Annotated in this window: 48 protein-coding genes and 1 pseudogene (2 of these 49 running past the window's edge); 24 read left to right on the top strand and 25 right to left on the bottom strand. The window is 69.2% G+C overall.

Features of this window, described 5'->3' with window-relative positions; translation table 11 throughout:
- Both AC069K_RS27815 and AC069K_RS27810 read left to right on the top strand, forming a co-directional pair.
- Window positions 1-106, top strand: the 3' portion of a protein-coding gene (locus AC069K_RS27815; RefSeq protein ID WP_365108594.1) for a hypothetical protein. 104 nt of this gene lie to the left of the window's left edge; the window shows 106 of its 210 coding nt (coding positions 105-210); the start codon falls outside the window, past its left edge; the stop codon is at window positions 104-106.
- Window positions 93-1484, top strand: coding sequence for an amidase (locus AC069K_RS27810; protein WP_478620923.1), 1392 nt, complete (start codon window positions 93-95; stop codon window positions 1482-1484). The genes AC069K_RS27815 and AC069K_RS27810 overlap by 14 nt, the downstream gene beginning before the upstream one ends.
- Before the next feature lie 100 nt (window positions 1485-1584).
- Here AC069K_RS27810 and AC069K_RS27805 read toward each other — a convergent pair whose 3' ends face one another.
- From AC069K_RS27805 to AC069K_RS27780, 6 genes are all read right to left on the bottom strand, one after another.
- Window positions 1585-3174: a PfkB family carbohydrate kinase gene (locus tag AC069K_RS27805; RefSeq protein ID WP_365108589.1), complete on the bottom strand. Its 1590-nt coding sequence runs from the start codon at window positions 3172-3174 to the stop codon at window positions 1585-1587.
- Window positions 3164-4738 (bottom strand): PfkB family carbohydrate kinase, encoded by a 1575-nt coding sequence (locus AC069K_RS27800; RefSeq protein ID WP_365108586.1) that lies wholly within the window; start codon window positions 4736-4738, stop codon window positions 3164-3166. Before AC069K_RS27800 ends, AC069K_RS27805 begins: the two co-directional genes overlap by 11 nt.
- Window positions 4739-5064: 326 nt before the next feature.
- On the bottom strand, window positions 5065-6528 hold the full coding sequence (locus AC069K_RS27795; protein ID WP_478620920.1) for a SulP family inorganic anion transporter: 1464 nt from the start codon (window positions 6526-6528) through the stop codon (window positions 5065-5067).
- A gap of 14 nt (window positions 6529-6542) precedes the next feature.
- A complete protein-coding gene (locus AC069K_RS27790; protein WP_478620918.1) occupies window positions 6543-7124 on the bottom strand; it encodes a carbonic anhydrase in 582 nt (193 codons plus the stop codon).
- Between the two features lie 900 nt (window positions 7125-8024).
- Window positions 8025-8483 carry a hypothetical protein gene (locus AC069K_RS27785; RefSeq protein ID WP_365108579.1) on the bottom strand — a complete coding sequence of 153 codons (459 nt, stop codon included), beginning with the start codon at window positions 8481-8483 and terminating at the stop codon, window positions 8025-8027.
- Between the two features lie 389 nt (window positions 8484-8872).
- Window positions 8873-11128 carry an MMPL family transporter gene (locus tag AC069K_RS27780; protein ID WP_478620915.1) on the bottom strand — a complete coding sequence of 752 codons (2256 nt, stop codon included), beginning with the start codon at window positions 11126-11128 and terminating at the stop codon, window positions 8873-8875.
- A gap of 306 nt (window positions 11129-11434) precedes the next feature.
- Between AC069K_RS27780 and AC069K_RS27775 the strand changes: the two genes are divergently transcribed.
- The 7 genes from AC069K_RS27775 to AC069K_RS27745 all read left to right on the top strand — a co-directional run bounded on the left by AC069K_RS27775 (window position 11435) and on the right by AC069K_RS27745 (window position 19299).
- Window positions 11435-12625 (top strand): sensor histidine kinase, encoded by a 1191-nt coding sequence (locus AC069K_RS27775; protein ID WP_478620913.1) that lies wholly within the window; start codon window positions 11435-11437, stop codon window positions 12623-12625.
- Complete coding sequence (locus AC069K_RS27770; RefSeq protein WP_478620911.1) at window positions 12622-13320, top strand: response regulator; 699 nt, start codon at window positions 12622-12624, stop codon at window positions 13318-13320. The genes AC069K_RS27775 and AC069K_RS27770 overlap by 4 nt, the downstream gene beginning before the upstream one ends.
- A gap of 581 nt (window positions 13321-13901) precedes the next feature.
- A complete protein-coding gene (locus tag AC069K_RS27765) occupies window positions 13902-14405 on the top strand; it encodes a hypothetical protein (protein WP_478620909.1) in 504 nt (167 codons plus the stop codon).
- A gap of 362 nt (window positions 14406-14767) precedes the next feature.
- Complete coding sequence (locus AC069K_RS27760; RefSeq protein WP_478620907.1) at window positions 14768-15697, top strand: aldo/keto reductase; 930 nt, start codon at window positions 14768-14770, stop codon at window positions 15695-15697.
- Between the two features lie 808 nt (window positions 15698-16505).
- Window positions 16506-16922 carry a GNAT family N-acetyltransferase gene (locus AC069K_RS27755; protein WP_478620905.1) on the top strand — a complete coding sequence of 139 codons (417 nt, stop codon included), beginning with the start codon at window positions 16506-16508 and terminating at the stop codon, window positions 16920-16922.
- A 621-nt stretch (window positions 16923-17543) separates the two neighbouring features.
- Window positions 17544-18407 carry a helix-turn-helix domain-containing protein gene (locus AC069K_RS27750; protein WP_478620903.1) on the top strand — a complete coding sequence of 288 codons (864 nt, stop codon included), beginning with the start codon at window positions 17544-17546 and terminating at the stop codon, window positions 18405-18407.
- Window positions 18394-19299: an oxidoreductase gene (locus tag AC069K_RS27745; RefSeq protein WP_478620900.1), complete on the top strand. Its 906-nt coding sequence runs from the start codon at window positions 18394-18396 to the stop codon at window positions 19297-19299. The genes AC069K_RS27750 and AC069K_RS27745 overlap by 14 nt, the downstream gene beginning before the upstream one ends.
- Window positions 19300-19474: 175 nt before the next feature.
- Here AC069K_RS27745 and AC069K_RS27740 read toward each other — a convergent pair whose 3' ends face one another.
- Window positions 19475-20047, bottom strand: a complete 573-nt coding sequence (locus AC069K_RS27740) for an RICIN domain-containing protein (protein ID WP_365108555.1) — start codon at window positions 20045-20047, stop codon at window positions 19475-19477.
- 359 nt (window positions 20048-20406) lie between these two features.
- Between AC069K_RS27740 and AC069K_RS27735 the strand changes: the two genes are divergently transcribed.
- The gene (locus tag AC069K_RS27735) at window positions 20407-21072 is read left to right on the top strand and encodes a nitroreductase (protein ID WP_478620898.1); all 666 of its coding nucleotides are present in this window, start codon (window positions 20407-20409) and stop codon (window positions 21070-21072) included.
- Window positions 21073-21225: 153 nt separating this feature from the next.
- Here AC069K_RS27735 and AC069K_RS27730 read toward each other — a convergent pair whose 3' ends face one another.
- The 5 genes from AC069K_RS27730 to AC069K_RS27710 form a co-directional block, all read right to left on the bottom strand.
- Window positions 21226-21981, bottom strand: coding sequence for a dienelactone hydrolase family protein (locus AC069K_RS27730; protein WP_478620896.1), 756 nt, complete (start codon window positions 21979-21981; stop codon window positions 21226-21228).
- A 326-nt stretch (window positions 21982-22307) separates the two neighbouring features.
- Window positions 22308-22766 carry a hypothetical protein gene (locus tag AC069K_RS27725; protein ID WP_365108547.1) on the bottom strand — a complete coding sequence of 153 codons (459 nt, stop codon included), beginning with the start codon at window positions 22764-22766 and terminating at the stop codon, window positions 22308-22310.
- A gap of 358 nt (window positions 22767-23124) precedes the next feature.
- The gene (locus tag AC069K_RS27720; protein ID WP_478620894.1) at window positions 23125-23994 is read right to left on the bottom strand and encodes a PhzF family phenazine biosynthesis protein; all 870 of its coding nucleotides are present in this window, start codon (window positions 23992-23994) and stop codon (window positions 23125-23127) included.
- Window positions 23994-24560 (bottom strand): carboxymuconolactone decarboxylase family protein, encoded by a 567-nt coding sequence (locus AC069K_RS27715; RefSeq protein ID WP_478620892.1) that lies wholly within the window; start codon window positions 24558-24560, stop codon window positions 23994-23996. The genes AC069K_RS27720 and AC069K_RS27715 overlap by 1 nt, the downstream gene beginning before the upstream one ends.
- Window positions 24561-24641: 81 nt before the next feature.
- The gene (locus AC069K_RS27710; RefSeq protein WP_478620890.1) at window positions 24642-24938 is read right to left on the bottom strand and encodes a winged helix-turn-helix transcriptional regulator; all 297 of its coding nucleotides are present in this window, start codon (window positions 24936-24938) and stop codon (window positions 24642-24644) included.
- A gap of 519 nt (window positions 24939-25457) precedes the next feature.
- On the opposite strand from AC069K_RS27710, the gene AC069K_RS27705 reads away from it, so the two are divergent.
- Complete coding sequence (locus tag AC069K_RS27705; RefSeq protein WP_365108535.1) at window positions 25458-25769, top strand: EthD family reductase; 312 nt, start codon at window positions 25458-25460, stop codon at window positions 25767-25769.
- Between the two features lie 167 nt (window positions 25770-25936).
- Here the strand turns inward: AC069K_RS27705 and AC069K_RS27700 are convergent, their stop codons facing one another.
- Together AC069K_RS27700 and AC069K_RS27695 are read right to left on the bottom strand one after the other, a co-directional pair.
- Window positions 25937-26314, bottom strand: coding sequence for a peptidase inhibitor family I36 protein (locus AC069K_RS27700; protein ID WP_478620887.1), 378 nt, complete (start codon window positions 26312-26314; stop codon window positions 25937-25939).
- Window positions 26315-26794: 480 nt separating this feature from the next.
- Window positions 26795-27409 (bottom strand): ABC transporter permease, encoded by a 615-nt coding sequence (locus AC069K_RS27695; protein ID WP_478620885.1) that lies wholly within the window; start codon window positions 27407-27409, stop codon window positions 26795-26797.
- Between the two features lie 474 nt (window positions 27410-27883).
- Between AC069K_RS27695 and AC069K_RS27690 the strand changes: the two genes are divergently transcribed.
- Both AC069K_RS27690 and AC069K_RS27685 read left to right on the top strand, forming a co-directional pair.
- Window positions 27884-28720 carry an NAD-dependent epimerase/dehydratase family protein gene (locus AC069K_RS27690; RefSeq protein WP_478620883.1) on the top strand — a complete coding sequence of 279 codons (837 nt, stop codon included), beginning with the start codon at window positions 27884-27886 and terminating at the stop codon, window positions 28718-28720.
- 342 nt (window positions 28721-29062) lie between these two features.
- Window positions 29063-30340: a beta propeller repeat protein gene (locus AC069K_RS27685; protein ID WP_478620881.1), complete on the top strand. Its 1278-nt coding sequence runs from the start codon at window positions 29063-29065 to the stop codon at window positions 30338-30340.
- A 224-nt stretch (window positions 30341-30564) separates the two neighbouring features.
- Here the strand turns inward: AC069K_RS27685 and AC069K_RS27680 are convergent, their stop codons facing one another.
- The gene (locus AC069K_RS27680) at window positions 30565-31137 is read right to left on the bottom strand and encodes a cysteine hydrolase family protein (RefSeq protein WP_478620878.1); all 573 of its coding nucleotides are present in this window, start codon (window positions 31135-31137) and stop codon (window positions 30565-30567) included.
- Window positions 31138-31288: 151 nt separating this feature from the next.
- Window positions 31289-31936: a tetratricopeptide repeat protein gene (locus tag AC069K_RS27675; protein ID WP_478620876.1), complete on the bottom strand. Its 648-nt coding sequence runs from the start codon at window positions 31934-31936 to the stop codon at window positions 31289-31291.
- 704 nt (window positions 31937-32640) lie between these two features.
- Here AC069K_RS27675 and AC069K_RS27670 point away from each other — a divergent pair.
- On the top strand, window positions 32641-34122 hold the full coding sequence (locus AC069K_RS27670; RefSeq protein ID WP_478620874.1) for an MFS transporter: 1482 nt from the start codon (window positions 32641-32643) through the stop codon (window positions 34120-34122).
- A 256-nt stretch (window positions 34123-34378) separates the two neighbouring features.
- On the opposite strand, the gene AC069K_RS27665 is transcribed toward AC069K_RS27670, so the two are convergent.
- From AC069K_RS27665 to AC069K_RS27655, 3 genes are all read right to left on the bottom strand, one after another.
- Window positions 34379-36199: a trypsin-like serine protease gene (locus AC069K_RS27665; protein ID WP_478620872.1), complete on the bottom strand. Its 1821-nt coding sequence runs from the start codon at window positions 36197-36199 to the stop codon at window positions 34379-34381.
- A gap of 107 nt (window positions 36200-36306) precedes the next feature.
- On the bottom strand, window positions 36307-37458 hold the full coding sequence (locus tag AC069K_RS27660; protein WP_478620870.1) for an RICIN domain-containing protein: 1152 nt from the start codon (window positions 37456-37458) through the stop codon (window positions 36307-36309).
- A 113-nt stretch (window positions 37459-37571) separates the two neighbouring features.
- On the bottom strand, window positions 37572-38087 hold the full coding sequence (locus tag AC069K_RS27655; protein WP_478620868.1) for a hypothetical protein: 516 nt from the start codon (window positions 38085-38087) through the stop codon (window positions 37572-37574).
- A gap of 586 nt (window positions 38088-38673) precedes the next feature.
- Between AC069K_RS27655 and AC069K_RS27650 the strand changes: the two genes are divergently transcribed.
- The 3 genes from AC069K_RS27650 to AC069K_RS27640 all read left to right on the top strand — a co-directional run bounded on the left by AC069K_RS27650 (window position 38674) and on the right by AC069K_RS27640 (window position 45191).
- Window positions 38674-41925 carry an ALF repeat-containing protein gene (locus AC069K_RS27650; protein ID WP_478620866.1) on the top strand — a complete coding sequence of 1084 codons (3252 nt, stop codon included), beginning with the start codon at window positions 38674-38676 and terminating at the stop codon, window positions 41923-41925.
- A 185-nt stretch (window positions 41926-42110) separates the two neighbouring features.
- A complete protein-coding gene (locus tag AC069K_RS27645) occupies window positions 42111-44114 on the top strand; it encodes a DNA/RNA non-specific endonuclease (RefSeq protein WP_478620864.1) in 2004 nt (667 codons plus the stop codon).
- Window positions 44115-44144: 30 nt separating this feature from the next.
- Window positions 44145-45191: a hypothetical protein gene (locus AC069K_RS27640; protein WP_478620862.1), complete on the top strand. Its 1047-nt coding sequence runs from the start codon at window positions 44145-44147 to the stop codon at window positions 45189-45191.
- Window positions 45192-45339: 148 nt separating this feature from the next.
- Here the strand turns inward: AC069K_RS27640 and AC069K_RS27635 are convergent.
- A pseudogene (locus AC069K_RS27635) lies at window positions 45340-45741 on the bottom strand (hypothetical protein); the annotation flags it as partial.
- 36 nt (window positions 45742-45777) lie between these two features.
- Window positions 45778-46719 (bottom strand): LysR family transcriptional regulator, encoded by a 942-nt coding sequence (locus tag AC069K_RS27630; protein ID WP_478620860.1) that lies wholly within the window; start codon window positions 46717-46719, stop codon window positions 45778-45780.
- A 107-nt stretch (window positions 46720-46826) separates the two neighbouring features.
- Here AC069K_RS27630 and AC069K_RS27625 point away from each other — a divergent pair, with 107 nt between their 5' ends.
- The 3 genes from AC069K_RS27625 to AC069K_RS27615 all read left to right on the top strand — a co-directional run bounded on the left by AC069K_RS27625 (window position 46827) and on the right by AC069K_RS27615 (window position 50013).
- Window positions 46827-47672 (top strand): oxidoreductase, encoded by an 846-nt coding sequence (locus AC069K_RS27625; RefSeq protein WP_478620858.1) that lies wholly within the window; start codon window positions 46827-46829, stop codon window positions 47670-47672.
- A 406-nt stretch (window positions 47673-48078) separates the two neighbouring features.
- Window positions 48079-48822, top strand: coding sequence for a DUF4097 family beta strand repeat-containing protein (locus AC069K_RS27620; protein ID WP_478620856.1), 744 nt, complete (start codon window positions 48079-48081; stop codon window positions 48820-48822).
- Between the two features lie 138 nt (window positions 48823-48960).
- On the top strand, window positions 48961-50013 hold the full coding sequence (locus AC069K_RS27615) for a hypothetical protein (RefSeq protein WP_478620854.1): 1053 nt from the start codon (window positions 48961-48963) through the stop codon (window positions 50011-50013).
- 163 nt (window positions 50014-50176) lie between these two features.
- On the opposite strand, the gene AC069K_RS27610 is transcribed toward AC069K_RS27615, so the two are convergent.
- A complete protein-coding gene (locus AC069K_RS27610; RefSeq protein WP_478620852.1) occupies window positions 50177-50533 on the bottom strand; it encodes a putative quinol monooxygenase in 357 nt (118 codons plus the stop codon).
- 59 nt (window positions 50534-50592) lie between these two features.
- Between AC069K_RS27610 and AC069K_RS27605 the strand changes: the two genes are divergently transcribed.
- Window positions 50593-50952: a MerR family transcriptional regulator gene (locus tag AC069K_RS27605; RefSeq protein ID WP_478620850.1), complete on the top strand. Its 360-nt coding sequence runs from the start codon at window positions 50593-50595 to the stop codon at window positions 50950-50952.
- A 974-nt stretch (window positions 50953-51926) separates the two neighbouring features.
- On the opposite strand, the gene AC069K_RS27600 is transcribed toward AC069K_RS27605, so the two are convergent.
- Entirely contained in the window at window positions 51927-52640 is a 714-nt protein-coding gene (locus tag AC069K_RS27600; RefSeq protein WP_478620848.1) for an HD domain-containing protein, read from the bottom strand.
- 99 nt (window positions 52641-52739) lie between these two features.
- Here AC069K_RS27600 and AC069K_RS27595 point away from each other — a divergent pair, with 99 nt between their 5' ends.
- The gene (locus AC069K_RS27595; RefSeq protein ID WP_478620846.1) at window positions 52740-53693 is read left to right on the top strand and encodes a GlxA family transcriptional regulator; all 954 of its coding nucleotides are present in this window, start codon (window positions 52740-52742) and stop codon (window positions 53691-53693) included.
- Window positions 53694-53963: 270 nt separating this feature from the next.
- Here the strand turns inward: AC069K_RS27595 and AC069K_RS27590 are convergent, their stop codons facing one another.
- The gene (locus AC069K_RS27590; protein WP_478620844.1) at window positions 53964-54740 is read right to left on the bottom strand and encodes an alpha/beta fold hydrolase; all 777 of its coding nucleotides are present in this window, start codon (window positions 54738-54740) and stop codon (window positions 53964-53966) included.
- Between the two features lie 112 nt (window positions 54741-54852).
- On the opposite strand from AC069K_RS27590, the gene AC069K_RS27585 reads away from it, so the two are divergent.
- Window positions 54853-55677, top strand: coding sequence for a helix-turn-helix domain-containing protein (locus AC069K_RS27585; RefSeq protein WP_478620842.1), 825 nt, complete (start codon window positions 54853-54855; stop codon window positions 55675-55677).
- 268 nt (window positions 55678-55945) lie between these two features.
- Here the strand turns inward: AC069K_RS27585 and AC069K_RS27580 are convergent, their stop codons facing one another.
- Window positions 55946-56815, bottom strand: a complete 870-nt coding sequence (locus AC069K_RS27580) for a class II glutamine amidotransferase (RefSeq protein WP_478620840.1) — start codon at window positions 56813-56815, stop codon at window positions 55946-55948.
- A 327-nt stretch (window positions 56816-57142) separates the two neighbouring features.
- Here AC069K_RS27580 and AC069K_RS27575 point away from each other — a divergent pair, with 327 nt between their 5' ends.
- Window positions 57143-57180, top strand: the 5' end (the start) of a protein-coding gene (locus AC069K_RS27575) for a hypothetical protein (RefSeq protein ID WP_478620838.1). It continues 142 nt past the right edge of the window; the window shows 38 of its 180 coding nt (coding positions 1-38); its start codon is at window positions 57143-57145; its stop codon lies off the right edge, out of view.

Below are 57180 nucleotides of genomic sequence, written 5' to 3'. Positions count from 1 at the left end.
CCACATCCACAGCGTCGTCGCGGTCCTGCGCGAGCTGGACTTCGCGGACGTCCCGCCGGCCGCCGCCTTCCGTGCCGGAGGGGAGAAGCGCGATGCAGCCGTATGAGCTGACCCTCGCCGCCGCCGCGGATGCGATACGCACCCGGCGGCTGTCCCCGGTCGAACTGGTCGACTCCGTCCTGAACCGTATCGAGAAGGCGGAGCCACACCTCGGCGCCTACGTCACCCTCGCCGCGGAGCAGGCGCGCAGGGCGGCGGGCGAAGCCGAACACGAAGCGGCGCACGGCCGGTACCGGGGACCCTTGCACGGCATCCCCATGGGGCTCAAGGACCTGATCGATGTCGCCGGGATGGCCACCACGGCCAGCTCGCGGGTCCGTGCCGACCATCGCGCGACAGCAAACAGCACGGTCGCCGCACGTCTGAACGCAGCCGGCGCGATCCTGCTCGGCAAGACCCACACCCACGAATTCGCGTTCGGCCTGACCACCCCGCAGACGCGCAACGCCTGGGACCTGGGCCGCGTCGCCGGCGGCTCCAGCGGTGGCTCCGCGGTCGCCGTCGCCTCGGGCACCGCGACCTTCGCCCTGGGCACCGACACCGGCGGGTCGATCCGGGTGCCCGCCGCACTCAACGGCGTCGTCGGCCTCAAGCCGACCTACGGCCTCGTCCCCCGTCACGGCGTCACCTCCCTGTCCTGGTCGCTGGACCACATCGGCCCGATCACACGCACCGTCGAGGACGCGGCCCTGGTATTGAGCGCGCTGGCCGGACACGATCCACGTGATCCCGCTTCCCTGTCCGTGCCCCCCGTGGACTACCGGCCCGCTGCCGGCGCGGATCTGACGGGACTACGGGTCGGCCTGCCGCGCACCTACTACTTCGACCACGTCCACCCTCAGGTGGAGAACGCCGTGCGGCACGCCATCGGGCAGCTGGAAGCGATGGGCGCACGGCTGGTCGAGGTCGACATCCCGATGGCCCGCTACATCCAGGCCACCCAGTGGGGCCTGATGGTGCCGGAAGCCGGCGCCTACCACGAAGCCGGCCTGCGTACGGTCCCCGAGCTGTACCAGGAGGATGTCCGCATCCTGCTGGAGGCAAGCGAGTTGATGAGCGCCGCCGACTACCTGCGCGCTCAACGCTCGCGCACCCTCATGCGCGCCGAGTGGGCACGGATGCTGGAGGAGGTCGACGTGATCGCCGCCCCGAGCGTTCCGATGCCCGCGGCCGGGGCCGACGAGGAGACGGTCACCTGGCCCGACGGCACGATCGAGAGCGTCTCCGACGCTTATGTACGCCTGTGCGCCCCGGCCAACATCACCGGAGTACCCGCCCTGACTGTGCCGGTCGGCCACGACCCGGCGGGCCTGCCCATCGGCATGCAACTCCTGGGCCGGCCCCTGGGTGAGCCCACACTCCTGCGGATCGGCCACGCCTACGAGCAGACGCAGCCCGCCCGGACACTCGCCACAGCCGCCTGAGTCTCCACGGCGCCGGCCGGCACGCGATACCGAGTTCGACCAGAACCTGGGAAGCCTTCACCTCCGGGGGCGTTTGCACGGTTGCTCCACGCCTGCGTGTTCACCGGCGAGCGAAGCCCTGGGTGCGGATGGCGTGGTCCAGGTGCCAGAACGTCTTGTCGATGGCGTTGCGGGGGAAGGTGATGGTGTACGGGGCGACGGCCGCGGGGGCGGACTGGCAGCCTTCTTCGGCCAGGATCAGGACGCGGTCGAAGCCGCAGTGTCCTTGGAAGAGCCCGATCTCGTGGATGACGTTCTGACGGGCCACCAGGTGGCCGTCGCCGGTGGAGTCCTCGGCGGTGAGTACGCAGATGGCGAACCCGCAGCGCTGGAGGTAGTCGGAAAGGGCGTCGGTGACCTGCCTGCTGCCCCAGGCGTCGGATTCGAAGGAGTAGACGGGCAGGCCGAATCGCTCTTCCACGAAGGCTTTGACCGCCAGCCACTCGGGGCTGCGACCGTGGGCGACGAACACCCCGTCGGGCAGCGCGGCGGTGCGCCGGGTGGTCTCGAAGGAACCGATGAAGTCCCGGGTCACCTCGGCGAGTTGTGCGTGGCCGTGGCTGCCGACGTAGCGCAGCTTGTGGCGGGCCAGGGTCATGCCGAGCAGCGCCCCGAGTTCCACTTGCAGTCGATCGCCGGTCAGGACGGCCAGCAGTCCGGCGGCGAACACGTCACCGGCGCCTGTGGCGTCCTCGACCTGGTCGTCGGCCAGCAGGAGCTGCGGGTAGAAGGCGTCCACCGCCTTCCCGTTCTCCTGCCGCCAGGTGTGGGTGCCGGCGCGCCGCTTCACCACGATGACACCGGAGTCTGCCGTGCCCTGGTCCAGGAGCCAGGACGCGATGTGTTCGTCGGAGCTCTGGTCGCCGAGACGGCCCAGTTCGCGGAACTCTCGATGGTTCAGCAGCAAGTAGTCGGCCAGGGTGATCAGGCCGGTCACCGCGGGCGTGGGATTGGTGCTCCATACGTGGCCGGGGTCGAAGCTGATGAGTGTGGCTGGGTTGGTGCGCTTGACGGCTTGCAGGAGAGCCAGCAGCCGGTCCGGGGTGCGTTCGTCGAGGAAGGAGGTCACGTGGACGACCCGTGCACCGGCCAGGTAGGCGACGACGTCGTCGAAGTTGCGTTCCAGGTGGTCGGCCATGGCGGTGTTGGCGCCCGCGTGGGTGAGCAGGGTGCGTTCACCGTCTTCGGTGAAGGAGAAGCACACTCCGCACAGGTGGTCCTCGTCCTGGAAGACATAGCGGTGGTCCACGCCCAGGGCGTGTAACTGCGCGGTGCTGGAGATGCCCGGTCCCGGTACGTGGCCGGCGACGCCGACGTAGCCCAGGCGCAGGTCCAACTGGAGCTGCGCCAGCGTGTGGATGGCGTTGAACGCCGATCCGCCCAGGGAGGTTTCGAGCGCCGCGGAGTCCACGGCTTCCAGCGCGGCGTAGACCGTGTGCTCGTCGACGGCGGTCTCGGTGCCCCACTCCGGTACCGGTCGGTCCTGGTCCACGATCTGTGCGATCCGGGTGCTCAGTGGCGTTTCCGCCGGTGCCCCGGCAGCGGGGGAGGAGATGATGTAGTCGAGGTTCAGTGCTCCGATGCCGACCACGTCCAGTGCGAACGTGGGCCTCGTGGGCGCCTGCCTCCTCCTCCGCGAATCAGCGGTCATGTCGGCTGCCTCCTGGGGGTAGAAAACCTTCCCTCACCAGCATTCTCTCCAACTCCCAGAAGGTGCTGTGGATGCGCCCGGGGCTGAAATCCAACCGGATCAGGCCCGCGATGTTCGAGAACGCCGCGCACCCTTCCTCCGTCAGCAGGGCCACGCGCCCGAATCCGTAATGACCCTGGAGGATACCCACTTGGTGGACCACGTCCTCGCCTGCTCTGCGCTCCCCGTCGGACATCACGCGGGTCGCCGACAGCACGCACACCGCGAAGCCACAGCGGGCCAGTCGGTCCGCGAACAGCCGCGATACCTCGCCACCGTGCAGTTCGTCCTGACCGAGCGTGTGGACGACAAGACTGCAGTCATCGTGCAGGAACCGCCGCAGCATCTCCCACTGAGCTCCGCTGTCATGGGCAAGCAGGACCGCGGGCGGCCGGCTGCCCGGACCGGAAAGCTTCTCGGGCGACTGCAGGAACCCCGCGTCCAAGTGCGGGGGAGCCGAGGTCCGCAGTTGGCCGTGGAGGGTGCGATGCCTGGCCAGGCTCAGGCCCAGAAATGTCCCCAGCTCGACCTGTAGTCGCCGGGAGGTCTGTGCGGCGAGCACCGCGGCGGCGAACACATCGCCCGCACCCGTGGCATCCTCCAGCGCAGACTCCCGGGTGGGTCGCCTCAGCTGGAAGCGCTGGGCCAGCACCCCGGCCGGGGAGCTGCGGAAGACTTCGACGAAGTCATAGCGCTTGGTGACGAACACCGTGCACCCCGCCGCGCAGCCGGCAAGGACCCGCGCGGCGAGTACTTCGTCCGACTCGCCGACCGCGTAGTCGCCGAGGGCCTTGAACTCGCGGTGGTTGACGAACAGCAGATCCGCCAGTGCCAGGATCTCCCGCACGGCCGGGCTGCGGTGCTGCGCCCAGTCGAAGCCGGGGTCGAAGCTGATCCGCAACGCGGGATTGCGCCGCCGCGCCTCGGTGAGGACCTCCAGCATGAGCGGGGGCGTGGCCTCGTCCAGGAACGACGTGACGTGCACGATCCGGGCCTGCGCCAGGTAACTGGCGATCCGGTCCCCGTGCTGGCGCAGATGGTCCGCCATGGCGAAGTTCGCGCCCGGGTGGGTCAGCATCACCCGCTCGGCGTCCTCCAGATACGACAGGCACGTCCCGCACAGCCGGTCCGGCCTGCGCGCCACCCAGCGCCGGTCGATGCCCAGCAGATCCATCTGCCGTACGAACGACAATCCGGGCGTCTCGATCCGCCCGGCCACTCCGACGTACCCCAGCTGCACGTCGACCCGCATCTGCGCCAGAGCGAAGATGGTGATCCAAGCCGAACCGCCGAGCGAGGCGTCCAGCGAGGACGTTCCCAGCCGTTCGATCGCCTTGGAGATGGTGACTTCGTCCGCTGCCCCTTCGGTATTCCATTCGAACCGGGCCGTCGACTCCGATACTTGCTCCGCCAGGCGCCGCGACAACCGTGACGCCCCCGCGATGTAGTCCACGTTCAATGCGCCGAACCCGACAATCTCGACGAGTCGCTGCCCGCCACGTAATCGGCTGTCACCCTCATTCACGGTATCCCCCCAGAACCTGGCCGACGCGAGGTCCACTGCAAGGCATACCCGCTCGGCAGCCCCCGCCACCATGGTGACGCCGAGGGATAGTCGTGCACGGGAGGAGCGGCTTCTGAGTTCAGCGAGGGGTGACGGTCGCAGATGCTGTTGCCGGTTGTGCGTACGGACCTTTCCGGTCGTGTGTCCGGCAAACACCTGTGTCGTCTTCGAAGGGCAGAGGCCCCGGGCGCTGACTGATCGCCCGGGGTCTCCGTACCGTGGGGGTCCGACCTCGATGTCCACGGGCGGCACATGTGTAGTGTGCACCGCCCGGCCACTCGGCGGTGTCAGGTTGTCGCGGTGACCACCTTCACCGGTTCGGTGTCGGGTGCGCTGTGCCGCTCGGCCCAGTTCTCCAGGGCCGTACGGCAGGCGTGGTCGAGGTGGTGCAGGCCGGAGAGGTTCACCTCGATCGGACGGTCTTGGGGCAGGGCCTCCAGGCTGTCGAGTATTTTCGGCAGGCGGAGAAAGGTCGCGTTGCCCGACAGGTGGACCTGGAGGGGACCGGCGCCCTTGTCGATGACCTCCGTCTTGAGGTTGGACGTTTCCCAGGCGGTCTTGACGACGGACAGGGCCAGCCCGATGAGTACGCCTTCGAACATGTTCACCGCGACGATCGACACGGCGGTGACGACGAGGATGAGGGCCTCGCTCTTGTGGCTCTGCCACAGCGCGGTGATCTGGCGGAACGGGATCAGTTTCCAGCCGGCGTGTACGAGGATGCCGGCGAGGGCGGGGACCGGGATCAGCGCCAGGGCCCACGGCATCGCGGCGGCGAACAGCAGCAGCCACACCCCGTGCAGCACCCGGGAGGCCTTGGTCTTCGCGCCCGCGCCCACGTTGGCGGAGCTGCGCACGATCACCGCGGTCATCGGCAGCGCGCCGAGCAGACCGCACACGGTGTTGCCCGCGCCCTGGGCGATCATCTCCTTGTCGTACTGGGTGCGGGGACCGTCGTGCAGCCGGTCCACGGCTGCCGCGCTGAACAGGCTCTCCGCGGAGGCGATCAGCGCGAAGGCGATGACGGTCCCCCAGATGGCCGGGTTGGCCAGTTCACCGAACGCCTCGGCTCCCGGCGGCTGGATGACGCCGAGCAGACCCTCCACCTCGACGGAAGCCACGGGCAGGTTGAAGGCGAGGGAGATGACCGTGGTCAGGACCACCGCCGCGAGAGCGCCCGGCACGGACTGCACGGCCTTCGGCGTCTTCTTCCACAGCACGATGACCGCGATGGTGCCCGCACCGATCGCGAGAGAGGCCAGGGCCTCGGTGCTGCCGAGCGCGTCGGCGAACGCCCCGGGCAGGCCCGCGACCTTGTCGATCCCGGTCTTCGGGGCCTTCAGGCCGGCCGCCGCGTAGATCTGGCCGGCGATGATGACGAGGCCGATGCCGCAGAGCATGCCCTCGACGACGGCGACGGAGATCGCCCTGAACCACCGGCCGACCTTGAGGAAGCCCATGGCGAGCTGGAGCAGTCCGGCGAGCAGCACGATCACGCCGAGTGCGGCCACCCCGAACGCGCTGACGGCCTCGAAGACCAGCACGGTCAGGCCTGCGGCCGGCCCCGACACCTGAAGGCTGCTGCCGGGCATGAGCCCGGTGAGGAGACCGCCCACGATGCCGGTGACCAGACCCAGCTCAGCGGGCACGCCGGAGGCGACCGCGACGCCGACGCACAGCGGCACGGCGACCAGGAAGACGACGATGGAGGCAAGGAAGTCCTGCCTCAGATAAGGGTACTTCGACAGCATGGTCGTCAGCCCCCTCAGAGCGTCTCGAACGTGTCGGAGTCCTCGCGGTGCTCCAGAACGACGCCGGTGTGGACCTCGTAGTACCAGCCGCGCAGCCGCAGTTCACCCGCGTCCAGGCGCTTGCCGACGCACGGGTAGGACCGCAGCCGCAGCACCTGGGCGAGGACGTGGTTCTGTACGGCTTCGGCGACGGTCGGGTCGGCGGAGTCGGAGCACTGGGGCTGGTCCGCGGCGTTCGTCAGCCAGTCGCGCACGGCCGGCACGGCGTCCAGGTCGTCGCCGCGCACCAGCGCGCCGATGGCGCCGCAGTGGGAGTGGCCGCAGACCACAATGTCGTCGACGCCGAGGACCTCCACGGCGTACTCGATGGTGGCCGCCTCGCTGGTGGGGTGCTCGGAGGCGTACGGCGGGACGATGTTGCCGGCGGTGCGCAGCTCGAAGAGCTCGCCGGGGCGGGCGCCCGTGATGAGGGCCGGGACGACCCGGGAGTCGGCGCAGGTGATGAACAGGACCTGCGGGGACTGTCCCTCGGCGAGGTGAGCGAACTCCTCAGGGCGCTGTCCGAAGGTACGGGCGTTGTCTATGAGGGGCTGCATGACGTGGTGATTCCTCCTGGCGCGCTGTGGGGGGCGCGTCGGTGTGACACGGATTCGGGCAGAGGAGCATGAGGCGAGCGGGCGCGACGGCGCGCGGCGACTGCGGGCGCGGGGCGCGGTGGCATGGCACAGGGCATCCGGGACCGCTGTACGGGCAGGGCGGATGCCCGGCCGTACACGGTGCCGGATGGGGCAGCTCGCTCGGAGGCCGCTCAGCTCAGCAGCGGAAGACCTGCAGTGCTGCGGGAGATCTGTTGCCCGGGGCTCTGTGCGCGTTCGGCTGCGCCACCAGGGAGATGTCCGCGTCAACAGCACCAGGCACAGCGGTGGCAGACGCCATGCTGCGGGTTGCCGTGACCGCGAGGAGATCTTCTTCTGGCTGCCGACGGGCGCGGTTCCCGTGGTGCCCGCAGAGGTCTTCCGGCTCGATGGGCCCATCCCCCAGCGAGGCTTGCCCGACGGCTGCGGGGGGTTCGGTGGCTTGGGCCGCAAGGTCGGGGGCGCCCTGAGCGAACAGTTGGAGAGCCAGCAGGGCGGCGGCCAGCGCCGCCAGAAGGACTTGCACCGTTCGTGTTCGTGCCACCACTCGGCTCCTCGTGTCAAGAGTCGGGCATGCAACGGACGCACGGCTTCGGTGCCAGCCGCCCTGCTGAACGCAGCTTATCCGTAGGGACGTTAACGGCACGTAAGTTCAACGTTACATTCAGTGGAGGGCTGAACCCCGCGAAGCGGAGAGACCTGCACCAGCAGAAGTTGTCCGCCGGCGCATGGGGGAGGCGAGGAGCATGAGACCACAGGGAGCGGTGGGTGACCGCTGGGGTCCGTGGCGGACCACGTCGTCCCCGCGACCCCTGCTGTCCGGGGTTTCACGGGGACGGCGTGCGCACGGCGCTGTGGCGGTCAGGTCTGGCACTGGGAGGTCGCGGCGCCGGTCCAGTTGCTCCAGGCACCTCCGGCGGGCCTGACGTGGACGCGGATCTCGACCTTGGCGTTGACGACGAAGCAGACGCGGGTGGTGCTGCCGATTTCGATGGGACCGGTGGTGGTGCGGCGGGGGACGAGGGTGCGTCCGTTGCCGATTTTGACCCAGTGGCCGCCGGTGACGACGCGGAAGAAGGCCTCGTATTCGACGTTCGCCGCGTGGCGACTGGTGTTGTGCAGGACGACGTGGGCTTTGATGTCGCGGGTGTAGACGCGTCCTTCCTTGCCCTTTTCGGCGCTGATGCAGCCGTTGGCGGCGATGCCCCGGGTGGAGACGGAGCCGCCGCAGGCGACGGCGGCGGCGTGGGCGTTGGTGGCGGGAAGCAGCAGGGCGAGCGCGGTGGCCGTGGTCAGGGCTGCGGTGCGCTTCAGGCGCATGAGGGCAGGGCCTTTCTGTGGAGATAAGTCCCTCCTTCCCGTGAAATTTCGTCCTGGGAAGGAGGGCCTTTGAAGGGGAAGGCGTCCACGATCACGGTGGCATACGACAGCGCGGTGCGTACGGTGAAGCGGGACGTGGCGCACAGATTGATGACGGCCTTGCGGATCGACGCGGGGTTTGAACCGGCACCTGCACGGCCGTGCGCCCGCACACCAGTCCACCCCCCCCGCACGTTTGACGATGCGCACCGCTACCCGGTCAGTGACCACCCTTGAGCCGATCGACCCCACGGCCCAGCCCCGTCGTGATCTGCGTGATCTGCGTGATCTGCGTGAACGCGGCGCCAGCGGCTGACGCTCCTGCGCGCCCTCCTGACCGGCGACGGTGATCACGACGCGTTACGCGCCCCAGGAGCCAGGGCTCCGTGTGGGCGGGGGAAGGCCTCGTCGTGGGCCCGGCCGCCCTCCCACGGCTCGGCTTGGTGGCGGCCCTTGCCCCGGCCCGGGCGGACCGGCCACCAGATGCCCCGGCCGAGGAGTACGGCGAGCGCGGGCACCAGTACGAGGGAGAGGACGAAGGCGGAGAGCAGGATGCCGAGCCCGGTCGCGAAGCCGATCTGCTGGGTCGCGGGCGCCGCGTTCACCGCGAGGCTGCCGAAGGAGGCGGCGAGGACCACACCGGCGGTCGCGATGGCGGGCGCGGTGTGGCGCACGGCGCGGGACACGGCGGCCCGGGCGGGTCCCGGGCGCTCCATCTCCTCGCGGATGCGGTCGCTGATGAGGATGTTGTAGTCGGTGCCGAGCGCGACCACGAAGAGGAACAGCACGAGCGGCAGCACGAAGTTGACGCCCGGCTTGTCGAGCAGCTGCTGGAAGAAGAGCGCGGAGGCACCCAGCGTCGCGGCGAAGCCGAGCCCGACGGCGATCATCAGGACGGCCGGGGCCAGCAGGCTGCGCAGCAGGACGATCAGGATGAGGGCGATCAGGCCCGCGGCGACCGGGAACACCGTCTTGAGGTCGTGGTCGACCGCCGTGGAGATGTCCGCGAAGATCGCCGCCGTACCGCCGACATGGGCCTCCATACCGGCGGGCGTGGAAAGGGCGACCGCCTTCCGGACCGGTCCGGAGATGAGGTCGCGCGCCTGTCGGCTCTGGGTGTCGGCGGTGAGATAGACGTCGATGCGGGCCGCCGAGCGGTCCTGGTTGAGTACGGTGCTGCCGACCTTTCCGACGCCTTGGACCCTGGCGAGGGCCCGGGGCAGGGCGTCGACGCTTCGGGTGGTGAGCGTGCGGCCCTGCTCCGCCGTGACGTAGACGGTGGTCGGGTCCGACACGCCGGCGGGCAGCGCGCGGTTGATCTCTGCGGCGGTTGCGGCCGCCGCAGTGCCCCCGTCACCGCCCGTCTGGTCGAAGTCCATACGGACGCCGGAGGCTCCGGCCGCAAGAGCGCCCAGCAGGGCGACCGAGGCCACCACGAGGGTGAGGGGGCGCCGGGCGACGAGGTCACCGAGGCGCCCGGCGGCGCCCGGCCGGGGTTCGCGCCGCAGCGAGCGGGACGGCCAGAACATCCTGCGCCCGCTGACCGCGAGCAGGGCGGGCATGAACGTCAGTGAGGCCAGCAGCATGACGAGCACCGATACGGCGATGGCGGGGCCGAGCACGCGGAACTGCCCGAAGGTCGCGATTCCCAGGGTGGCGAACGCGGCGACGATGGTCAGCGCCGCCGAGGTGATCGCCGTACCGACCCTGCCGGTGACCTCCGCGGCCACGGCACGGGCGGGCAGGTCGGGATGGGCGCGTAGCTGTTCGCGGAAGCGGAACAGGAGGAAGAGGAAGTAGTCGACCCCGATGCCGATCAGGACGACGCCGATCAGGTTCGGCGTGGAGGTGTCGAGGTCGATTCCGGTGACGAGCGCGGAGCACACGACCGTGCCCAGCGCCGCGCCGCTGATGACGGCGACCGCCAGCAGGGGCACGAACGCGGCCAGCACGCTGCGGAACACCAGAATGTTGATCAGTACGATCAGCCCCACCATGAGGGCGCTGACCACGTCGCCGGTGGTCTTCTCCGCCTCCGTGGTGTCGACGATACCGGCGAGCCCGCCGGTGAAACCCGTACGCATCTGGGCACCGGCGAACTCGTGCTTCACCTCCTCACGGAAGGCCCGGTAGAGGTCGTGCATACCGGGGTCCGTGGCATTGCCTGTCAGCTGTACGGACAGCAGCTCGAAGCCGCGGTCGGGGGCGACCATGGCGGGGCTGACCTTGGGTGTCTGTGAGTAGTCCTTGGCCAGGAACGCGGGTCCGTCCCCGCTGGGTTCGGGCATCTCGACGCGGCGCCGGCCCAGCTCCGCGGCGACGCGGCCGATGCGTCGCTCGTCGGCCCCGGTCAGGGGCTTGCCGTCCGTCCGGGCGACGAGCACCGTCATCGCGTTGGCGTCGGGCTGCGCACCGAACTTCTCTTCGGCGATTCTGAGCGCGGCGGCCGAGTCGTAGGTGGCGGGCAGGAAGTCCCCGCTCTGGCTCTGGGTGACGCGGAAGAGCAGCGACTGGCCGAGCAGGGCGAGGAAGAGGCCCACCACCGACCAGACGAGGATGACCTTCCAGGGGTTGCGGGTGGAGAACCCGGTCAGGGCGCGGATCACTTTGTCCTCCGACGATGGATGGGGATGCGGCCGGCGGGCGGCATGCGGACCCTGGCGGGGACGCGGCCCTTTCGGCGCCATGACCAGCACATCAGCGCTGCGGGGCGCGGTCGTCCGAGCACGGGAGGAGAAGTGTCCTGGGAGTTCGGCGGGGGCGCGGGCGGCGCCTGGGACCGTGCTCCCAGAACGGGGTCGGACCTCGAGCCGGATGTGGACCCGGTACCCAATGCGAGACTGGGATCATGGAACGAGGGCCGTGACACACCGTCGACGGCCGGAACCGCCCCTCACAGAATCGGGACCGCCATGGTGACCACGCCTCCCGCGCCCTGGGCCCCGGCGACCCGGCAGGGCGGCGACGCGCTGCCCTGGACACGCAACGACGGCCTCGTCGCGGTCGGTGCCGGGGTCATGGACCTGGTCAGCTTCACCTTCGCCAGCCATGCGGAGCAGGGTGAGGTGCCGGTGGCCGGATGTCTGCTGGTGATGGCGGCCGCGCTGCCGCTGCTGGCACGGCGCCGCGCACCGGTCCCGGTACTCGCGGCCGTGCTCGTGCTGGGACTCGTCATGAATCTGACCGTGCCGACGCCCCAGCATTTCGGCGCCGCGGTGGTCGTCGCGCTCTACACCGTCGTACGGCTCACGGGCACGCCCGTGGCGGTGGCGTCGGCGGTGGGCGCGGTTGTGGCGCTGGTGAACTGGACGAAGTGGCCGCGTCTTTCCCTGATGGAGGTCGTCGCCAATGTGCTGGCCGCCGTTGTCGTGATCATCGCGGCGGCCGTGATGAACCGCTGGCAGCGCGACATCGCGGCCAACCGCCGACTGCTCGCGGACCGGGCCGTCGCCGCCGAACGGCGCCGCATCGCCCGCGAGTTGCACGACATCGTGGCGCACCACATCACCACCATGCAGCTGATGGCCGGGGGAGCCCGGGCCAACCTCGCCCGTGATCCGGAGGTGGCCAGGCAGGCGCTGGTCGAACTGGAGGGCTCCGGGCGCATGGCGCTGCACGAGATGCGCCAACTCCTCGACGTCCTGCGGGCCGGGGACGAGGCGGAGGACGAGCCGACCGCACCGCAGCCCGGCATCGCGGACCTTGAGCGGATCGTCGCCGAGTCGTGCCGGGCCGGGCTCCCCACCGCGCTGGACGTACGGGGCAGTGAGCGCCCGCTGCCGCCGAGCGTGGGCCTGACCGTCTTCCGGATCGTTCAGGAGTCGCTGACCAACGCACGCAAGTACGCGGGCGAAGCGCGGGCGCGGGTGCGGCTGGTCTACGAGCCGGACGGCGTGGTGGTGGAGGTCCGGGACGACGGTGTCGGCGCCGACCCGGGACTCGCGCGCGGGAGCACCGCGTCGGGCTCCGGTTACGGACTGGTGGGGATGCGGGAGCGAGCCGCGCTGCACGGCGGGACGTTCGAGGCCGGTCCCCTGGACGAGGCGGGATTCCGGGTGACCGCCCGGCTGCCGCTGACGGCAGACGAGGGAGCGCCACGATGAACGCGACGACGCACCAGGTGTGGGAACCGAAGCCCATCAGGGTCCTGATCGCGGACGATCAGCCGCTCGTACGGCGCGGACTCGCCCTCATCCTGGCGCCCGACCCGGCCTTCGAGGTGGTGGGCGAGGCGGGCGACGGCGAGGAGGCGGTGTCCCTCGCCCACCGGCTGCGCCCCGACGTCGTCGTGATGGACATCCGGATGCCGGTGCTCGACGGCGTCGCCGCCACCGGCCGCCTCGCGCGCGAACTGCCCGGCTGCCGGGTGCTGGCGCTGAGCACCTTCGACCTGGACGAGTACGTGGTGGCCGCGCTGCGCGCCGGAGCCTGCGGGTTCCTGCCCAAGGACATCTCGCCGGAGGAACTGGTGGCGGCGGTACGGGTGGTGCACACCGGTGAGGCGGCCGTCGCGCCCCGGCTGCTGACCCGGCTGATCTCCACATACGTCAGGGCCCCGGAGCGCCCCGGGCCGCCCGTGGCTCAGGTCGATGGTCTGACGCCGCGCGAGGCAGAGGTGTGGCGGCTGATGGCCACGGGCCTCGACAACGCGGAGATCGCCGACACGATGGGTGTCAGCGCCTCCACCGTCAAGAACCACATCACCGGCCTCTTCGGCAAACTCCGCGTCCGCGACCGCGCCCAGGCCGTGATCGTGGCGTACGAGACGGGAGTGGTCGAGGTGCGCCGGCCGGGATAGCACGGGCGCGGCACCGCGACGCGGTCGCAGGAATTCTCAGCGGTCGCCCGTTTGGCGATCTTCCGATTCAGGCGGCGCTCCGACACGGGCCGGGCCCCGGTACATGAAGCGCTCTGACCCTGGGGATTGATCCTGTGCCCGCTTCTGCCCAGGGCCGGTGGCGTCGGTGTCCCAGGCAGTGCCGGAGAGCGCGGCGCCTTCGGTGGCCGCGGCGGGCAGTCGGCTCAACTGGGACAGTGGTTGGCCCACCGCCGACTGTCCAGGGTTCGGCGGCGGTGACGGCCTGTCGGGAAAGGGGATCTCGACGCGTTGGTGGTCACCGTGTTTGTGGGGGGAGTCCACGCTTCCCCTTCCCCTCTCCATTCCAGCTCTCGTTTCGTACGCGCGTTCTGGCGTGCGAGACTTCTGGAAGTACAAGTCACGGGGGTGCACAGGTGCGCAAAAAGCGCGTGCGGGAACTACTGCGGTCGATGGCGTCCGGGGAGCCGGTCACACTCAGCCTATCCTCGTTCACGTTCAAGAGCATAAGTCAACTTGCCCTTGTCGCTGAGCAGTTCGGATACGTATACATGGACCTGCACATGAGCAGTGAGGGACAGCACTTCACCATGCTGCTCCTGCCGGACCGCAGCGAGCACGCCCAGGCCCGTGCAGCGGCGAACTGGGCCCGCTATCCCCATGCGGCCGACGGACACTCACTGCCGCCCGACGAGCCCGAGGTGCGCGAACTCCTCAAGGCCCGAATGCTTACAGACCTCAAGCGCCCGTATTCGACCAGGCGCCGGGCGGTGATCCTCCTCATCCCCGCGTTGACGGCGACCGTGGGGCTCTGGTCCGAGTTCGGGGCGGAGAACAGGACCTTCGGTTTCGTCATCGCGGGCAGTGCTTTCTGTGTTTTCTCGGCCCTCATCCTCCTGGGAATCGCGTACACCCGACGCGACTCCACCAAATACACGAGACGGCTGGAGGCCGCTGGGTTCACTGCCGTAACCGACCGGAACGGGCGTCGGCGCTACTACCCGCCCGGTCGGCACCTCCCGGGGCCCGACAGCCTCCTTCTCCCCGAGAACGAGCTGCGGGACTAGGGTCTGTTGTGTGTGGGGGGAGGCTGGTCACGGCCACTCGGTGAGGGTCGCGACCAGCACGTTTGCATCGGCCGCCACGGCAGCCGCTACGAGGGCTGAGCCCGCGGCGGCCAGCAGCAGAGCGGTCCCCGAGACCGCGACCGACGAACGAGCGTTGTGCGTAAGCGAGTTCAATGTAGTTCCCCCATACTTTCTACCAGGTGCACGGCATACGCCGCGTCCGGTCACGGCGGCCCCTGTGCGGCCGGAGATGGACAGGAGAGGCGGCACCGCTTCGCCGATGGTGCCAGAGCTCTTGCCGGCACCCGCTTTCCGGCCCCTCCGGGGAGCAGCGGCGGATGGGATCGGACAGGATGGTCCTCATGAAGACCATCGCCTTCCCCCGCACGGAACTGCGCGCCTCCAACGTCGTCCTGGGGCTGATGCGCATCGCGGAGCTCGCGGACGAGGATATTCGCACCCTGTACGGGAGCGCGCGGGATGCCGGAGTCAACACCTTCGATCACGCCGACATCTACGGGCCCACACGCCACGCCTGCGAAGACCGCTTCGGACAGGCCATCAGCCTGTCCGCCGCCGAACGCGAGTCGATCGTGATCCAGAGCAAGGTCGGCATCCGCCCAGGCTTCTTCGACTTCTCCAAGGAACACATCGTGCGCACCGTCGAGGAGTCACTCGCGGCCCTGCGTACCGACTACCTCGACGTGCTGCTGCTCCACCGCCCCGACACCCTCGTCGAACCGGAGGAGGTGGCTGCGGCCTTCGACGAGTTGCATGCGGCGGGGAAGGTCGTGAACTTCGGCGTCTCCAACCACACGCCCGGCCAGATCGAACTGCTCAAAACCGCGGTTGAGCAGCCTCTGGTGGCCAATCAGGTACAACTGAGCATCACGCACTGTCCAATGATTGCCTCGGGGATCGCGGCCAACATGGGCGGGCTCGACCAGTCCTTGGACCGCGACAACGGCCTGCTCGACTACGCGCGGCTGCACGGCATCACCCTGCAGGCCTGGTCGCCCTTCCAGAAGGGTTTCTTCGACGGGGTCTTCATCGGCGACGTCGAGAACTACCCGGAACTGAACTCGGTCCTCGACGAACTGGCCGCCAAGTACGGAGTGACCCCCACAGGCATCGCCGTCGCGTGGATCACCCGTCATCCGGCGAACATGCAGGTCGTACTGGGTACCACGAATCCCGGCCGGGTCGCGGAGTCCGCGGCGGGCTCGGAACTCCCGTTGACCCGCGAAGAGTGGTACCGCCTCTTCAGCGCCGCCGGGCACGTCATTCCCTGATTCGTCAATACGGCAATACGGCGATAAGGCAAGAGAGCCCGCTGCGGACGGTGCTGCCCGACGCAGCGGGCCGCTTCCGTCCGCGGCACCGGGCGTCGATCTGGCTGCACGTCGCTGTCAGCTCACATGGTTGGAGCGTTTCCCGCTCGTGAGACCAGGGGGGCTCATTCGGCGGCACATCGCGCCCGTCCGCCCTGAAGTTCGGCCACGGTGGGGGGCAGAATGGCTGGGGTGGAAGCGCATCAGTCACCGGAGAGGACTGCCGACGGGCACTTTGTCGTGATCGGGGGAAGGAAATGGCGGGCTACCGATCCGTTGATCCCGCAGGACATCTCTGCTCGTCTTCGACATCACCTCATGTCGGCTCGTCGCGCCGTGCGTTCCGCGACGGCTTCCGGTAGTGCGTCGGCCGAGCGCGCAGCGCGTGCTCGTGTGCAGCAGGCGAAGGTCGCGCTGGGCGAACGGGGGGCCAAGTGGTGGGAGCAGACTGAGGACGAGCGTCGACGACGCTGGGAACAGGGCCTTGCGGACCTTGACGCGCAGGAACCCAGCTGAGAGTCCCTGCCTCGCGTGCAGGACGCACGCCAGTCGGCGAGCCCGCGACTACGAACCCCTTGTGGATTGCTGTAACCCCGTATCAGACAGTTTCGCAGCTCGCAGCTCGCAGCTCGCAGCTCGCAGCTCGCAGCTCGCAGCTCGCAGATCGCCGCTCGCGGTGTTGGGGCATGGAGCTTGGTCCTGGGCTGGAAGGGCTCCGACGAGGGGCAAACCTGGTGCCCTCCGTTCCGAGACCTGTCAGGATCCCCGCATGGAGATCCGCCGCATCACTGAGGTCGAAGCCGTCATGGATGCCGGGCATCTGTTCGACTCGCCTCCTCGCCCGGAGGCAACCGAGCGGTTCCTCGCAGATGAGCGCCATCACCTCCTGATCGCCTACGTGGACGACGTCCCGGCGGGTATGGTCACCGGCGTCGAGATGACACACCCGGACAAGGGCACCGAGATGTTCCTGTACGAGCTGGGCGTGGACGAGCCGTTCCGTGGGAGCGGTGTCGGCCGGGCGCTGACCTCGGCGCTTGCGGACCTGGCACGCGAACGCGACTGCTACGGCATGTGGGTGATCACGGACGAGGACAACGCGGCGGCACTGGCAACGTACAGCCGCGCCGGGGGTGCACGGGAAGACAAGCAAGTGGTGCTCGTCTGGACTTTCGACCAGACATAGCCCCACAGGGCGCACCCACGCGCCGCACCAGGCAGTTGTGCCGCACGCCGCCCGGGTCCGCTCCATGAGGCCGGACGCACCCAGCGCCTGAGCCCCCTGCACGGACACGAGTGCCATGACCTACCTGGCCACCGGCAGGCTCCCGGGCACGGGTCTGACCTGCCGGAGGGTGTAGCCGACTGTCGTCAGCCAATCCAGTCATGGAACCGGGCATGCGAGGGTCCGCATGCCCCATCGGCCAGGGCCTTTTCAGACGCCTTCCGCGCTGCGGCGTCTGCTTCCGCCGCCGAGGCGGTGGCGGGCACGTAAGCCCCTGAGTAGACCGTGCATGCGGGATCGACCGGCTGGGCGGCGTACCAGCCCGTAGCGGCGACGGCGGCTATGGCGGCGGCCAGGATGGTCAGAGTGACAAGCCGACGCCGGGGTGTGCGGAAGGGTTGCCTGGTCACCGGTGGATCATATAAAGCGCGTCAACTCCGCCCAGACGTTGGGCTTCGTTGCTATCGAGCCCCGCAGTGGGCGGCAGTGGCGCCGGGGCTAGCGAACAGCGGTCGACCATCTCGTCCGGGTGGGTGGGACAGGGCCACCCTGCCGACGGTGCCGGCCTCTACGGTGACAGGCATGGACAAGAACCATCGGCTGAGCGAGTTCCTGCGGGCCCGGCGCGCCCTGGTGCGCCCCGAGGACCACGGGATGCCCACAGGGACACGCCGAACACCTGGACTGCGCCGCGAGGAGGTCGCCGTCCTCGCCGGAGTGAGCACCGACTACTACGTGCGGTTGGAACAGGGACGCGAACGCAATCCCTCGCCCCAGGTCCAGAGGGCCTTGGCGGCCGCGCTCCTGCTGGAAGACGAGGAAGCCGCCCACCTGCGCGCCCTCATCGATCCGCCACCGCACGGGCGGACCCTGGCCGCCGCCCGGGAATACGCCGGCCCGCACCTGGTGTCCTTGTTGGACACCTGGGCGGACACACCGGCTCTGGTCTACGGCCGCTACCTCGACCTACTTGCCGTCAACGCCCTCGGCGAGGCGCTGTTCTCCTGGCTGGGCAACGAGACGAGCCTGATCACAGCGATGTTCCGCAACCCCGCCGCACAGGACTTCTACCGCGACTGGGCCGTTGTGGCGCAGGGCTGCGTGGCCGCACTACGGGCCGCCAACCCCGACCCGGACGACCAGCGGCTCCAGGAGCTGGTGGGTGAACTCTCCGTGCGTGAACCCGACTTCGCGCGCATGTGGGCGCGCCACGAGGTACGGGCCAAAACGGCCTCGGCCAAACGCTTTCGGCACCCATGGGTCGGCGACCTGACGCTGGACTTCGAGACCTTCTCCGTCAACAGCGCGCCCGGTCAGCATCTCGTGGTCTACCGGGCTCAGCCCGGCAGCGCTTCCGAACAGTCGCTGGCTCTGCTGGGCAGCCTCGCCCTCACCGACATCCCGGATACTCAAGACGAAGGACAGAACCCGCATGACCCCCACTGATTCCCCCGTCTGGTTCATCACCGGCTGCTCCTCCGGCCTGGGCCGGGAGCTGGCCCGCACCGTGCTGGAACACGGATGGCGGGCCGTGGTCACGGCACGCGATCCCGGCAAGGCAGCCGAGGTGATCGCCGGGCACGAGGAACGCGCCATCGCCATAGCCCTCGACGTCACCGAGGCCGAACAGATCACTTACGCGGTCGCCCAGGCACATGCTGCCTTCGGACAGATCGACGTACTGGTCAACAACGCGGGATACGGCTACCTCGCCGCCGTGGAGGAGGGCGAGGACGACGAGGTTCGCGCCTTGTTCGACACCAACGTCTTCGGCCTGGTGGACGCCACCAAGGCCGTCCTGCCCGGCATGCGAGCCCGCCGCACCGGCCACATCGTGAACGTGTCCTCCCTCGGCGGCCTGATCGGCTTCGGTGCCACCGGCTACTACCACGCCACCAAATTCGCCGTGGAAGGTCTTTCCGAGTCCCTCGCCGCCGAGCTCGCCCCACTCGGCATCAAGGTCACGATCGTCGAACCCGCCGCGTTCCGCACCAACTGGTCCGGGCCCTCCATGCGCCAGTCGGTCACCACCATCGCCGACTACGCCGCGACCGCGGGCACACGACGCGCGAGCACCCTGGCCACCCACGGCCACCAGCCCGGGGACCCGGCACGCGCCGCCCAGGCCGTCATCGACGCCGTCACCGCCCAAGAACCCCCGCTGCGGCTGCTGCTGGGCAAGGCCGCGTACGACATCGCCACCGCCAAGCTCGACTCCCTCAGGACCACCTTCGACAGTTGGCGGGAGGTGACTCTCAGCACCGACTTTCCCTCGGGGGCCGGATCGTCTCCGCGGCCGCCCGCCGTCCGTGAAGTCCCCCGAGCCTGGCTTGAGTAGACCGCGCCCCGGTGCAGCGAGATCCCTCGCAGATCCAGTCGCGTACCTCGGGAGAGTCGGACATCGGCCGGACACCGGCCTCATTGGCTCTCTGGCCGAGGTGGCTCTCGCGATCGTGCCGTCGTTTCGGCCTGGTCACGACACCGGAGTGAGTGGGTGGTGTGCCTGCGGTACCTCAGTCGAGAGGCCCGCCCGTACGTCGGAGGATCCAGCGGCGTGACGGGTGCGTGTCGCAGGTGAACTGGACGAGCCTGACGTTGTTTTCGGTCGAGACGCCCCCGGCGACGGTCATGCACTTGCGCGTCTCCGCGTTCACGAGCTGGTACGAGCTGCCGTTCCAATCGGTGACGTACCAGCGGCGTGAGGGGTGTGTGTCGCAGTTGTACTGGACGAGTTCGACGTTGTTCTCGGTGGAGACGCCACCTGCGACTGTCGCGCACTTGCGGGTCTCCCCATTGACGAACTGCCTGCCATTGCCGTTGTTGCGGCCGATGGACCAGCGGCGTGAGGGGTGTGTGTCGCAGTTGTACTGGACCAGTCTGACGTTGTTCTCGGTGGAGACGCCTCCCGCGACCGTCGCGCACTTGCCGGTCTGCGCGTTGACGAGTTGGTAATCTCCCGAGATCCCTGCCACGGTGTCGGGAGTGTCCGGGCGTGCGACCGCGGCGTCGGGCCAGAGCATGATGCCCCCGGCGACAAGAGCTGTCGAGGCCGTCAGAAGACGGCGGGTCCGATTGTGCTTGCGCATAGTGGCGCTCCTCTCGTGACCTGCGAGGGAGGTGAGGAAGAGAATCGGCTCGTCGAGCAGGCCTGCTCCAGGCTCTGCGACGGTGGCGGCGAACTCAGGCTGACAGACTCCAGCCGACGGGGCCCGCCGATAGCGGTGCGCAGTCCCTACCAGGGAAGCACGGCTGACCCGGATCAGCATCTGGTGCCGGACGGCGGTCGCGGCGATACCCTGCGCGCGCACAGGGCGGTGCGCCGCCGCCTCCGCTCCGCCCCGTTTGTGGGGGACTGATCGTCGGGACATCGTCCCGCCTCTTGCGGTGTTCGTGCTGACCGCTGAATACGCTGGACGGGCCGGACTGCACGAGGGGACGTGAAGACGTGGATGTGTATGAGGCCGTGGGCAGCCGCCGGGCCGTGCGGGCGTTCAGTGATGAGCCGGTGCCCCGGGAGACGCTCGAACGAGTGCTGACTGCGGCGACGCGGGCTCCGTCCAGTGGGAACCTCCAACCGTGGCGTGTGTACGTCGTGACCGGTGAACCCTTGGCCGAGCTGAAGAAACACGCGACGTCCAGGGCACTGGCGGGAGACCCGGGGGACGAGCGGGAGTATCCGATGTACCCGGACGAACTGACGTCACCGTATCTGGACCGCTTCTCCGCTGCGGCGGCCCAACGGTATGCAGCCCTGGGGATGGAGCGCGACGACCCCGACCGGCCACGGAAGATCGCTGCCTTGAACTCGCAGGCGTTCGGGGCGCCGGTCGTCCTGTTCTGCTACCTCGACCGGGCGATGGGGCCCGGACAGTGGGGTGACGCGGGGATGTACTTGCAGACGGTCATGCTGTTGCTGAGGGCGGAAGGGCTGCACAGCTGCCCCCAGGTGATGTGGACCATGTTCCGCAAGACCGTCAGCCAGATAGTGGGCGCCGACGATGAGCTCGTGCTGTTCTGCGGCATCTCCGTGGGATGGGAAAAGGAAGGCGTTCCACGGCTACGTACCGCGCGGGCGGACATGAGGGAAACGGTGAGCTTCATCGGAGGGTGACCGCCGGCAGTCGAGATCGACAGGACACCGCCGCGTGCGGGACCGCGAATCTGCGCACCGGGGACCGTAGTTGGCTTGTGGACGCCGTATCCGTCGACTACGTCCGGCAAGGCATCGACGAGACCACTCGCCGCCGCCGCACGTTCCGCCACGTCAGCGGGTTGCCGAGCTTGGACTGACCAGGTCCTCCGTCACGGGCAGGCACTCGGAGAGCAGGTCGACGACGTCGCGCCAGGCTCGCTGCGCGTGCTGCGGGTGGTAGCCGACGCCGGGGACCGTGGGGTGGTCGACCGGTGGGTGGTGGAAGGCGTGCAAGGCGCCGCCGTAGACCGTGAGGCGCCAGTCGACGCCCGCGGCCTGCATCTCGGCGGTGAACGCGCCCCGTTGCGCGGGCGCCATGATCGGGTCTTCCGACCCGACGCCGGCCCACACTGGGCAGCGGATGCGCGCCGCCTCACCCGGTCGGCCCGTGGTAGTTGCGTTGACTGTCCCGATCGCACGCAGGTTGACGCCGTCGCGCCCGAGTTCCAGGGCGATGGCGCCCCCGGTGCCGTAACCGACGGCGGCGATCCGGTCGGGGTCGGTCCGCGGTTCGGTGCGCAACACGTCGAGCGCCGCGTGGCCGATGCCTCGCATCCGGTCGGGGTCGGCGAGCAGCGGCATACAACGGGCCAGCATCTCCTCGGGGTCGCCCAAGTAGCGCCCGCCGTGAAGGTCGAAGGCCAGCGCTACGTATCCCAGCTCGGCGAGAGCATCTGCCCGGCGGCGCTCGACGTCGCTGAGCCCCATGCCCTCTGGCCCGAGCAGGACCGCGGGCCGGCGGTCGACGCCGGCCGGAAGTGCGAGGTGTCCGATCATCGTCAGCCCGTCGGCCGGGTACTCGACCGTGTGCGTGGTAATCGTCGTCATAGAACTGGACTTTAGTGATCGTCGCGCCCGGTCGGGCTGTGGTTCACCGCTGGCAGAACAGCGCGGACGTCTCTCTGGATGACGGCGATGGCTCAAAAGGACCGCCGAAGATTCCGTTTCCACGGCAGGGCTATCGGATCACGTGCCCAGGCCACGGCGGTGGAGGCAGACCCCAGCGGCAGGCTCTGCCGTAGACCGGCCCCGGCCTACTGAAGGGGCGTCCGGTCGGTTCGGTCAGTCGGGCAGGCGCCGATGCCATTCGTGGTGCTGCCGCGCGGGGGCCGGGGCGGACCGTTGGTGTCAGCCCCGGCGGTCACGGTGGAGGGTCAGCAGGTGAGGGTCAGCTCGTGGGAGACCGGTCGCGCCGTCCAAGGGTAGCTGGCGACACCGAAGGTGGCGCGGATGGTGGAGCCGCAGGCCACGTTGGCGCTCAGGCCGGGGACGTCCAGGTTGGTGTTGTTGAAGAGGGCGTACTTGGTGACCTTCGGCAGCGGGGCGCCGTCGACCGTGGCGGTGAAGGTGGTGGTGAGTTCCTTCGGCGTGGGAGCCGGGCTGCCCGGGGAGGGCGGGCCGGCGAGGCCGACCTTGCCGACGAAAGTGACGGTGTTGCCGGAGACCTCGGCGCAGAGGCGGGTCGAAAGGCTGGACTGGAGGCCGGAGTTGCCGCAGGAGACCACGGTCTCGGTGGCGCTGGCGGGGGTGGGGGCGGCGGCAGCGATTGCCGGGGTCAGGGCGGTGAGGCTCAGGCTTGCGACGGCGGCAGTGAGGAACGACGAACGCTTCATGGTTGAGCTCCCTGTAAGGAGGGGCCGTCGGGCGGATCCCAACGGCTCACGTGACATGTGATATTGCACATGTCACGTGAAGATCAAGTGATCCTCACGTGAATGACTTGAAACCGTGTGGCAGCGGGCCGACAACGCCCCATTCAAGACACCGAGTTGAGAGATCAGGCGGTGACGGGCGGGTGGGCCGACCGGGGGCCTGCGGACGGCATCGTGCAGCAGGCGCAGGCGCAGGCGCAGGCGCAGGCGCAGGCCGTTGAGGCCGACGGTGGCGGTCGAGCCCTCGTGGCGGGTCGTGGCGGAGGACGCTGAGCGCCAGCGCCAGCGCCGACATGGTGTCCGCTGCTCGCTTGACGGTTCAGCCGGAAACGTTGGGCGAGCCGAGGTCGACTACTCCGCCGAGTCTGACGACGATGCCGGAGTCGGTGTGTCTCGCGCTGGCGGAAATCGATGACGGTCTCCCGAGCGTGTCCCCCTGGTGGACTTCGATGTCGCCGTTGCCGGATGTCTCCAGAAGGTGGGCGGCGAGGCACCCGACACTGTTGGCGTTCGCGATGTCCTCGGTGACGCCGATCGCCGGGGCGAACATGCGGGCTGAGGCCGTCTCTGCGGCCGTTTCCGCGGTCGGTGAGAGTGCGTAGGTGAAGCAGCCGAGATACCCGAGTCGGCGGCACTCGGTTGCCAGCCGATCGAAGTCGGGCTGCATGGACAGCAGCGTCAGGTGATCCCGGACAGGGACGAGAAGGCGTGGCGTGCCGGGCGAAGCGACCCGTAAGCCGGTGGCGATGTCCGCTTGTTGCAGGCCGAGGGCCGCGATGATGCCACCGCCGGTGGTGTCGGTATGGTCCGCCAGGGTGATGATGCCTTGCTCGAACCAGACTTCGACGCCGTCGCGACGGCGGATGGCGGTCGTGGCGAAGGTGCGGCCTGCGGTGCGCTGGCGCCCGTGGCGCTCGGCGGCGCCGCTGCGGTGCAGCAGGACGGCTTGCGCGGCGATGGTGCCATGGCCGCAGTTCGTGAGTTCTCCGGCGCTGGTGAAGAAGCGCACCGTGGGGATGTCCGCTGTGCTGGTGGCGACGAACGCGGTGTGGGAGGTGCCGGTCCTGCGGGCGGTGGCGCGCCGGTCGTCGTCGGTAAGGGTGGTGTCGTCGATCACGACCGCGGTGGGGCTGCCGCCCTGCCCATCGCGAGTGCAGGCGTTGACCACTGCTATCGGCGGGCCGGTCATCAGGCAGCGGTGATGTCGGCGAAGCGGGGAGCGCCGGGCTCGAGGTCCACACGAGCGGTGCGCGCGGCGAAGCAGATCGCGTGGTACCACCCGCACAGCAGCAACACGTCGAGCAGTTGCCGCTCGTCGAGCAACTCCCGCGCCGAGCGCCATAGTTCGTTGTCGACGTCGCACGAGTCGTGCAGGGCGTCCACCAACCGGATGAGCATGGCTTCGCGGTCGGCCGTCCAGCAGGGATCGTCAGGGGAGCCGCAGGTGAGTGAGGTGACCTCGGCCGGTGAGAGTTCGGCACGCTGAGCGAAGGCCATCACGTGGACGCCCCACTCGTACTCACAGCCGCAGCGCGCGCAGGTACGCAGGATGACGACCTCCCGCTCGCGCAGTGTCAGGGTCAGGTCGCGGCCGAGTTCGTACCTGCCCCAGTGGCTCATCGCGACGGTCCTCGGCATGTTCTTGGCGAACGTCCGGAACAGGCCGATAGGGGGCATTCCGGCGGGCATCATCGTGGCGAGTTGGGCCTCCACGTCCGGCGTGAACGGCGGTTCGAGCGCTGGGATACGAGCCATGGCTCCTCCAAGTGATTCGGATTCAGAAGCACGGTAGTGATTCTGTTTCCGAAGCGCCAGAGGTGATGCCGAGGTGGTGCTTCACGGGACCGGTTTTTCGCCGTCCTCGTCCAGGGCCGCGGCCCACGCATCGGACCAACGGGCGAGCGGGCGTAGTGCTTGGCAGGCACCGATGCCCAGATCGGTGAGCGCGTAGCTCGTGTCCGGCTGCTGGGTGACGACATGGGCCTCAAGAAGCTCGGTCAGCCGTTGCCGTAGGACGCTGGAGGACATGTTGTCGCAGCGCTGCTGCAACGCGCGGAACCCGACCGGCCCGTGCTGCAGCTCCCAGACGATGCGCAGGTTCCAGCGGCGTCCGAACAGGTCGAGGGCGGCCATGAGGGGACGCCCGGTACTCGATCCGCGTACCGGGCGACCCGGCCTGGGCATTGTCATCGCGCTGCGCCACCCCTCTTGATGCTTCGATATTCGATACAGTACCGTCCCGTGTAGTGATTCTATTTCCGAAGCGGCAGGGAGGGCATCGTGAGGCGTTTACGCAGTGCGCAGTACGCCAAAACGGGCATGGATCTGTCGATCGGGACGGCACCAACCGGACGTCGTGTGCCGACGGCCGGCGCTCGGAGTGTGGTCGGCGCTGGAGTGCGCCTGCCCTGTCCACGATGTCTGCGACGTCTACGGCACCCGAGTCCGCCGCGCGCTGACCAAGTGCGAACCCACCCTTGAACCGCTGGACAACCCTGACGAAGAACTCGCCGGCGCACACCACCGCGCCGACTCCCTCAAGCGACGCCCTTCCCCCCATGACCGACTGGCGGGACAGGGCGCACCGATGACGGCCCCGCCTGAGGCGTCTCCGGAATGTTTTCCTCGCCCACTGCGCAACGGAGGTCTTTCATGCACAAGCTGCTGGTCCTGTACCCCGAGCCCGCCGATTGCGACCATTTCCGCGACTACTACGTGACCACTCACCTCCCGCTGGTCAAGCGCCTGCCGGGCCTGCTCGCCTGGCGTTACAGCTTCGACGTCTCGGCGACGCAGGGACAGGCGCCGTACTTCGCGGTCTTCGAAGCCGAGTTCGCTGACGCTGCGGCAATGACCGCGGCAAGATCGTCGCCGCAGGGCCTCCAGGTGGCCGCCGATGTCGCCAACTACGCCACCGGCGGTGCGGTCGTCATCGACTATCCCGTGCAACATGGCACCGGCTGAGCCCGCTGGGCGAGGGTTTCCGGGCGGATCGCCGCCTGTCTCGTCCGTTCTGAACGCCTGTAGTTGTTGTACAACAATGACCCCGGTCTAGCGATGGCCCTGTTTTCCGAAGCCAGTCGTACGGAGACGGGCCCCTCGACGCGCCACATCCAACCGCCACGAGCTCCCTAGCACCTCTTCAGTGAGCTGATGTCGTTCGCGTGACCATACTGTGAGCTGTTGCCCTTCCAGTTACCGACGGGCCAATTGGGGCCGCCCCAATCCTTGTCGACGTACAGACACCATCGATCGCCGGTGCGGTTCCAGACGGAGCGGACCTTGTCGTTGAAGACGAAGCCATCGACCGGGTTGGCCAAGTTCTCCGAGCCGTAGTAGAAGCGCGCCCAATGCCCCCCGACCGCCCCCCTGTTGGCGTTCCCGTACTCCCAGATGCAGAAATAGTATTCGGGGCACTGGTCGTAGGAGCTGATGCTCGTGTCTGTTGCCTGGGCCGTGGTGGGCGCCGTGACCGCGATTGCGGCGGCGAGCCCCAGGGTGATGTTCATGCCTTTCAACCAACGCATGGTGTTTGCTGCCTTCCGTCGATTCATCCGCATGGCTCGTACCCGACTTCCTCCGATCCTCTGTCGGCAGAGAGGTGCGAACTACCGTGTACCGTGGATAAGTGGTCCGGGCCCGGCAGGGGAGTGGCTTGGCGAATTTGCGGTGCTATATGGCCGAAAGTCATAGCGCTGCTGAACTTGCTGTGCGCCGTAATTGCCCACAAGGGGCGCATGATCCGCACGAGCCCCGCTCCGAGTTGAGTTCGGGGTACCACGGTTCTGCACCTCCCCGATGCTGCGAGCCACGACGTGGCAGCCGAACTGCCCGGCCCGCCGACGGCCGCGCCTCCGTAACCGGACCCCAGGTCCAGCACCGTGCTGTCGGAGCCGAGCGCGTCGCCCACCTTCGCGCCAGTTGGCCAACGGTGCGCCAAGAGGCCACATCGATCGCTTCGCCGCGAATCGCGCGTCTCGGAGGCACGTTCACACGTCGCGATGCCGTACGACGGCCACCGCGAGGGCGACCGCGATCAGAGGCCAGAGGGCGTACACGATCCAGGAGCCGGGGAGCGTGGCGGTGTAGCCGAGGGATCCGGGGTCGGGCTTCCAGGTCTGGACGAGGCGGGTCCAGGCGGCCGAGACCGTCGTGTGTTTGATGTCGGCGGACCAGCGGTTGCTCTCCGAGAACATGGTGGGCAGCATCAGCAGGGTGAAGGCGCTGGTGAGCAGGCTGGCAGCGGCGTGGCGGAGCAGGACGGCGAGGCCCAGGCCGATCACGGCGCAGACCGGAGCCAGCAGCGCGGATGCCACCAGCGGGCGAAGCACATCGGGATGGGTGATCGGGACGGCGGCACCGTGCCCGTCCAGGATGGCCTGGGAGACGAGGAAGGAGCCGATGGCGGCGGCCGTGCCGACCGCGGTCCACAGCAAGGCGGTGACGACCGCCTTGGCCAGCTCGACCGCACCGCGGCCGGGGACGGCCGCGAGGGTGGTGCGGATCAGTCCGCTGCTGTGCTCGCTGATGACGGTGAGCGCGCCCATGCTTCCGGCAACGAGCATCAGCGTCATGTATTCGATGCTGTCGGCGGTGAGTTCCATGAAGGCGTCTTCCAAACAGCTCGGCCAGGTATGCGCCCGCAGCACCGGCCTCGGCGTGGGTGCCTTTGGGCGACCGACCGGTGGCCGGCCGTCGTCAGCAGCGTCCGAAACCCGCCCTGGCCGCACAGACGTTTCCGCCGCCGCACGCTCTCGGGGTGGATCCCCACCATCCGCGCGCTCTTGGCACCGGGACGTCTCTGCTTGAACAGCTCGGCCATGTATGCGCCCGATCTCGACCAACTGCGGTCGAATCAACGGTGAAATAGAGACTTGAGACACAACGGAGGCAAGCTCGGAAGGCACACTGACGGCCTCACCCTCTCGACGCCGCTGCACCTACAGAACTAACGAGATACTTAGTGGGGCCTGTCCCGTTAGTGGGGTGTGGTGTTCTTTGAGCATCCCCTTCTTGCTCAGGAGGCCGCAGCTTTGCTTGCTCAGGTCCCGCCGCCTTGAGGAGCGGATCACCGGGCAATGATGGAAGGGGTGTCGAAAGACATGAGGAGTGCAGTGAGTCTGGGAACAGTGGCGGTAACAGGAGCGGGCGGCACCATCGGTTCCGTGGTGCGTGGGGCGCTACGACACGAGGCGGCACGCTTGGTCCTGATCGACCGCGAACCGCTGCGCGCGGAGGCCGAGAACGAAGAGGTGCACACCGTGGACCTGCGGGATGAAGCCGCTGTGGAATCGGCCCTCGCGGGAGCCGACCGAGTGCTCCACTTGGGCGGCGTACCCGACGAGGCTCCGCTCCCGGACCTGCTCGAAGCCAATGTGCTGGGCACGCACCACGTCCTGGAGGCGGCGCGGCGCACGGGAATCCAGCGGGTGGTACTGGCGAGCAGCAACCGCGTGACCGGCTTCTACCCCGCCGGACATCTCACCGGCCCACAGGAGCCGGCACGCCCCGACGGCCTCTACGGGGTGAGCAAGGTGGCCGTGGAGGCCTTGGGGCAGCTGTACGCCGACAAGTTCGGTCTGTCGGTGGTCTGCTTGCGTATCGGCAGCTTCGAGTCCCTGCCTACCGAGCCCAGGCACCTGGCGACCTGGCTGAGCCCGCGCGATGCCGTCGGCTACATCCGGGCCGCCCTGACTGCACCGTCCTCCACCCGCTTCGTCACGGCGTACGCCGTCTCTGCCAACAGCCGCCGCTTCTGGCGACTCCCCGACGTGACGGAACTGGCTTACGTCCCCGTCGACAACGCCGAAGCCCACGCTGCGGACATTCCCGGAGATCTTTCAGCCGATCCGAGCGCAGCCCAGGCCGGCCTCTATGCCGAGCCCGAGTTCACCCTCAAACACCTTCGGCCCTGACGTGTATGGCCGTCGGGGATGAGAGGACCAACGGGGGTCGGGCCGGCCTCGGGAACTGAAGGTGATCTCTGGGCGGCTGTGATCACGGCGTCCGAGTTGTCTTTGAGGGGCCCGGCCCGTTCACCAGGCTGAGTCCTCGGCAGTTCGGCAGGCTGACGCCGGCAGGGCGCGGCTGGCCGACGCGCTGGCCCCTTGGCGAGGACCGAATGCCGGGCGCAGGCCTGCGGCCGTGGCGATGCCCCATGGACCGGGACCGCCTCGCCCAAGCCATGGCGGCGCAGCAGGGGGCCGCCCCACTCTCACCCCCGCGTCGGCCGTCGGCGTGACCGCTAAGGTGTCCCAATGATTCTTCATCGGGGGAGGGTGCGCCTTGCGGCGCTCGTGGGAGTCACCGTACTGATGTTTTCGATGCCGGCCTGCGGCACGCAGGCGGCCGACTCGCCGCCGGGAGTGGGTAGTACCGGGGCCGAGAAACTGGGTTTCGAGCGCCACGCCGACAGTGTGCAATGGCCCGGACCCAAGGACGAGGACTACGTCGCGCCGGGCGAGGGACTGCAACTCCTCGCTCGACAAGGGAACTGCGTTCTGGGTTTCGGCACGTATGCGAACGGCTACGGGTACGTTCCCGTCAACTGGTCGGGCAACGCGGGCTGTACCAGGCTCACCCTGCACCCTGACCCCGCCGATTCCCCCAAGGACGAATCCGGCGTGCCGAACTCGATGCGGCACGGAAATCCTGGCGGTGGAGTGCCGGCCCAGGCGGTAGTCGACTGGGGGGACGGGGCGCAGTTCTTCGTATCCAGCGTGGTCCGTGTCCGCGAACGCGACGGGCGGGTGCGGCAGTTGGCCGATCTCGAATTGCCCTGGGCCCTCAAGGAGTCCGACACCTCGGACCGCGGGACGGTCAGCTCGGCGGTTCGCAGCGGGAGCCGGCTCCTCATCGGAGGCAGCGAGACCGTCTCGGGCACCACAGGACCCTTCCTGTACGCCTCCGACGACCGCGGTGCGACCGTGCACCGGGTAACACTTCCGGCGGAGAGGGACAGTGGGAGCCGGACACCGGTCGGTCCGATGGCGGCTGATGGCCGAGAGGTGATCGCTATCGGCAGCTACTCCTCGAACGCCTTCACCGAGGAGGCCACCGGCACTCTGGTGGTCTGGCACTCCGCCGACAGCGGAGCGCATTGGACCCGAACGATCGTGAACGGACTGCCGACGGGCACGCGCATGCACGGCGCGTTCCGGGTGGCCGGACGTTGGTTCGCCGTGGGGGACATCTCGGGAGCCCCCACGAAGCCCAACGTGCCCGTGCTCCTCACCAGTACCGATGGTGCCACCTGGACGAAGGCCGACACCACAGCCATGGGTGCCGGCGGCATCGTCGCGGCGACCGTCGATGCCCAGGGACACCCGATCATGGTGGGCAGCCTGCGCGTGCCGGGAAAGTCCCCGCAGACCCCGGCGACGTACTGCGGCGCGGTCTGGACAGGGGACGGAACCCCGGCAGGATGGCGGCGCGGCGAACTCGGCTGCCACTCCCAGCCGCCAGCAGCCGTGACGACCTTGGCGAACGGAACGACCGTCATCGCCGGTAACAGCGACTTGTGGCTGCGGCACTGACAGGCACGGACAGGCACGGACAGGGGCGGACGGGCTGGAGGAGCGGTCAGCGCCCCCAACGTGTGGAGGCTGACCACGGAGCTCACATAAATCTCCGCGACGGCACGGTGCGGCTGGACAACACTCCCTGACGGGGAAGCTCTCCAGATGGGACTGCCCGGCAACACCCGTAGGCCCACAAGGCGGGCGACTCCCGCGGGACCGCTGGCCCCGGCATCACGCATTCAAGTTCTGTAGCCTGGTGCTATGGCTTTGAGCCAGTCCTCGACGGTGACGACGTCTGCCCACTGCGGGAACAGCTTTTCGGTGAGCATCTGGTGCACCTCGGGGTCGGTGTCGAGGCAGGCATCCGCCAGGACGGTGAGGCCGAAGTCCAGGTCGATGGCGCGCCACAGGGTGGACAGCACTACAGCGCTGGTGGCGATGCCGGTGAGAACAAGGTTATTGATGTCGCGCGCTCTGAGTACCAAGTCGAGGTCGCTGCCCGAGAACGCGCTTCCCCGCCTCTTGGTCACCACGATGTCCCCCTGCTGGGGCGCGACCTCGTCATGGATCGCGGTACCAGGCTCGCCCTCGGTGAACAGGCCGGCCCGCACGACGTTCGTGATCACCTTGTTGCGAGGGCTGACTTCAGGATCACCCGGCCGTAACCCCATCACCACGTAGATCACGGGGATGCCGGCAGCCCGGGCGCCATCGATCGCTCTGCGCAGGCGCGGCAGGTATCCGGAACCGTCGTCGGCGATGGCCACGACGTCCCGTTGGACGTCCATCACCAGGAGCGCGCTCTTAGCCATGCTTGCCTTCCCTTCTTCATCTGCAAACAAGAGCAAGTCTGGTGGATCAACCGAACTGCGGTGGAGGTTTCGCCGATCCTCAAGCGGCGCGCCGCGACCCTGGCGGTCAATTGGTCAACGAGTGGCTATGACCAGCACTTCCCATCAGGTCCTAGGAGCGGATGAGCGTGCGGGCTTGCTCGATCCACCCCGAGACGGTCTTGGCGCCGCAGCTCTCGGCGACGGACTGCGCCTCGTCGAGGTGGTGGTACGCCGCCGACGGGTCGCCGGTTTCGCCCGCGAGGTAGGCCAGTGCCACCAGACCGGCCGCTTCGCCGGGCCTGAAGCCGATCTCCCGGCGCAGTGTCACCGATTCGGTCAACCGCTCGCGGGCCCGATCGAAGTGGCCTGCGTCCTTGTCGGCGAAGCCGAGATGGCGAATCGCGTAGGACATCGTCATCCGGTCGTCGACGGACTTCGCCAGCTCGTAGGACCGCTCGAAGTATGGCCGGCCGGTGGCGCCGTCGCCCTTGACCACTTGGTGCCAGCAGCCAACCCAGAACAACGCGTCCGCCTCACCCGACGCGTCGCCCAGGCGCCTGTACAACTCGGCCGCGCGCTCGAACAGCGCCAGTTCCCGACTGTCCACTTGGCGGTCGTTGAGGAAGCGGACGTGCAACACCTTGCCCCGCGCCAGGGAAAGCGGCGCCTCGACCGCGTCCAACACATCATCGGATCGGTCCAGCGCGGACGCCTCCCCGCGGAACATCGCCGCTTCGAACAGCTCTCCCGCACGTTCGATCCAGTCCTGCCCGTGCATACTGCTACCCCTCCCCGTTACACGACAGCAGCGCCGAGGCTATCTCCACACTCCCCGCTGCACACGGGAATTCTTGGACGGTCGTTTTCGAAGCACCCACGCCGCTCGCCAAGCGGGGAGTGCCAACACGCGAAGCGGGTCGTCTGCTTCTCGCAGCGCGCCTTGCCTGGGCAGTCGAGTCCAGGCGCCCGCAGCTTTCGCGCTTCATGATGTGGGATCTGCGCCATTCGAGCACCTGTTCGGTTACGGCCTCGCGAGGGGGCTCGCCCTGTACGGCCCCGCCCTTGTGACCCTTGTGAACTGAGTGCCGCCTTGCGGGTGAGCGCTTGGGTTGGCGGACGTGAGCGCCAGGGTGGGCGGCTCTGCGCACGATCTGGTGTGCGACGGGCCCTGCAGGTGTTGTACTGTTTTTGAGTTCCTGTGCCGATTTTTCGGTGACAGTGACCAGACTTCCTGTTCCTTCAGTTTCGATCTTGGGGTGACGTCTTATCAACCAGGCCATGTAGTCGTCCGTGTTCCCCGCGTGCTGTGTTGTCGCACGTGTCCGGGGGCGGACGTCGCGCTGGCCTGAGTTGCGTCACCCATCCCCGCAGTTTTCCTTCCCGGGTGCAGCTCTGCCGTCTGCCCCGGGTTTCGCGTTTTCCGGTCCCGGTGCGGCTGTCGGCAGGGCTCCCCGATTCCTTTGGATCAGGAGTTTTTCCGTCGTGTCTTCCTCCGCGCTCGGCAGTGAGCCAGAGCACGCCACCACCCAGACCCCGACCCACCCATCGTCCGGACCGTCGAAGATGGCCATGGGGGCCTGGATCGCCCTCCTGGTGCTGCTGACGGCCGAGTTGATGAACATGCTCGACCAGTCGGTCGTCCTGACAGCCCTGCCCGCGATCCAGGAGTCGACCGGCTCCGGACCGGTCGCGGTGCAGTGGCTGACCACCGCCTATTCCCTGCCTGTCGCCATTGGGCTGATCACCGGCGGACGGCTCGGTGACATCTACGGCCGCCGCAGGATTCTGCTCATCGGCACCGTCGTGTTCACCACCGCCTCGCTGCTGTGCGGTCTGGCGACCGGTCCGGGCGTACTGATCGGCGCCCGCCTGCTCCAGGGCGTCGGCGTGGCCGTGATGATTCCGCAGGTCCTGGCGACCATGCACGTCACCTTCGAGGGTCAGAACCGCAGCAAGGCGTTCGGCCTGTACGGGGCCGTCCTGGCCATCGCCAACGTCCTGGGCCCGGTCCTGGGCGGCGTACTCACCCAGGCCGACCTGTTCGGGCTGTCCTGGCGGCCGATCTTCCTGGTCAACGTGCCCGTCGGCCTCGCCGTACTCCTCTTCGGGCACACGTTCATCCCCGAATCGACCATCCGCACGGCCGGCAGGCTCGACGTGGCAGGCATGCTGCTGTCCGGCCTGGCCATCGTCCTGATTCTCTTCCCGCTCACCGAGGGCCACGCCCAGGGATGGACGCTGTGGTGCTTCGTCATGCTCGCCGCCGGCGCCGTGGTCCTCGGTGTCTTCCTGCGCCACCAGCGGCGCAGGCAGGACGAGGCCCCGCTGGTGACCCTGTCCCTCTTCCGGGTCAGGCAGTTCTCCGGGGGCATGGCCGCGGACCTGCTGCACGGCCTGCTGTGCGGCCTGTTCTTCATGACCTGGACGCTGTACCTGCAGCGCGGACTGGGTTTGAGCCCGCTGGAGGCGGCCGTGGCCTTCGTGCTGCTCTCCGTGGGAGAACTGGGTGGCGCGACGGTCGCGGCGAAGACCGCCGGGCGTTTTGCTCGCCGTCTGCCGCAGGCCGGAACCCTTATCGCGACCGCTGCGATGGTCACCTACGGCCTTCAGATCGGCAGCCGCGAGGCCGACCTGACCCTGTTGGCGATGACCGCTCCGGTGGTGCTGATCGGTTTCGGCCTGGGTATGGTCCCCGGCCCGCTCACCGATTTGTCGCTGGCCCGGGTTCCGCACGAGGACGCCGGCTCGGCGTCGGGCCTGTTCAACACGGCCATTCACCTGGGCATCGCGCTGGGCACGGCGCTGACCGCCGTGGTGTTCTTCGCCATCACCGGTGGCTCTCGCGACGGCGCGGTCAACCGCGACGCGTTCGTCACCGTGCTGTGGTGGGTCAGCGGCCTCCTGGCCCTGATGTGGGCGCTGATGTTCTGTCTGCCCAAGCACGCGAACAGCCACGACGACTGAGCCACTTCCCACGGGCGGCGGTTCCTGCACCCGGGGCGCCGCCGCCCCTGGCCTCCGTTGATACCCGCGGCAGGCTTTCGTCGTGTCCGCGCAGCACTGACCCAACGCCACGGGTTCCTCCCCGGCCCACCACGCGGCACGGAACCCCGAGGGCGGGACCCGGCCGTCTACCGGCCGGGTCCCGCCCTCGGGGCTGTGGTGGTTCCGGGCGGGCCGAGTCGTCACGCTCTCGGCCGCCCGGCCCGGTGGGGATGCGTCAGGGGCGCGTCCACTGCGCGTTGGTGCCGTTGCCGCACTGCCACAGGCCGACGATGGAGGCGTTGGCGGTGGCTTCGCCGAAGACGTTCACGCACTGGTCGGGCTTGATGGCGCTGGTGATCGTGGCGTTGTCGGTGTTGACGTTCCACTTCTGCTCGCCGCGGCCGTCGCAGTCGACGACCTTGAGGTGCGAGCCCTGGTTGGCGCCGGGCTCGGCGGTGAGGCACTTGCCGCCCGAACGCAGCTCCTTGGCGGCCGTGGTCACCCACTGCTGGTTGGCGCCGCCCCAGCAGTCCCAGATGACGGCGTCGTTGCCGTTGTAGCTGTCGAGGCAGCGGCCGGACTGCTGGCCGCGGAAGGAGCTGCTGGCCCAGCGTTCGCCACCGGAGTCCCAGCGCACGACGAGGGAGCCGTTGGTCTCCAGGGAGGCGTACGAACCGGCGCCGCTCCAGGTCTGCGTGGACCACAGGGCGCCGTCCCTGCCCTGGCCGCCGTCCTTCTTGTACAGGACCAGGTTGCCGTCGTCCTGCATGTGCAGGTACGCGTACCAGTCCCAGGTGGTCTTGTTCCACAGCTCACGGCCGGTTGCCAGCTCGCGGATGAGGACGTTGCCCTGGATGTCCATGATGAGGACGGTCTTGCCGTTGGTCAGCCACTGGCCCGGCATCAGCTTGGTGTCGGCGGCGAGCTTGTCGCCGCGCGGCCCGGTGCCGGTCTGCCACAGGAGCTTGTTCATGCCCGCGTTGCCGTTGGTGACGACCTCGGAGACCACCAGGTTGGCGTCGGCACCCAGCGCCAGGGTGGCGCCCGCGTGGCCCCAGGTGCCGGTCGACCACAGGGCGGAGTCCGCGACGGAGTCGCCGCCCTTCTTGTAGACGACGAGGTTGCCGTCGGCCTGCATCCGGGCGAAGGCGCCCGGGTTGCCGCCCGTGCCGGATGCCCACAGGGCGCCGCCGCGGCCTTCGCCGCCGGTGGCGTGGTAGATGACCAGGTTGCCGTCGGCCTGCATGACGAGCTTGCCGTATTCGGAGGTGAGCGACGCGCCGGAGGCGAGCGTCGCCCCGGACCTGAGGACCACCGGGCGCTGCTTGGCGGTGGCGATCCAGTCGTTCAGGCCGTCGGTACGGGCCGCGACGGCGCCGGGGCGGGTCTCGGACGGGTTGGTGCCGAGGCAACCGCCCATCCAGGAGCGGCTGTTGACGCCGACCAGTTCGCCCGCGGCGTTGAAGAGCGGGCCGCCGGTGTCGCCCTTGCAGATCGCGTCCGTGCCTTTGCCCGTGATGGCCAGGCTGGTCGGGTTGGCGGTGGTGACGGCGAAGGAGCCGGTGTGGAGCTTGTCCGGCACCCACTCGGTGGCGGTGCGTCCGAAGCCGGCGGCCACCAGATCGGTACCGGCGGCGGGGGCGGTGGCGGCGCGCGACGCGGCGGACACCGAGGTGACAGGCGCGGCGAGGCGGCCCAGGGCCACGTCCCGGTCGTCGCGGGCGACGACGTCGGTGACCTCGACGGACGTGCCGTCGCTGAGGGTTGCCGTGGTCGCGAGCGCGGGCCGGCCGGACGGCACGGACGAGCCGGGGGTCGAGGCGAAGCAGCTGGCGGCCGTCATGACCCAGGACGGGTCGACGAGCGTCGCGGTGCAGCTGCGGCCGTTCTCCACGTCGCCGATGCTCAGCTTGACGACGGAGGCGAACTGACCGGCAGTGGCCTGCGGGCCGGTGACCGCCTGAGCGGTGCCTGCCGTGACCAGTCCGGCGGTGACGGCCGTGGTGGTCACCACCAGAGCGGCCGTCCGCGTCAGACGGGAATACAGGAAGGGCATGCGGAGTGATCCTTCGAACAGGAGCGGGCTTCGGCGCACACGGGCGCGAACCGCGCGGGGATGCGGGGGCGCGGGAGCGGCCGCCGCGGGTTTCGGGGGCGAGCCGCTCAGATCTTCCAGACCTGGTCGGCGTAGCGCGAGTCGCAGCCCACCTGGGTCACCGGGGCGCCCCACTCGGGCGTGCGCCACGAGACGTACATGCACTTGTCGGTCACCGAGTTGCGCACCGAGTAACCGCCACCGGCGACCGGCTCCAGCTTCCACACCTGGTCGGCGAAGTCGGCGTTGCAGTCGTACTGGGTGACGGGTGCGCCGTCCTCCGGGGTGCGCCAGGACACCACGAGGCAGCGGTTGCTGTTGTGGTTGCGGATCAGGTAGCCGCCCTTGACCGGCTCCAGCTTCCAGACCTGGTCGGCGTACTGCGGGTCGCAGTCGACGGCCTGGGCCGCAGCGCCGTTGTCGGGAGTGCGCCAACCGACGTACGCGCAGCGGGTGCTGTGCGCGTTCTGGAGCGACGCGGTCGTGAAGCGGACCTGCTGGAGCCAGGGGGCGAGGTCGTCGGTGCGGCTGGAGACCGCGCCCGTACGGGTCTCCGTGACCGGGGCGCCGAGACAGCCGCCTTGCCAGGAGCGGGAGTTGACTGCGGCGATACGGCCGGAGGCGTCCAGCAGGGGGCCGCCGGTGTCGCCCTTGCACAGCACGTCGGTGCCCTTGCCGGTGACGGCGAGGGTGGAGGGCGTGAGGGCGTCGAGGGCGAAGGTGCCGGTGTGGGGCTTGTCCGGCACCCACTCGCTCTTGGTGCGCCCGAAGCCGACGGCCTTCAGCTCGGTGCCGCTCGCCGGAGTCCTGTCGGCCAGGGTTGCGGGGGTGATCGAGGTGACGGGGGTGGCCAGGCGCAGCAGGGCGGCGTCACGGTCGGCGCGCGGGGCGACCTCGGTGACGTCGAGGGTACGGCCGTCGCTGAGCGTCGCCCGGGTGGTGAGGGCGGGCTTGCCCGCCTCCACGGAGGCGCCCGGAGTGGTGGCGACGCAGCTAGCGGCGGTCAGGACCCAGAAGCGGTCGACCAGCGCGCCGGTGCAGGCGCGGGAGGACTCGTCGGTGCCGATGGACAGCTTGACCGCGTAGGGGTGAGCCCCGGTCGCGGCCTCGGGCCCGGTGACCGCGGCGGCGGGGGTGGCGGTGATCAGGCCCGTCGACAGCAGGGCCGAGGTGGCGAGCAGGCCGGAGATCCGCGCGACGCGCGGACGGTGTGCAGACACGTGTGTCCTTCGAAGACAGGGTGGGCGGGCTGGGCCGCGCGGACGTCGAGGGGGTGGGCCAGGGGGCCGACGGGCTCACACGAGCGGCGGCGCGGTGCGTCCCCGGCCGGCCTTTACTTGCTGGTGCGGATTTCCAGGAGCATGAAATCGCGGCCCTTTTCGTCCGCGGTCTCGCCGACCGCGGTCCACGTGTTCCTGTCGACCGGGAACGTCTTCTGTTCGTTCCCGGTGGTCATCTCGACCTGAGCGGCGTAGCTGTTTCCCTTTACGCCGAATACGGCCGGGATCTCCAGGCTCAGATATCCCTTGTCGCCGGTGACCTTGAAGCAGACCTTCTCGTTCTGGTGCGAGAAGACCTCCATCAGTTCCGGGGCACCCGTGCAGGGAGCGAGAAGGATATGGCCGTCGCCCCGCTTGAGCTTGATCTTCTGCTCGGCGAGGATTTTGTCGGCGTTCGGGTACGCGAAGTCCTCAATGGCGTAACCCGGTCCGTCCTCGGCGACCGCCTTGGTCGCGATGGTGTCGCCGTTACCACCGCCGCTCGTCCCACCGCCGATGACTGCCCAGGCCAGAGCCCCTGCGGCCGCAGCCGTGGCGGTGATGCGCAGAACGGTGCTACGTACCTTCATTTTCGTCCTCAGATGTCGTTCCAGAGTTTTCCCCGCATGCGTCGACGCCTCTGGAAGAACACGCGCGCATACGTGGGCAAGGAGGTTCCACGATGTATTGCGCGTCCCCCCGGACAGCACCGGACGACGCCGTCGGAGGGGATCTCCGAAAGCGCTGGCCGGTGGCTGACGATCTCCTGAATGAAAGCAGTCATATGGGATCCAGCCAAGGGAGTAAAAGGGTACGCAAACCCACAAATCCACCACCAGTGCCGTGACTTGCGTCACGATCTTGAATGGTTGTGGCGGTTTTGCGAAAACTTAAGGTCGAGATCCAGCCATCTTTGCGAGAGGTGTCGGGTCAGGTTCCAGCCAGCTGTTCCCGGGCCGCTTTCCGCGCATAAAGTCAGGCGACCGCCGCCACGGTGAGATGTCCCGGGCGGGATACGTCCTCACCCCGAGGAATCGAGACCAGAAAGGTCTTTCTGTGCAGGAAACGTTTTGGAGCCGGCGCCGTTTCGCGACCGCCGTCGCGGCGGGCACGGCCGCACTCTCCACTCCCTGGCTCTTCACTACGCCCGTGCGGGCCGCTACTGGAACCCCGACGGTGGGAGACGCCCTGGCCCTTCCTGACACCGACCGCGCCAAGGCCGTCAAGGCCTGGATTCTCGGCGGCCGTTCGGTCAAGGAAGCGGCGGCGTACGCGCTCAGCGGCACCGACCAGGACATCACCACCTTCCTCACGGAGCAGCTGCCGCGCGCGACGCGCATCGACAACCGCGTCGCCGCCTTCACCTACCTCGGCAACGGCGGCCGGAGCGTGCGCCGCGACGCCACCGCGGCCCTCAGCGGTGGCGACGACGCGGTGGCCGCCTTCGTCAAGGACGGGTTCCACTCCTCGATCACCGAGGACATGCGGGTCACCACCCTCACCGTCATGGCCAACGGCGGGAAGAGCGTCAAGCGCGAGGGCAACGCCGCGCTGAGCGCGGGCACGGACCAGGCGCTGGAGCAGTTCCTGCTCACCACCCAGTACAACGCCCGCCTGGAAGACGCCCGGGTGGACATCCTGCGCAGCCTCGCCACGGCCGGACCCGAGGTCAAGAAGTACGCGAACCGGGCCCTGAGCGGGACCGCCGACGACGTGCAGTGGTACCTCGACACCGGCGTCCACATCGCCCGCGCCCGCGACCAGGAGGCCGCCACCATCGGCCAGCTGGTCGCCATCGTGGAGCGCGAGAGCGCCCGTGCGCGCGAGCAGACGGACCTCGCCGTCGAGGCCTCGGAGCGCGCCACGACGGCCGCCGAACAGGCCAGGCAGAAGGCGGAGACGGCCGCGGCCGAGGCCGAGCGCGCCAAGGAGGACGTCCGTTTGTCCGCTGAGGCCGCCCGCCAGGCGGCCACCGCGGCGAGCGGCGCCGCGTCCGCGGCCCGGACCGCCATCCACGCCTCCACCGCCGCCGTGCAGGCCTCCCAGCGCGCCTCCTGGGCCGCCACCGCGGCCTCCCAGGCGGCAGCGGCCGCCGGTTCGGCCGCGACCCGGGCCTACAACGCGGCCATCGCCGCGTCGAAGGACGCGTCGCGGACCGAGGAGGCGAAGAACGCCGCCGTCGCCGCCCGCGACGCCGTGGCCAAGGCCAACAGCGCGGCCAAGGCGGCCGACGACGCGGCCACCGCCTCGGAGCAGTCCGCCAACGCCGGTCTCTCGGCCGCCTCCGCGGCGCGCAACGCCGCAGCGGCCGCCAACGCCTCCGCCCAGGCGGCGAACGCCTCCGGCGCCGCCCAGAGCGAAGCCGCCGAGGCCAAGCGCCAGGCCGCCATCGCCTCCTCCGCCGCCAACCAGGCGACCAATGCGGCCTCCACCGCCCAGGCACTGGCCTCCACCGCCGCCCGTGCGGCGCGCGCCGCCAACGCCGCCGCCAAGTCCGCCGCGGCGCACGCGGAAAAGGCGGCGGACGCCGCGGAGGAGGCCGTCAAGTTCGCCGGGCAGGCCATCGACTTCGCCAACAAGTCCACGGCGTACGCCGATGAGGCCGTGAAGGCGGCCAACCTCGCCACGAAGGCCGTCGCCGACGCGCTGGTCGTGGAGAAGAACGCCCGCGACGCCGAGGCCGCGATGCTCGCCACCGACCGGCTCCAGGGTATGAAGGAGGCCGCCCAGCTCGCCCTCCTCGACAAGAGCGAGCGCGCCGAGGCCCTCAACAAGCGCACCCAGGCCCAGCAGACCGCCCAGGCCACCAAGGACCTCATAGCCCGGGCCGAACAGGCCCTCCAGAGCGACAACCTCGGTGTCGCCGCCACCCTCGGCCGCCAGGCCGCCACCGCGCTGCTGGACTCCCGCGGCACGTGGACCCGCCAGGCCGCCCGCTTCGCCCTCGCCGGCACCGACGACGACGTCTACTCCTGGATCGACCTCGACCGCCAGCTCGCCCAGGCCCAGGACGACCGCGAGACCATCCTGTTCATCGCGCAGGTCTCCGAACCGGCCGTCGCCCGGGCCGCGGCCCAGGCCCTCGCCGGGGGCGTGCCCGCCCAGGGGGACTTCAACACCGGCGGCGTCATCAAGTCCCGGGCGGAAGACAACCGGGTCAACATCCTGAAGATCCTCAACTCCAAGCCCGGCAAGACCGTCACCAAGGCCGCCAACGACGCGCTCAACGCCAACACCCCCGAAGCCCTCCAGAAGTTCTTCGACGAGGACCTGGCCCACGCCATCGCGGAGGACGACGCCGTCGCCACCATGAAGGTGATCGCCTCCGGGGACGCCTACGCCAAGGCCTACGGAGAAGTGGCGATGGAGGGCCCGGCCTGGATGCGACGGCGCTTCGTGGAGTCCGTCCAGTACCGGGCCGCCCAGCTCGACTTCGACTCCCTCAGCCACTCCGCCGCCATGCAGGCGACCATCGCGGCCGCCGCCAAGATCGCCCAGGAGGCACAGCGCGACGCAGCGCTCGCCTCCCAGGTCGCGGCCGAGGCACGGGACGCCGGGGCCAAGGCCCAGGAGTGGGCCGAAAAGGCGATCAACGCCTCCACCGCGGCCGACAGCTACGCCAAGCAGGCCCAGGACCACGCCACGGCAGCGGACAAGTCCGCCAACGACGCCCAGGCCTCGGCGAACAAGGCCAAGGACGCGGCCGCGACCGCGCAGGGGGCCTCCCGCGCGGCCAACTACTCCGCCAACCGCGCCATCGACGCGGCCCGCAGCGCCCTGGCCTCCTCCTACGCGGCCGCGGCCTCCGCCGCCGACGCCCACCAGGCCGAGCTCGCCGCCGGGCGGGACGCCAAGACGGCCGCCGCGGCCGCCGCCGAGGCCCGCCAGACGGCGGCCGACAAGCGCACGGCCGAGATCCAGGAGGCCGCGCGCGCCGCCGCCGAACAGGCCCAGAAGGACCGGGACGCCAACCGCAACCCCTCCAACTCCACCACCAACGACCAGGTCAACCCGAAGGGGACCCAGCCCGGGAGCGGCAGCCAGCCGGGCAACCAGCCCGGCAAGGACGAGTGGTGGAACGACGCCAAGTGGTGGGCCGACACCGCCGACAAGGTGAGTGTCGCCGCCGGCCTCCTGGCCACGGGCTTCGGCATCGCCTGCGTGTTCTGGCCCGCGGCGCCCGTCCTCGGCAGCATCGCCGCCGTCTGCCTCGGCGTGTCCGCCGTCGCCTCCGGCATCAGCGCACTCGCCAACGGCATCGAATACGGCTTCGGCAGCGCCCAGTTCGCCGCCGCCGCGGGACGCAGCTCCCTGCAGCTCGTCACCCGCGGTGGCGGGCGGGCCGCCTCGGTGGCCAAGCCGGTCGTCAAGAAGGTCGAGAAGGTCGCCGAGGACGTCGTCTCCGGCATCGTCAAGGTCTTCTCCTGACCCACCCCCCGCCCCCGCGCCCCTCCTCCCTCTGAGGACGGTCACCCACCAGGGCGGCGGGAGACCCCGGTGGTTCCCGGGCTCTCCCGCCGCCCCGGCTCCCCCTGCCCCGCTCCGGCGCGCCCCGGGCACGGGGAGCGGTCTCCAGCACGGCCACGCGGGCCGTGCTCCTACCGAGAGAAACCATGCTTTCACCACGCGCAAGACGCATCCTTCCGGGCGTCCTCCTCGCCCTCACCCTCACCGCGACCGGCACGGCCGCGGCAGACGGGCACGCGGCACCGGCACGCACCGCCACCCATGCCTCCACCGGCACAGCGCTGGGATCCTCGTCCCACCCCAAGGTGGGCCGGATCGACCGGCACCCACACTCCCCGGCTCCCGCCCCCACCAGGACGCTCCCCGTCAAGCCGGGCTTCGGCGAGCGGTGCGAGCCGACGCTCGCCGGCTCGCGCGAGCGCAGGGCCGGCGCCGTCGAGGCCTGCGTCACCACGAGCACCAAGCCTGCCGCACAGCCCCGGCGCCAGGCACGGGCCCTCGCCCAGCCGCAGGCCGCCGCCGCTGCCACCAACGAAGGCAGCTGTGCCATCGCGGCCCCCGGAACGTGGAACTACAGCCGGTTCGGCTACTGCGTGAACGGCCTGGAAGTGCTGTACACGCTCAAGGACACCAACGGCAAAGTGGTCGGCACGGGCACGCTGAACGTGTCGAGCAGCGCCCTCCTGCCCGCCGCACGCACGACGTGGAACGAGAACGTGACCGTCGCCATGACCGGCGCCACCGGGACGGTCACGACCCTGACCGCGAAGTTCCGTGCCGAGTGTTCGGCAGGCTGCAAGGTCGTCAAGGCCGCCCCCTGGTACGGGGGCCAGCTGACCACGGGGCAGTCCGTCAGCGGCAACGTGTCGTACTCCTCCTCGCCCGCCCCGGGCACCAAGGTCGACTTCACCACGTCGTACAAGCTGTACGTCACCGCCCCCGGTGCCCAGGCCACGGACCCCAACGCCTCCTGGGACAACCCGGAGAAGGTCCGCTGCGACGACGACGTCCGGGACACCAGCGTCCCCGACAGCACTCCCGGTGCCGGGTGTGTCGTGCCCAGCGTCATGCCGGTCGTGAGCATGAGCACCTCGACCTCGGGCGCGGCCGCCGCCGGATACCTGTGGGCGCAGCAGAACCTCACCGACGGCTGGGGCCGCGCCAAGCCGCTGACCCGCGCCCGCAGCGGGATCGCCGACCGCACCGCCCGCACCTGCGGGGGTTCGCAGCCCTTCCAGGACAGGTCGGACCTCGTTCCGGACGACAGCTGCGGCGAGTTCCCCTTCGCGTCCACCCATGAGGGCGGCACCGACGGCGCCCAGTGCGCCGAGGTGATCCCCAACGCCAGCGGCGGCGGCTGGGACATCTACGACCTCGGCGGCGCGGACCCCGGCAAGCGGTGCGTTCGCGCCCACGTTCCGCAGAGCGACAACAAGGCCGCCCTGACGCAGCTCGCCGAAGGCTACGCCAACCAGCGGGTGCTGGAGGCCGACCAGTTCACCCTGGACATCGCCAGCACCATGTCCCAGCCACAGGGCGCCTGCCTGCAGACCACGCCGTCCGGCGCGCTCCCCAACGGCGACGGGTGGATCAAGAACACCACCGAAGCGGTCGCCCACCGCAACAAGAACACCCCCACCCCCGACGTGGCGGGCACCAGGCCGACCACTGCGGAGGCCTGCCTCGGCAAGACGATCGGCAAGGGCACCTCGGCCTCGGGTGACATCACCGGTTGGCAGGACGCGCAGATATACGCCCGCCCGCTCGCCGCACCGGGCACCAAGGCACCCTACGGACTGGCCCGCTGCCACCTGATCGCCAACATCCTCGGCGGAAAGGGACGCACGCGTGACGGCGGTCAGGACAACCTCGTCCCCTGCTGGCAGGTGGGCATGAACACCGGCACCCCCAGCATGCGCACCTATGAGTACGAGGCGCAGACCCTGCTGGACGACAACAACTTCGGGGCCAACGACGCGATCTTCTACCAGGTGACGCCCACCTACCTGGACGCCACCAGCACCGTGCCGGTGGGCGTCACGATGAAGGCCACCGTGCAGCGGGCGGACGGCACCACGCAGCCGCTGTTCCCCGACGTCTACATCCCCAACACCAAGGCCGATACTGGCCAGCACAACCTCGGAAACTAGTCCCACCCGCTCACGCCATCGGGAGCCAGCATGAGTCGTACCACCCCCGCGCGGCCGCTCGACGTCACCGCGCTCTTCCCTCGGCTGGCCCCGCTGGCACGCACGGCGACCCGGCTGCACCCGCACCCCGGGGCGCCGTCACCGCACGACAGCTCCGTCGGCGGGCCGCTGCTCTGGCCCGCCGACGAGCCCTGGCCCCACTGCGACGGCCCGCACGTGTGGGACCGGGTCAACCCCGCGCTCTCACCCCAGGACATACGGCAGCGGCGCCACATCAGGGCCGTCGTGGCGAACCGCCCGCCCGGCATCGCCGAGATGGAGCGCTACACCCCCGAAGAACGCGCCATCGACCAGCACATCACCGCGGGCCGCCCCTGGCCGGACAGCCCCGTCCCCCTGCTGCCCGTGGCCCAGCTGTACGTACGCGACGTCCCTCTGCTGCGGCCACCCGGCGGGGTCGACGCCGACCTGCTCCAGGTGCTGTGGTGCCCCTTCGACCATCCGGCACACCCCAGGACCGCGCTGTACTGGCGGTCGGCCGCCAAGATCAACGATGTTCTCGCAGCGCCGCCCGAGCCTTCCGCCGTGCAGTTCCCCGGCTACCTTCCGCGACCGTGCCTGCTCGCGCCCGAGCAGGTCACCGAGTACCCCAACCTCCTTGAACTGGACGAGGAGGATCAGCAGGCGCTGAGCGACTGGCACGTTTGGCAGGCAGCCGGACCGGCGGTGGACAGCTCCTACCGTTCAGCCCCGGAGGAGTTCTACATGGACCAGGTCTCCCACGCGCCCGGCTGGAAGGTCGGCGGATGGACCCGATGGGGTCTGACCGACCCGGTTCCCCGGGTTTGCGAGGTGTGCGGCAGCGCGATGGACCCGCTGCTCACCATCGCGTCGGCGGAATGGGACCCCAGCTCCGAGAGCTGGATTCCCGACGAGGACCGGGCCCGCTCGGCGCAGACACCTACCAACCCCCAGCCGTGGAACCCCACGATGCTCGACCTGGCCCGCGGCTACGACCTCCAGCTCCACGTCTGCCCGGTGTCGCCCGACCATCCACACCTCGAACTCATCCAGTAGCGACCTTTCTTGACGTGCCGTGAACCACCACACCCTCGATCCAGGCGGACACCGGTGCCGCCGACGCGGGTGCAGATCACGGATGGCCATCTCCCTCTGAGTGGTGGCGTCGCGCCTCATCGCCGGCCCCGTACGGACCTGGCTGCGGGCCCGCAGTGCCCGTGGCCCCGGCCCGAACGGCGGCTGCCACCTCCAGCAGGGACCACCCGTCGATCTCCACCGCCCGCCGCTCCTCCGGCTGCCACCCCGCGCTTGACGCCGCGTCGAGCAGGGCTCGGACGGCGCCGGGTTCGTGCAGATTCAGGGAGGCGCCCCGGACGTACCCCACGTCTCCAGAGCCCAGAGGAGCCCCGCCCGGGACGTACCGGCCAGGGGTTTCGGTGAAGACGATGCGCAGGGGGCCGCCCGTGCCGGCCGGCTGCGGGTACAGCGTCAGTGTCTCGCAGCATGACCGGCCGCTGCCCGCCACGCTGTGGCTGTGACGGAGCGTCCACAGATACGCGCGCCCGTCGGCAATCAGGTGACGGGGCCTCTTCGGATGTCGGGGCACGGAGCCGAGAGTACGCGGCCTGGTCCGGCGCCACGCTCACGAGGCCCCCGGCCGCACCGCACCCCCTCCGACCGCCGCCCCCACCTCCCGCGCGGCCGCCAGATAGGCGAGGACCATTGGACGTCTGTCGTCCTTGCGGGCGGCCACCGCCAGTCGGGACGGGGAGACGCCTCGCACCGGTACGGCGATCACGTCGTCCCGGGCGACCAGCGGCGCGTTCCCGGCGGCCAACAGGACCACGCCCTGGCCGCTCGCCACCGCCTCATGGGTCTCCTCGGCGCTCGCCACCACCGCGCCGATGCGGGGCGGGCGCCCGTCGCGGGCGTCGAGGGCGAGCCAGTAGTCCCGCAGCGGACCGGCCTCCGGGGGAAGGGCGAGGAAAGGCTCGTCCAGCAGGTCGGCGAAGTCCACCTTGCCCTCCGGGTCGGATGCCGCTCGGGCAGCGAGCGGGTGCCCCTCGGGCAATGCGACCAGCCGGGGTTCGCGGGCCACCACCGCGTAACGGTAGCGGTCGCTGTCCGGCAGCGGCAGCCAGACGAAGGCGACGTCGGCGGACCCGTCCGCCAACCCGGCGCTGGGGTCTGCCCAATTGACCTGACGCAGGACCGGACGCACCGCCGGATGCCAGGCCACCAGGCGGGCCCGGAGCGCGGGCAACAGCCCCCGGCCCGGGCTGGTGGACATACCGATCACCAGGGAGTACCGCTCAGCGGTCTTCGCCTCCTCCACCACGGGCCACGCCTGCTGCCAGACGGCCAGCACCTCGCGGGCGTACGGCAGCAGGGCCTGGCCCACCGCGGTCAACCGGACGCTGCGCCGGTCCCGCTGGAACAGCTCCACGCCGAGCTGCTTCTCCAACATGCGTATCTGCTTGCTCAGCGCGGGCTGGGAGACGAACAGTTTCTCGGCGGCCCGGGTGAAGCTCAACTCCTCGGCGACTGCGGTGAAGTAACGCAGATCGCGACCATGGACATCCATAACGCATGGCTATCACAGCGGGTCTTGGACGCGTCCGCGGCCGTCGACGAAGGATGGGACCTGCCGGCGGGAAACCCCGGACGGCGGTCGACGAGGGAGTGGGGCCAATGAGCGAGAACGCCAAGGTGTGGCTGGTCACGGGTGCGAGCAGTGGTTTCGGGCGTGCCATCACCGAGGCCGCGGTCGCCGCCGGGGACACGGTGATCGGTACGGCCCGGCGGACCCGGGCACTGGATGACCTGGTCGCCGCGTACCCCGACCGCGTCGAGGCGATCGGCATGGACGTCACCGACGGGGACCGGATCGACGAGGTGGCCGCCGACGTCCTGGCCCGCTACGGCAGGGTGGACGTGCTGGTGAACAACGCCGGCCGCACCCAGGTGGGCGCGTTCGAGGAGACCACCGACCAGGAGCTGCGCGACCTGTTCGAGCTGCACGTCTTCGGCCCCGCCCGGCTGACCCGGGCGTTGCTGCCGCAGATGAGGGAGCGGGGCAGTGGCGCGGTCGTGAACATCAGCAGTTTCGGCGGGCAGATGTCCTTCGCCGGGTTCTCCGCCTACAGCGCGACGAAGGCGGCGCTGGAGCAGCTCTCGGAGGCCCTGGCCGACGAGGTGTCGCCGTTCGGCGTCAAGGTGCTGATCGTGGAGCCGGGTGCGTTCCGCACCAACCTGTTCGGCAAGGGTGCGGCCTACTTCTCCGAGGAGCTCCCGGCGTACGCGGAGAAGGTCGGCGCGACCCGGCAGATGGTGCGGGGCAGCAGCGGCGAACAGCCCGGCGACCCGGCCAAGGCGGCGGCCGCCATCCTGCTGGCGCTGGACGCCGAGAGGACCCCGCTCCGCCTCGCCCTCGGCGGCGACGCGGTCGACTTCCTGACCGCCCACCTGAACTCCGTACGGGCCGAACTCACCGCATGGGAGAAGGTTTCGCGGGGGACCGACTTCGACGCGGAGTGAGCTGCGGGCGGGGGCCGTTACGGTGGGGGCATGACCGTGAGCCAAAGCACTGGGGCCCTGCCGCAGCGGGATGTTTTCTGCGACTGCCGTTTGGACGGTTGGGACCGAGGCGCCCCCTGTGCCGCCCGCCTCTGGACGGTCTCACGCCCTCGTACGCCGTGTACCTGCCGGGCCTGGAGGCTGATGCGGGCGGTGTCGGCGCTTGGCGGTGCGCTCGGAAGTCTTCGCCTGGAACCGGCGATCAGTCTCGTACGACAAGTAGGTGTCTTCGTACGGTGGCGGTGTCTCGGTAGGGGTCGGCCCGGGCCGGGAAGTGGGGGGTTTTCCCCAGCGTAGGCGGGACTGTGGCCGCGTAGAGTCGCAGTGACTGATCACCAATGCAACTCGCTCCAGACGGGGGAACTTCATGCGACGTCGCCAGACGCGTCTCCTTGCAGCAGCGGCTTTGGCCGCTGTCATGGCCGCAGGGCTCTCCGCGTGTTCGGCCCTCAAGGATGAGAAGACCTTTAAGGACGATGCCACGGTGCACCAGAAGATTTCCGCGATTCGCCTCGTCACCGGGAACGGTGGGGTCAAGGTGGACGCCTCGGAAAGGGGTACAACAACCTCTGTGCACCGCAAGGTCAACTACCAGGGCGACCGGCCAAGTGGTACCTCGTTCCGTGTCGAGAACGGTGTCCTGACGCTCTCTGGCTGCGGTAAGCGCTGCGGCGTCGACTACGTCGTCAAGGTGCCCGCCGGTCTTCCCGTGACGGGGGGCACCTCCAACGGCGGTGTCACACTCACCGACGTCGGCATGGTCGATGTGCACACGAGTAACGGCGAGATCGTGGTGAACAGGACGACGGGCCCGGTGAAGTTGCGTACGTCCAACGGTGACGTGAGTGTCAAGGACGCCGAGGGCGGTGGCATCGACACGCAGACCTCGAACGGCGCGGTGACGATCCAGACAGCCACCCCGCAGAACATCAGGGCCCGCACGACCAGCGGCAGTCTCACGGTCACGGTCCCGCCCGCCGGCTACCAGATCGCGGCGAACGACTCCCATGGCGAGAAAAGGGTGGCTTTCAGGAACGACCCCTCTGGCAAGTACCGCTTGGATCTGTCGACGACGAACGGTGACTTGACTGTGGAGTCCGCAGGTCAGTGACCGACCTTCCGCAGAGACCCCACTGATCACAGCCCCGCTGAGGCGCGGGGCTGCTACGCCCCGGCCATGGGGAAGCTGAGGGGCACCTGACGTAGAGCGGTACGCCCATTGTCAGAGGCTGCTGGCAACATCCCTGCCATGGACGCCCTCTTCACCACCCCGTCGCGGCTGTTCGACGTCACCACGCTCTTTCCCCAACTGGCCCCGCTGGCGCGCACAGCGACCCGGCTGCACCCGCGGCCGGGTTCGCCGACCGTGTACGACAGTTCCGTCGGCGGGCCGCTCCTGTGGCCCGCCGACGAGCCGTGGCCCCACTGCGTAGAGCCGCACGACACTGAAGCGGCGGATGAGATGCACTCTCCGGACGAGATCCGGGTCCTGCGTCGCATCCGTGCAGCAGCGGCCCAGCGGCGGCTCCTCGACCCCCAGGCACCCGCGATCACGCCCGAGGAACAGGAGATCGAGCAGCGGCTGCGCGAGGGCCACCCATGGTTCGACGGTCCGATTCCCATGATCCCCGTAGCCCAGCTCTACGCCCGCGACGTCCCTCTTCCGGTCAGCCCTCCCGAAGCCGACCTTCTCCAGGTCCTGTGGTGCCCTTGCGACCACGAGGAGTTTGCACACCCCCGAACCGCCCTCTTCTGGCGTCGTTCCGCCTCCGTCGCCGACGTCCTCGAGGCCCCGCCCGAGCCGCCCGTGATCCAGTTCGACTGGTACCTGCCGCAACCGTGCTCGCTCGCACCGGAACAGATCACCGAATACCCCAGCCCCCTGGAGCTGAGCAGGGAACTGCAGCAGCAGTTGGGCGACGTGAACCTCTGGGAGACAGCCGGAATCGCCTGGGACGGCACCGGCGCGTTGGACCCGCAGGAGTTCTACTTCCGCAATCTGTGCCACGCCCCGGGGTGGAAGACCGGCGGCTGGACCCGCTGGGGCCTCACCGACCCCATGCCCCGCCCGTGCCCCGAATGCGGCACCGCCACGACCCCGCTCCTCACCATCGCGTCCTCGGAATGGGACTCCGGCAGCAAGAGCTGGATGCCCGATGAGGAACGGACGAACCCGACTCCGATCCTCTTTGGCACCCGACCCTCGAACTTCACTCTTCTCGACATCGCCGGCGCCTACAGCCTGCAACTCCACGTCTGCCCCGCCTCCCCGGAGCATCCCCACATCGAACTGGTCCAGTGAGCCCTCGCGGAGGTCCTCCGCGTTGACGCGTACGCCACGATCGGCACGGCGATGGACTTGCCGTCAGTTTCGTGTCGGAGTCTCAAGGTTGATGATGTCGGGTGGATGCCGGATCCGATATAGCGGTGGGATAGCGGTGGGGCATCGCATGCACCGACGCACGTCAGTTGGCGCGCCCGCGGTCCTCCGCGACCACAGTGGCCGATTCACTCCCCGGGTATGGGCTGAGCATGGTGTCGAAGTAGCCTTCTGGGGCTTCCTCCAGGAAGGTCGACAGATCCTGAAGGAAGGCGCGCAGTGGGGGTGTCGCGTTGTGCCGGTCCAGGTCTTCCTGGGAGCGCCAGACTTCGTACAGGAAGAAGCGGCCGTCCTCGTGCTCGTGGAGGTGGTACTGCATGTTGCCGGGCTCTCGCCGGGTGGGTTCCACGAAAGAGGAGAGGATGCGCCGGACCTCGTCCGCGCGTTCCGGCCTGGGGCGCAGGAAACCGTAGAGGGCTATGGGGCGTTCTGTGTTCGTCATGGCCCCCACGCTAAGATCTCACATCAATGTGAGGTTCAAGGGGCTGTGAGGAGCGCCACATGAAGATCGGTGAGCTCGCGGCTGCAACGGGCACCTCCGTCCGGCTGTTGCGCTACTACGAGGAGCAGGGCCTCCTGGAGTCCTACCGCCTCGACAGCGGCCACCGCCGCTATGACGACAACGCCCCGGCCGTGGTCCGGCGCATTCGCGCGTTGTTGGATGCCGGCCTGCCGACCCGCGTCATACGCGACCTGCAACCGTGCATTCGCCAAGACGGGTCGGTCGCCGAATGCAAGCTGGCGACCCTCCAAGAACATCTCGACGGTCTGGACGACCGAATCTCCGCGCTATCGGAAACCCGCGCATCCCTGGCACGGCTCGTCTCCGACACCCGGACCCGCGAACAAATCGGCACGTAGGGCGGCTCACCGTTGACTTCCGGGAAGGGCAACACGTGTGAGGGCGAACCCACGTCGCGCTCTCAACCTCGCCCAACAGTCCCGCACCCCAGGGCTTCGTGTTCTTCCGCATCGAAAGGGTTAGGACGCGCACGTCTGGGTCGGCGTCGGCCGACGGCGGGTAGGGGACGGACGCAGTGACGGTGGCGCTCCGGCCGCGCGGGGTCAATCGGCCGTCACCGCTCTCCAAGGCGGTGGCCCGCTGGGCCCATCCGATGTAGCCCTGGAACGGTAACCGTGAGGAGTCAGCGGACTTCGATGGTGATGTACGAGATGTTCTGCCGGTACGGCGCCGCGCACGAGGCCTTCGAGTTCTGGTACCACTGCACCCACGCGCCGTAGAACGTGTACCGGTATCCGTTGACACCATCCAGGCACGTGATCACTATCCGCTGCTGACCAGGCCCGTAGTGGCAGGTGGAACTGGCAGTGGCATGGTCCAACTTCGTGGATTGGCAACCGTGCGGGGCGGCGCTCGCCGGAGTGGCCAACGCGACAGGCACGGCGACAGCCGCGCTCGCCAGAAGCAGCGGCGCGACCAGGAGTGAGGTCGTCTTCCTGCGGCGGCGCATGACAGTCCCCCTTCGACGGTTCTCCTCAGGGTGAGGGGTACCGCTCTGTATGAGAAGAGAGCGGCCGGATGAGGCGAGATGACGCCCTCATGGGCGCTCTCATGGCGCAAAAGTGCCTGCTTCTGGGTTCCCTGTCCGCCCCGCCTTGCGTGATACGTGTCCCGCGCACTGGGCTACCGTCAGCGCGAGAGCCTGTCGCCATCACCGCCCCGCTACCCTGCAAGCCCCGGCCGTTCGGGTTCCGTAACGTCAACCACTCCCGGATCTCCGGTAAGGAGGGGGTGCGAGGGGGCGCAATCCCTCCTGACCAGCAAGAAGTCGAGGCCATCCGTCACCCTTGCTGAGGGCGGAGAGATGAATCGCCTACCCCGCTGGGGCTGCTGTCGGCCGGTCGCCCCAGGAGCCCTCGGCGATGATGTCGTACCAGTCCGGGAGCGTGCCGTCCGGGAGATGACGGCGAACCAGCTGACCGGGGAAGCTCAGCGGGCTGGCCTTGGACGGGTTGGACAGGGCTTGTGCCACGATCAGGTCCGTCATGGCGTACGCCAGGTCGGCGCGGGGGAGAGCGGCGTGGACGCGCTCCGCGAACCCCGCCGGGAGGCGCTCCTTGTCGCGCCCGAAGACGTCCATAGCGATCCCCGCCTGGGGGAGGGCGATCTCCGGGGCCTTGCGGGAGGCGATGCCGTCGGAGGTGTGCAGGGCGATCGCGTCCCACACCAGCGCGACGCGCTCCTTGCCGGTCCCGCGGTCCGATAGGAACCGCGCGGCCAGGTCGGCTCCATCCACCTCGAACCGCTGGTCACCGTTGCCCTCCTGGCCCAGCCCCAAGTCGTGCAGCACGCAGCCGAGGAACACCAGCTCGTCGTCGTATTCGGCACCCGGCTGCCAACCGCGCTCATCGGCCAGCGCCCGGGCAAACAGATAACTGCGCACGCTGTGCCGGAAGATGAAGTCCGGCACACGCTCCTTGGTGAAGCGCAACGCATCTGCCGCAAGCACGCTGCCGGGCAGGTCGAAGTCAGCGAGGTCAGCGAGGTCAGCGAAGTCAGCGAAGGGGGCGGGCGGGGACGTACTCACAATCGGGGCTCCTCACAAGGTCCGGGGATGCCTCGATCCTGCTGACTGCTCCCACCGCAAACCAGTGGCAACAATGCCAGCATGCGTTAAGTTCTGGCCATGATGGCTGTAGCAGTCCTCGCGCTCGACGGTGTGGTTCCCTTCGAGTTGTCCGTGCCGGGTCAGATCTTCGGTACCGCCAACCAGGCCGCGGGCACCTCTCATTACGACGTCTGCGTCTGCGCCCTCGACCGGACCGTCACCACCAGCCCGGACCATGGGGCGTTCCAGATACATGCCCCCGGGGACCTGGGCACCCTTGCGCGAGCCGATACTGTCGTCATCCCCGCCCACTCCAGGTTCCTGGAGCCACCCCCCGGCTCCGTGGTGGAGGCACTGCGGGCCGCCGCCGCACGCGGGGCCCGTCTCGCCTCGATCTGTGTCGGCGCCTTTTCTCTCGCCGCCACCGGCCTTCTCGACGGACACCGGGCCACCACGCACTGGCAGTACGCGGGTGAGCTCGCCCGGCGCTACCCAGAGGTCGACGTCGACCCTGCCGTCCTGTTCGTCGATCATGGCAACCTGATCACCTCAGCCGGTGTCGCCGCAGCACTCGACTTGTGTTTGCACCTGGTCCGCACCGACCTGGGCGCTCACATGGCCGCCGCCACCGCCCGCCGCACCGTCATGCCCCTACAACGTGACGGCGGCCAAGCCCAATTCATAGAGCACCCTCAGCCCACCGACCGCACCGCCACCCTGCAGCCCACCCTGTACTGGATACAGGCCAACCTCCACCAGAGCCTCACTCTGGATGTCATCGCCCAGCACGCCGCCATGAGCATCCGCAGCCTCAACCGTCACTTCCGCGCGCAGACCGGGACCACGCCCCTCCAATGGCTGCTGCGGGCCCGTATCCGCCATGCCCAGCAACTCCTGGAAACCACCGACCTGACCGTCGATTGCATCGCCGACGAAAGCGGCTTCGGCTCTGCCGCGACGTTGCGCCACCATTTCACCCGCCAGACCGGAACGTCCCCGCAGGCCTATCGCACGGCGTTCCGTACTCGCTGATACGGCCTGTTGTCCCGAGGCGCGGCGGGGTGCGGCGGCGCGCGCTGATCGTGTGACCGGGCGCGCCGCTGCCTCTTTCCCCGGCTGCTCGCCTCCGACCAGCGGGTGGCGGCATCACGGGGGCCCCCGTGGGTCCGCTCGGTCTGGCGCGGTTGCGGACGGCTCAGACGTGCCGCAGCAAACTCCGGCGCCTGGGGCTCAGTGGCCGCGCCTCGGTCGACGGTTGCTTAGCCGAAGCCGAGCAGGCCTGCCGACCGTCGTGGGGCGGGTTCAGGTTGTCGGTGTGAACGTGGTGAGGGCGTCGGCGAGGGCGGCTGGGGCTTCCAGCGGGATCAGGTGACCTGTGTGGGGGACCACCGTGAAGTCGGCTTGGACGAGGTAGGGCAGCAGATGGTCGCGGAGCACGCCGACAGGCTCCACCTGGTCGTGTTCCCCGGCGACGACGAGAGCGGGCACGTTGACCACGCGTGTGTACGCGGTGATGTCCTGCGCGATGCCACGCAACGGCCACTCGGTCCGGGCTGCCGCGGTGACCGTACGTGAATCGGTCACGATCCGCGCTTTGACCAAAGCGGGCAGCTCGGTCGCGGTGAGGACGTGATCCCGCGCCCCGGCCACGGACTCTTCGGAGTCGTAGGCATGCGACAGGGTCTCCTGGTATTCGGGAGTGACGTGTGCGGCGGGTTCTGCCGGGGCGGACCCGACGAGAACGATGCCGCGCAAGCCGGTGGGCCGCGTGGCCGCGACCAGCTGTGCGACCTTGCCCCCCATGGAATGCCCCACCAGGACATAGTCGGTGACCGCCGCGTCCGCGAGCACATCGAGCGTGTCCTCGGCGAGCTGACCGAGCGTATAGGGGCCCGGCAGAGCACGTGAACGGCCCCATCCGCGGAAGTCGACTGTGAGCACATCACGGCCTGCCAGACGGTCGACGACGAGGTCCCAGGTGCGGGCAGAGCCGCCCCAGTAGTGCAGGAATACCAAAGTCGGCCCGGTCCCCAGCCGATGGTCATACGTGGGCAGAAGTGTCTGCTGCGTCGTCTTCACGATGGTCCTTCCGATCGAGATCCCAGGCGGTTCGCCCTGTCCGACCATGGGAACTTCCGCACGGAAACGGGGCATCAGCGTGACTGGTCATCCGCTGGTGGAAACTGGACACGTGCACCTGATCCGGCAGATGACCTACCAACCCGCAGTACGTGCGGCCTCGGTGGAGACGATGACGTTCGCTCATCTGCGGAAGCTGAACGACGGCGGCAGCCAGCGTGCTGACTTCCACGTCCTGGCCGTCATCGACACCGGGCCCGGATCGGTCACGGTCGACTTCCGCCTCCACCCGCTTCGGGAACGCGCCGCAGTATGGATTCCACCCGGCGCGGTACACCGCTGGGACGACATCGCCGAAGTGGCAGGGCACATCGTGCTGTTCCCACCGACCGCGCCGGTCACCGACGCCACCCGCGAACTCGTGGCCTTTCCCGACTTGGCCGCACACTGGGCCATCCCCGACGCCGACTGGCCCTACGTCGACATGGCGCGCAGTCATCTCCTCCTCGAAACCTCCGCCCCAACTCCCGTCTCCTCGACGCAGCTGCCCGGCATCCTGCTCTCCGCACTCATCGCCCGGCTGCACCCACCGCACGCCGACACATCGCTCACCCATCCGTTGTTCCGCGCGTTTCGCTCCAGCGTCGAAGCGAACTTCCGGCAGCACCACGACGCGGGCTACTACGCCCGCGCGCTGGGATACGCGCCCCGCACCCTCACCCGAGCAGTGCAGCAGGCCACCGGCCGCACCGCGAAGGCGTACATCGTCGACCGGCTCATCCTGGAGGCCAAACGGCTCCTCGCACACGACCGCCTCACCGCCGCTCGCTGCGCCACCACGCTCGGCTTCCCCGACGCGTCGAACTTCTCCGTCTTCTTCCGCAAGGCGACAGGTGTGCCTCCGGGTGCGTGGCAGGAAGCGCTGCCCGCTGAGTAGGAGACGCACTCGAGGACTCCTGCCAAATGCCGTGAGTTTCAGCTCGATCACACCCGGCACCCCACGCTTCGGGCCTCGGCCGCGAAACGGTCGGGCGGCCTATCCATAGCTTGGCGTCCCCGAGGCATCGCCTCTGGGAGGCGTGCGAAGCGTCACCGTTCTCGGCGAAGGAGAAGGTGCCGGGTGCCGGACGGGCCGCTGGTCGAGAGCAGCCGACCGCGATCGTCGTAGCCGACGGTTTCGGTCGGTGGCTGTTGGTCGGAACCCTTTAGGCGACTTTCTGGGAGGCCGCTGCGTCGGGGTGCAGGTCGTCGAGGGTGAGTTGGTGTGTCGGAGGATCGGGAAGGGCGAGCTGGCGGCTGAGGCGGAGGTCGGGACCGACGTGGAGCAGCTCGCCGGGTTCCATCGCCTGCCAGTGGGGGTTGTCGTCCATGCGCTCGCTGGCGACGACGACGGCGGGGTGCTCGGCAAGGGGCGAGGAGTGGATGCGCATCCGGCCGTGGCTGCCGCTGTGGTCGAGGTGCCGGCTGCCGTGCTGGCCGCCCGGACGGCGCTCGAGGACGTACAACTGGTGGGTGTGGGGGTAGCGCAGTGCCCACAGTTCCTCGGGGGTGGTGAGGATCAGGTTGATGGCGTAGACGGGCAGGTTCTCGGCGATCCACCGGGCGGCCTGCCGGATGCCCGCGGTGACGTCACCGTCGTGCCGCCGGGTCTCTCGGGTGATCAGGGCGAAGAACCGCTCGGAGTCTGTGTCGCCCTTGACCAGCGAGCGGTCCTCGCCCAGGTGGTCGTCGAGCTTGTCCAGGCCTTCGATGACGCCGTTGTGCGCGAAGAGCCGCCCGTCCTGCTCGAAGGGATGAGTGTTGCGCATGTCGAGGCTGCCGGTGGAGGCGAAGCGCACGTGGGCGACGAAGGTCGCTGACTCCACCTCCCGGGCCTCTTCGGCGAAGACGCGGTCGCGGTAGGCCGCGATGGGGGCTTTGTGGATGAGCGGGGTGCCGTCCGCGGTGAAGTGGCCGAGGCCCGTGCCGTCGGGGTCGCGGTGGCTCTGCCGGCTCAGACTGTCGGGGGCGTCGAGAAGCCAGAAGGTGGCGTGCGTGCGTTGCGGGGCACTGCTGAGGCCGAAAAGACGGCACACGGTATTCCTCCATAGGGGTCGGCCGGCCCTTCGCGGCCCGTGCCGGACCAACGGTTCGTTGCCGGGGTAAGTGGCGGCCGGACCGCTGGGGATTCGTGGTCTCCGCTCCAGGGCGAATCCGCCGCCTTCTCGTCACGGTGAGGTTCACGTTGCCTGCCCAGCCGGGGCCGGGGGATGCGGCGCAGGTCCTTGAGGACCAGACGGGCCAGGTCGTGGTCGAGAGGGGAACCGGAAGCCCCACCAGCACAGCACAGGGACCATGTCTTCGCACGTACCACGCGCAGCCTCCACCCGGGCGCGGGCGGGTCAGCAGGCGATTCCGGCTGTGTGCCACTCAGCCAGGATGTCACTGAATGCTGCCTGGG

It is taken from the genome of Streptomyces sp. NPDC043908, from assembly GCF_056435525.1.
Note: the sequence above shows the minus strand (reverse complement) of the source record. Positions and strands in the feature narration are given on the sequence as shown.

What these genes read in the sequence shown, in the direction of transcription:
- AC069K_RS27695 (WP_478620885.1), bottom strand. Translation starts at nt 27,409, where the DNA reads ATGGAACTCACCGCCGACAGCATCGAATACATGACGCTGATGCTCGTT.
- AC069K_RS27750 (WP_478620903.1), top strand. Translation starts at nt 17,544, where the DNA reads ATGGACAAGAACCATCGGCTGAGCGAGTTCCTGCGGGCCCGGCGCGCC.
- AC069K_RS27700 (WP_478620887.1), bottom strand. Translation starts at nt 26,314, where the DNA reads ATGAACATCACCCTGGGGCTCGCCGCCGCAATCGCGGTCACGGCGCCC.
- AC069K_RS27770 (WP_478620911.1), top strand. Translation starts at nt 12,622, where the DNA reads ATGAACGCGACGACGCACCAGGTGTGGGAACCGAAGCCCATCAGGGTC.
- AC069K_RS27715 (WP_478620892.1), bottom strand. Translation starts at nt 24,560, where the DNA reads ATGGCTCGTATCCCAGCGCTCGAACCGCCGTTCACGCCGGACGTGGAG.
- AC069K_RS27655 (WP_478620868.1), bottom strand. Translation starts at nt 38,087, where the DNA reads ATGAAGGTACGTAGCACCGTTCTGCGCATCACCGCCACGGCTGCGGCC.
- AC069K_RS27680 (WP_478620878.1), bottom strand. Translation starts at nt 31,137, where the DNA reads ATGGCTAAGAGCGCGCTCCTGGTGATGGACGTCCAACGGGACGTCGTG.
- AC069K_RS27625 (WP_478620858.1), top strand. Translation starts at nt 46,827, where the DNA reads ATGAGCGAGAACGCCAAGGTGTGGCTGGTCACGGGTGCGAGCAGTGGT.
- AC069K_RS27740 (WP_365108555.1), bottom strand. Translation starts at nt 20,047, where the DNA reads ATGCGCAAGCACAATCGGACCCGCCGTCTTCTGACGGCCTCGACAGCT.
- AC069K_RS27760 (WP_478620907.1), top strand. Translation starts at nt 14,768, where the DNA reads ATGAAGACCATCGCCTTCCCCCGCACGGAACTGCGCGCCTCCAACGTC.
- AC069K_RS27775 (WP_478620913.1), top strand. Translation starts at nt 11,435, where the DNA reads ATGGTGACCACGCCTCCCGCGCCCTGGGCCCCGGCGACCCGGCAGGGC.
- AC069K_RS27685 (WP_478620881.1), top strand. Translation starts at nt 29,063, where the DNA reads ATGATTCTTCATCGGGGGAGGGTGCGCCTTGCGGCGCTCGTGGGAGTC.
- AC069K_RS27810 (WP_478620923.1), top strand. Translation starts at nt 93, where the DNA reads ATGCAGCCGTATGAGCTGACCCTCGCCGCCGCCGCGGATGCGATACGC.
- AC069K_RS27755 (WP_478620905.1), top strand. Translation starts at nt 16,506, where the DNA reads ATGGAGATCCGCCGCATCACTGAGGTCGAAGCCGTCATGGATGCCGGG.
- AC069K_RS27725 (WP_365108547.1), bottom strand. Translation starts at nt 22,766, where the DNA reads ATGAAGCGTTCGTCGTTCCTCACTGCCGCCGTCGCAAGCCTGAGCCTC.
- AC069K_RS27605 (WP_478620850.1), top strand. Translation starts at nt 50,593, where the DNA reads ATGAAGATCGGTGAGCTCGCGGCTGCAACGGGCACCTCCGTCCGGCTG.
- AC069K_RS27785 (WP_365108579.1), bottom strand. Translation starts at nt 8,483, where the DNA reads ATGCGCCTGAAGCGCACCGCAGCCCTGACCACGGCCACCGCGCTCGCC.
- AC069K_RS27765 (WP_478620909.1), top strand. Translation starts at nt 13,902, where the DNA reads ATGAGCAGTGAGGGACAGCACTTCACCATGCTGCTCCTGCCGGACCGC.
- AC069K_RS27730 (WP_478620896.1), bottom strand. Translation starts at nt 21,981, where the DNA reads ATGACGACGATTACCACGCACACGGTCGAGTACCCGGCCGACGGGCTG.
- AC069K_RS27610 (WP_478620852.1), bottom strand. Translation starts at nt 50,533, where the DNA reads ATGACGAACACAGAACGCCCCATAGCCCTCTACGGTTTCCTGCGCCCC.
- AC069K_RS27640 (WP_478620862.1), top strand. Translation starts at nt 44,145, where the DNA reads ATGAGTCGTACCACCCCCGCGCGGCCGCTCGACGTCACCGCGCTCTTC.
- AC069K_RS27720 (WP_478620894.1), bottom strand. Translation starts at nt 23,994, where the DNA reads ATGACCGGCCCGCCGATAGCAGTGGTCAACGCCTGCACTCGCGATGGG.
- AC069K_RS27675 (WP_478620876.1), bottom strand. Translation starts at nt 31,936, where the DNA reads ATGCACGGGCAGGACTGGATCGAACGTGCGGGAGAGCTGTTCGAAGCG.
- AC069K_RS27795 (WP_478620920.1), bottom strand. Translation starts at nt 6,528, where the DNA reads ATGCTGTCGAAGTACCCTTATCTGAGGCAGGACTTCCTTGCCTCCATC.
- AC069K_RS27615 (WP_478620854.1), top strand. Translation starts at nt 48,961, where the DNA reads ATGGACGCCCTCTTCACCACCCCGTCGCGGCTGTTCGACGTCACCACG.
- AC069K_RS27745 (WP_478620900.1), top strand. Translation starts at nt 18,394, where the DNA reads ATGACCCCCACTGATTCCCCCGTCTGGTTCATCACCGGCTGCTCCTCC.
- AC069K_RS27665 (WP_478620872.1), bottom strand. Translation starts at nt 36,199, where the DNA reads ATGCCCTTCCTGTATTCCCGTCTGACGCGGACGGCCGCTCTGGTGGTG.
- AC069K_RS27630 (WP_478620860.1), bottom strand. Translation starts at nt 46,719, where the DNA reads ATGGATGTCCATGGTCGCGATCTGCGTTACTTCACCGCAGTCGCCGAG.
- AC069K_RS27690 (WP_478620883.1), top strand. Translation starts at nt 27,884, where the DNA reads ATGATGGAAGGGGTGTCGAAAGACATGAGGAGTGCAGTGAGTCTGGGA.
- AC069K_RS27705 (WP_365108535.1), top strand. Translation starts at nt 25,458, where the DNA reads ATGCACAAGCTGCTGGTCCTGTACCCCGAGCCCGCCGATTGCGACCAT.
- AC069K_RS27620 (WP_478620856.1), top strand. Translation starts at nt 48,079, where the DNA reads ATGCGACGTCGCCAGACGCGTCTCCTTGCAGCAGCGGCTTTGGCCGCT.
- AC069K_RS27790 (WP_478620918.1), bottom strand. Translation starts at nt 7,124, where the DNA reads ATGCAGCCCCTCATAGACAACGCCCGTACCTTCGGACAGCGCCCTGAG.
- AC069K_RS27645 (WP_478620864.1), top strand. Translation starts at nt 42,111, where the DNA reads ATGCTTTCACCACGCGCAAGACGCATCCTTCCGGGCGTCCTCCTCGCC.
- AC069K_RS27710 (WP_478620890.1), bottom strand. Translation starts at nt 24,938, where the DNA reads ATGGCCGCCCTCGACCTGTTCGGACGCCGCTGGAACCTGCGCATCGTC.
- AC069K_RS27805 (WP_365108589.1), bottom strand. Translation starts at nt 3,174, where the DNA reads ATGACCGCTGATTCGCGGAGGAGGAGGCAGGCGCCCACGAGGCCCACG.
- AC069K_RS27595 (WP_478620846.1), top strand. Translation starts at nt 52,740, where the DNA reads ATGATGGCTGTAGCAGTCCTCGCGCTCGACGGTGTGGTTCCCTTCGAG.